This is a genomic window from Acrocarpospora catenulata, from assembly GCF_018476525.1.
GTDB lineage: Bacteria > Actinomycetota > Actinomycetes > Streptosporangiales > Streptosporangiaceae > Acrocarpospora > Acrocarpospora catenulata.
The window spans coordinates 1-53,413 of record NZ_JAHCST010000063.1; the positions used below are offsets into that span (position 1 = coordinate 1).

Sequence of the window (53,413 nt, forward strand, 5' to 3'; positions counted from 1 at the left end):
TAGTCGTATGTGGGGTTTGCCCGGCCGCGCCGGTGTCTGGACTGAACGTAGGGAGCGCAGCGACCGGAGAGAGGGAAGACGCCGGCTGAGAGCGGCCGGGCCGCCGTGCCGGAGGCGCGGCCAATGTCACAGCCGGGCCGGCCCGCCGGAGGCGGGCCCAATGTCACAGCTCGCGGTTGGGTTGGGCGGATTTGAGTACTCGGAGGTGGCCGCGGCGCCCGACTTCTACGCCTTGTCCGGTCGGCTCTCCGGCGGTGGGTGCGGGGCGGGCCGCCTCGCGGACGGCGTTGGCCAGGGCTTCCAGATCGTCTCCGCTGGGCGCTCCCGGCTCGTACGGCAGGCGCACGACCTCCCAGCCGCGGGGCGCGGTGAGCCGCTCGGCGTGTTCCGCGCACAGGTCATAGCAGTGCGGCTCGACGTACGTCGCCAGCGGGCCCAGAACGGCGGTCGAGTCGGCGTACACGTACGTGAGTGTGAAGACGGCAGGCTGCCTGCAGGCGGTACGGGAACAGCTGCGGACGGGGCTCACGGAGGGACCGTATCCGGTCCGCGTGCACATTGCCACCACCCCGCCCCTCTTAACGAGCGTGTCGCCACAATCCGGACACGCCACCCCTCCCCTAAGCTGGGCGGATGAGCTCACGAGGTCCCCGAGGTCCACGGCGGCGCGACCGCCACGGACGGGGCATGCGCGGCCCGCTGGCGCCGTCCCACGTGCCGATCGCCAAGTCGCGGGGGGAACGCTTCGACGATCTGGTGCTGGACGCGGTGGACCGGCTCCGGGTGCGCTGGTCCAAGGAGCTGGCCGCGGTGGAGTTCGGGGTGGAGGAGGTGCCGCAGGCGAGCGAGCTGCTGGACGGCCCTGGCCGGCTGGTCTCCGACCCGATCCCGTTCGGCCGCGCGGAACCGGCGGCCGGCGGGGAGCCGGCCATGGTGGTGGTCTACCGCCGGCCGATGGAGGCCCGCGCCAGGGACCGTGAGCACCTGGCCAGCCTGGTGCACAGCGTGGTGGTGGAACAGGTGGCGAGCCTGCTCGGCCTCACCCCGGAAGCCGTGGACCCCGGATACGACGAGGAATAGCGCGCGCACACCGCCAGGCAGCTCCGACAGCGCGGTGTGGCTCAGGGCCAGGGCCAGCGGGATGGTGGAGGCGACGATCCGGCCACGCACGCCGAGACCGAGGGCACCGGAGAGGTACGGAGCGACTAGGGCAGCACGGCTGCCGGGTTGTCGGTGGTCGGCGGGACCAGGGCCCAGGTGCGGGCCACGGCCAGCGGCTGGGCGGTGAGCAGTTGCCCGAGCGAGGTGTTCTCCTCGATCACCCGCCCGCCGTACACCGGGCCGGACCCCGGCTGGGGCTGGAGCACGACGCTGAAGCCCTTCTCACCGCCGGGCGGCGGGTTGAGCCGGATCTCCTTGGTCCTGGCCGCCGGCACGACCACCTGGGTCGGGGGTGGCGGGTCGCCCTCCTTGGGCAGCAGCTGGAGGCGCACGGTGGCGGCCCCGAACGGTGCGGAGAGCACCAGCCGGGTGCCCTTCCTGGCGTCGGCGACCACGCTGCCGAGGTCGAGGGCGGGCGCCCCGGCCGTGTAGGCGACGTCCTGCAGGGTGCCGGTGCCGGTGATCTCCAGCCCGGCCACGATCGGCGCCTCGGAGGTGAGCAGCAGCGCGGCCGGCTGCCCGCCGACGCCGGTGGTCAGGTCCATGGTGGTGGTGGATCCGGCCGGCACCTTCACGTCCTCGCGGCCTTTCAGCGCGTACGAGCCGTCCTTGAGCACCGCCCTGACCTGGACCACGGTGTCCTGCTCGCCGGGGGCGGTGATGTAGAGCACCCGGCGCCCCGCGCTGCCCGGCACCCCGGGCACCACCACCTGGGTGTCGGGGGCGGCGGCGGCAGGCAGCCAGTCCGCTCCCTTGCCCTGGCCGAGCACGGCCTCCACGGCGGCGGTCACCCGGCCCCGGCTGGTCTCCACGTGCAGGCCCATCACCAGCGGCGAGGTGATGACCTTGCGGAGCTTGACCGCGCGGTGCTCGCCGGGTTTGAGCACCATGCCGGTGGCCTGGTCGGTGACCACCAGCCCCTCGCCCGCGTACACGGTGAAGAAGACGTCGGCGGGCGCGGCCTCCACGTTGGACAGGTGCAGGGTGAGGTCGGCGACGGCCGGACCCGGCCCGACGAACCAGGCGTCGGCCCCCGGCTCCACGCACCGCACCCCGGCGAGCCCGCGCGCCGCGCCGCTGGTCTCCTTGCTGGTACGGCCCGCCTCAAGCCCGGAGGCCATCGCGCCGGTGGCCCCGATCCGAACGGGGTCGGCCCCCTTGGCGATGGACTTCTGCCAGAGCGTGCCTGGCTGGTCGAGTACGACGGTTTTCTCCCCGTCCAGCACGGTGGCCTCGCCCGGCCCTTCGACACCGGGCGGGGTGACCGCGCTGACGGTGGCCCCGCCGGGGTCAGGGCAGACGGTGGACACCGAGGCGACGGCGGCCCGCACGGGCTTGGGCTGCTCCACCCGCACCGGTGCGGGGCGGCTGACGAAGGCCCCGCCGTACACGGCGGCCAGGGCGATGAGCACCAGGGCGAGCATCCCGAACCGGTTCTCGATGAGACGTCTCATACCAGCACCCGCTCTCCGGACACCTGCTCCTCGGCCACCGGCTCCGGCTCGGCGGCCCTGGCCCCGGGCGCGGCCAGGATGAGCACGAGCGCCACCAGCACGCCCTGTCCCCAGAGCCAGTACCGGTGCGACGGATCGGGCGGGGAAGGCGGCGGCACGGTGACCGGGATGACCATGCGCCACAGCCCGGCCACCCGGGAGAGGCTGAGCCGGGTGAGCGCCGGTTCCGAGTCCAGCGCGCGGCGCAGTTCCGGGTCGACGGGCGCGGGCACCGCGACGAAGGCGATCCCGCGCGATGCCAGCGCCTGGGCGTCCGTGCCGCCACGGCCGGAGGCCAGTCCGGCCACGGCGGCGGTCACCGCGCCGTCGGCTGTCCGCGCCTCGGCCTCGCCGATCAGCGGCGCGCGCCCGCGCAGCACCGTGTACGTGAGCGTCTCGCCCGCGCTCCGCAGCAGCACCGTGCCCTCCCCCGGCTCGGACTTGAGCGCGGCCAGCGAGGGAATCGGATCACGGAGGTTCCACCGCAGGGGACCGTGGTGTGCCCCCGTCCAGATCCACAGCCCGGCGGCGGCCACCGGGGTGGCGAACGCGACCAGCGCCACCAGCCAGGCCCCGGCCTTGCGGAAGCCGCCCGCCGCCCGGAACTCGGCCACCCGGTGCCCGGCCAGCGCGGTGGCCACCAGCAGCCCGGTGGCGGCGAACGCCAGCGGCACCCCGGGCCAGCCGGAGAGCCGGGCGACCACGGTGGCCACCAGCACGCCGAAGATCGCCACACCCCAGCCGATGGCCACGATCAGCTGGTGCCGCCGGAGCAGCAGCGCCCCCAGGGCCACCGCGAGCAGTCCGGCCGTGGCCCAGAGCGGCGGGGTGCCCGGGCCGCCCGGGTTCAACGTGAGCAGGGCCTCGGGGGGCAGCCGGGGGTCGCCGGGAAGCGGCAGCCCCGCCTCGCGCAGGATCCGGGCTGGCTGGGCGACCAGTTCACCGAGCCACGGCAGCAGCAGCACGATCGGCACGATCAGGGTGATGGCAAGCGAGATGCCCACCCCCCGCCGTACGCCGCCGAAGGAAAGGGCCGCCAGCGCCCCCAGAATCGCCACGAAGGCGTATAGGAGGGGAACGAAGGCAGTGCCTATCGCAAGCAGCAATCCGAGCCCCCAGGCCGCTCTGCGGGCCGGGCGGGGGTCACCAGAGAGCACCACGGTGGCCAGCGAGGCGTAAACCGGCAGCAGCACGATGACCACAGCGGAGCCGATCCGCCCGGTGGCCACCACCCCGGTGGCGACCGGCAGCAGCGCGTAGGTGACCGCCAACCACACCCGAGCCGGCGTGTACGGAATGAGCCGCCGGGTGGCCAAATACGCCGACAGTCCCGCCAGCGGCACGCAGCCGAGCAGCAGCACGGCCACCGCCAGCCAGACCTTGCCCAGGAAGAGCGTGGACAGCGCCGCGAGCACGGCCACGTACGGGGGCGCCCAGTCGCCGGTGTACAGCCCCCACAGATCTGCGGCCCCGCCGACCACCGGAACCAACGCCCCTCCCCCCAGCAGTCCCCCGGTGACCAGCCGCCAGTGCGCCGCCACGGTGACCACGACCAGCGCCAGGAAGAGCCGGGCCCCCGCGTTGGCGAAGGTGCGGCGGAGGAAGCTGCCCTCGTCGTTGAGGAGTTCGTCGCCCTCTTCCTCCTCGGGCGCGCGGCCGACCGCGTGGTGCCGCCCGGCCGAGTCCAGCGGCCCGCTCCCGGCCAGCTGTCCCCGGACCATGTCGAAGATCCGGCGAACGGCCGCGCTGGGCGGTGTGAACAGGGGTTTGACCAGCTGGTAGCCGTTCTTGCGGTTCTTCTTGCGGGCTTTCCTGGCCCGGCGCAGTTTGCCGGGATGGAAGAGCACCGAGCCGAGCGCGACGATCTCGTCCAGCGCGTACGCGGGCTGCTTGGCCACCAGGAAGAGCCCGGTCCTGACCATCGACCCGAAGGTGTTGCGGACCATCGACCAGAGCATCGCCCAGAACGGCAGGTTGGCCATGATCACGAATAGTGCGTACCGGCGGGCCAGCCGGCGCGGGTGGTCGTCGCTGGCCGCGATCCGGCGCCGGCGGCGGGTGGCGGCCTCGGCGTGGTAGGCGGTCGCGGCGGTCACCGCGAGCACCCGGTGCCCGGCCGCCCGGGCCCGCCAGCAGAAGTCGAGGTCGTCGCGGAAGAGCGGGAGGCGCGGGTCCAGGCCGGAGAGCTCGTCCCAGACGTCCCGGCGGATCAGCATGCCCGCCGTGGAGACCGAGAGCGCGTCCCGTACCCCGCCGATGTCCTGGTCGTGCTGGCCCTGGTCGTACTCGCGGGGCTCCAGGCCGGTCTCCCTGCGGCCGGACCTGGCCACCGTGACGCCGAGCTCAAGAAGGAGTTTGCGGTCCAGCCAGTCCCGGAGTTTCGGACCCAGGATGACCGCGTCCTGGTGCTGCTCGGCCGCCCAGAGCAGGGTCTCCAGCGCCCGGGGCTCCGGGGCGCAGTCGTCGTGGATCAGCCAGAGCCATTCTGTGCCCTGGGGCTCATGCGGCAGGCGGGTCGTCACCTCGTGCACGGCCTGCGCGAACCCGGTGGAGCGGGGCATGCTGACCACCGCGTTGGGCCCGAAGGCCTGGGTCAGCAGCTTCCCGCTGTCGTCGCGGCTGCCGTTGTCGACGCCGACCACCCGGTCAAGCCGCCGGGTCTGGCCGAGGACGGCGGTGAGCGTCTCCCTGAGCCAGCGGGCGCCGTCATGGGCGACAACGATCGCGGTGACCGAGTGCACGGGAGTCCTTGGAAGTTCTTACGGAAGGGGTTTGTACGGCTTTGCCGCGCCCACCTTACGGCACCACCCGCCGCCGTCAGACCGAAAGCCGTCAGACCGAAAGCCAGCGGTCCGAAACCAAAAGCGGGGGCCACAGGTGGCCCCCGCGTTTTCAAACGGCCTGGCGTTTGATCCGTCTCCGCTCCCGCTCGGACAGACCCCCCCAGATGCCGAATCGTTCGTCGTGTTCCAGCGCATATTCGAGGCACTCCGCGCGCACTTCACACGCACGGCACACCTTCTTAGCCTCTCGGGTGGAGCCGCCCTTTTCTGGAAAGAACGCCTCCGGATCGGTCTGAGCGCACAACGCGCGCTCCTGCCAACCCAGATCTTCACCGTCGAGCGCCTGTGCCATGACCGGCTCGGTCACTGCACACCTCCCTGTCGCCCGCCCGTCACCAACAGCAAGTGGTGCCCCCCTATGAACGCCGTCCTCATACCCACCTTGAGGAAGGCGTAACAACACAGCTGTAATTACACGCGTGTCCTACGTGCGGCGTCAAGCGGCATGGCGATACCCGGGGAAAGACATGCTTGCCCCGGTATATAACGCTATGGATCAGTGGTCGCGCCGATCGGAACCGTACCAATGAGGGGTTGCTTCGGCCCCCTGAGCTGCTTGTTCTCGACCTGAACCAGCGTCAGGATTTACCTGCGGCCGCTCCGGCTTGTAGATCGCGGTCGGGTCGATGAGTTGGTCCGCCCGGAGCGGGTCGCTCAGCGGGTCCCCCTGGTAGCGGGGGCTGCTGAGGGCATCGCCCTGGTATCGCACGCTTTCTGGCCCGCTCATCGGATCGCCCAGGTATCGCCCGAGGTCAGGGCTGGTGAGCGGTTCGCCCCGGTACGGGTCGTTCTGGAAGCGAACGGTCTGGTCCGGCCCCTCGTACTGGGGCGTCGGGGGAGTCTGCGGGTGGCCCAGCGGGTTGTGGTAGCCGGACTGCGCGGGCGGCGCGGGCGGCAGCGGCGCGGGGGGTAAGGGCTGCGGCGCCGGCTGGGGCACCGACTGCGGCACCGACTGGGGCGGCTGCTGCTGGTAGGACTGCGCCTGCTGGTACGCCTGGGCGAGCTGCTGCTCCCGCGGATCCCCCTCATAGGAGGGCTCGTACGCGGGCTCGTACGGCGGCTCGTAGGCCTGCTGCGCGAACTGCTGCCCCGAGTACCCCACGAACGGCGACCCCCCGTGCTGCGGGTAGGCCGGGGTGTCGTCGTACACCGGCGGGTTGTCGTAGGACAGCGGCGGGTACGACGGCGCGTCCCCCGCGTATCCGTGCTGGTCGAAGACGGGTCCCTGGGGCGGCTGCTGCTGGTACCCGTTCTGCTGCGACGCCGCGTACGAAGCCGCCGAAAAAGATTGCTCGACCGGCTGAACGAATCCCGGCTGGGCCGCGTATCCCTGGTCGTAAACCGGGGCCGCGTAGGCGTCCTGGGTGCGATCGGCGGACCGTTCCGCCGCGTACGGCAGGGCCGACTGTGCGGTGTGTTGTGGTTGTGGCGCGGCGGACGCGGGTGAGGGAACGGAGGCCGGAGGGACAGCAGGTTCGGGGACGACAGGAGCCATCACGGGCTCCGGGGCGGGCACCTGGTTGCCGTAGCCCTGGTACCCGTCGTTCTGGTAGCCGCCGAAGAACGGCTCCTGGTCTTGGTCGGGCATCCGGCCGGTTCGAGTCCTGGGCGCGGTAGGCGCGACCGCGCCCAGGACGAACACCAGGGCGAGCGCGGTGAGCGCGAGCATGGGCAGGGTGAGGACGAGGCCTTCCACCTTGTCGCCGAAGTCCAGCGACCCGGCCAGCAGGGCGAGCAGGCTGATCGCGCCGAACAGGGTGGCGATGGCGAGCGCTCCGGCCGCGCCGAGGCCGATCAGGTGGCTCTTGGGGGTGGGCTCCCCGAAGCGGGTGCAGACGACCACCGCGCCCACGGCGAGCGCGGCGCTGACCGGAGAAACCAGCAGGTCCAGGCTGAGCGCGGCACGCACGCCGAACGCGGCTCCCGATCCCCCGAGCAGGAGCCTGAAGATGCCGACGAGCACGCTGGTGGAGACCACCGCGAGCATGATCCAGGCGGCGGGCTCTCTCAGCCTCGCCGGTTCCACCTTGATCAACGTGACCCCCTGATATCCACACCGCATACAAACGGCATACCGAGAAAGTTTCGCACATGACTGACTTTGTCGTCGGGTGACCCACCAACCTCATGAATCCCCCGAGTGTCCTAACGTTCACATTTGTCCATGACCTGCGGTGCGATCCCCCCTGCGGGGCCGCCGATGCGCCTACTGGAAGACTGACCCCATGCGCATCGTCTCCCTCGCGGGCGGGATCGGCGGGGCCCGCTTCCTCCGCGGCCTGCTGAGCGCCGCCCCCGGCGCCGAGATCACCGTCATCGGCAACACCGGCGACGACATCACTCTGTTCGGGCTGCGGGTCTGCCCCGATCTGGACACCGTGATGTACACGCTGGGCGGCGGCATCAACGAGGAGCAGGGCTGGGGCCGGGCGGCTGAAACGTTCACCGTCAAGGCGGAACTGGCCGCGTACGGCATGGAGCCGCAGTGGTTCGGCCTGGGCGACCGCGACTTCGCCACCCACGTGATCCGCACCCAGATGCTGGCCGCCGGCTACCCGCTCTCCCAGGTCACCGAGGCGCTCTGCGACCGCTGGCGGCCCGGCGTGCGGCTGCTGCCGATGTCCGACGACCGCGCCGAGACGCACGTGGTGATCACCGACGCCGAGGGCCGCAGGGCCGTGCACTTCCAGGAGTGGTGGGTACGGCTGCGCGCCTCGGTCCCGGCCGAGCGCATCCTGCTGGTGGGCGCGGAGGAGGCCAAGCCCGCGCCCGGCGTGCTGGAGGCCATCGAGGCCGCCGACGTGGTGATCCTGCCGCCCTCCAACCCGGTGGTGAGCATCGGGACCATCCTCCAGATCCCCGGCATCCGCCCGGCCCTGGAGGCCAAGACCGTGGTGGGCGTCTCCCCGATCATCGGCGGCGCCCCGGTGCGCGGCATGGCCGACGCCTGCCTGACCGCCATCGGCGTGGAGACCTCCGCCCAGGGCGTCCTCGACCTGTACGGCTCCGCCCTGTTGGACGGCTGGCTGGTGGCCGAGGAGGACGCGGAGGTCTCGCTGGCAGGGGTCAGGGTGGCGGCCAGGCCGCTGCTGATGAGCTCCCCGGAGGCCACCCGCGAGCTGGCCGCCGCGGCCCTGGCACTGGCCGTGGAGCTGTCATGATCCAGATCGAGGGCCTCGCGGGGCTGCCCGAGGTGGTCGCGGGCGACGACATCGCCGAGCTGATCACCTCCGCCGCCAAGCTCGCCGACGGCGACATCCTGGTGGTCACCTCGAAGATCGTCAGCAAGGCGGAGGGCCGCATGCGGCCGGGCGACAACCGGGTCGAGGCGGTGGCGGCGGAGACCGAACGGGTGGTGGCGCGGCGCGGCGAGATGGTGATCGCGCAGACCCGGCACGGGTTCGTGATGGCGGCGGCGGGGGTGGACGCCTCCAACACCCCCTTCGGCACGGTGCTGCTGCTGCCCGAGGACCCCGACGCCTCGGCCCGGCGCATCCGGCAGGGCATCAGGGAGCGGCAGGGCGTGCGGGTCGGGGTGATCGTCTCCGACACCTTCGGCCGCCCGTGGCGGCACGGGCTCACCGACGTCGCGATCGGGGCCGCCGGAGTGCGCCCGGTGGCCGACTTCCGTGGCCGTGAGGACTCCTACGGCAACCCGCTCAGCGTCACGGTGACCGCGCTGATCGACGAGATCGCCGCCGCCGCCGAACTGGCCAAGGGCAAGCTCGACGGGGTGCCGGTGGCGCTCGTGCGAGGCCTGGCCGACCTGGTCACCGAGGCAGAGGGCCCGGGCGCCGCCGCCCTGGTCCGGCCCGCCGACGAGGACCTGTTCCGGTACGGCTCCGCCGACGTGGTCTTCGCCCGCCGTACCGTACGGGAGTTCTCCGACGCCCCCGTGGACCCGGCGGCGGTCCGGCGCGCGGTGGCCGCCGCGGTTGCCGCCCCGGCGCCGCACCACACCACCCCGTGGCGTTTCGTGCTGGTGGAGAGCCCGCAGGCGCGCACCACCCTGCTGGACGCGATGCGCGCGGCCTGGACCGAGGACCTGCGTTCCGACGGTTTCACCGAGGACGCCATCGCCCGGCGGCTGCGCCGGGGTGACGTGCTGCGCAACGCCCCCTATCTGGCCGTGCCCTGCCTGGTCATGGACGGCTCGCACACCTACAGGGACGCGCGCAGGAACGCGGCCGAGCGGGAGATGTTCGTGGTGGCCGCCGGGGCCGGGGTGCAGAACTTCCTGGTGCAGCTGGCGGTGGAGGGGCTGGGCTCGGCCTGGGTGTCCTCCACCATGTTCTGCCGGGACGTGGTCCGCGAAGTGCTCGACCTGCCGCCGGCCTGGGACCCGATGGGCGCGGTCGCGATCGGCCACGCGGCCGCCCCGCCCCGGGACCGGCCGCCCCGGGACGCCCTCGACTACCTGATCATCCGATGAGCGGCACCGCCCGCCGCACGCTCTGGCAGACACCGTCGCTGGCCTCGGCCGCCGCCTTCCGCTCCGGCGAGGGCCGGCCGTACTCGGTGGTGCGCTGGCGGAGCGGGCGGCCGGTCGGGGCGACCATGGCGGCGATCTCGCTGATGGTCTTGTAGGAGCCGTTCTCCGACCCCGCCATCCGGCTGATCGTCTCCTCCATCAGGGTGCCCCCGAGGTCGTTCACCCCGGCCTGGAGCACCGTACGGCAGAGCTCGTCGCGGAGCTTCACCCAGGAGCACTGGATGTTGCCGATCGCGCCGTGCAGCAGGATCCTGGCCAGCGCGTGCACGGCCACGTTCTCCCGGGCGGTCGGGCCGGGGCGGGCGATCCCGGCCAGGTAGATGGGCGCGCTGTGGTGCACGAAGGGCAGCAGCACGAACTCGGTGAACCCGCCGGTGCGCTCCTGGAGCTCGCGGATCAGCCGGATGTGCCTGACCCAGTGCACGTGCTGGTCCACGTGGCCGTACATCATGGTGGCGGTGGTCGGGATGCCGATCCGGTGCGCGGTGGTGATCACGTCGATCCACTCGGCGGCGGGCAGCTTGCCCTTGGTGAGCACCCAGCGCACGTCGTCGTCGAGGATCTCCGCCGCCGTCCCCGGCAGCGAGTCCACGCCCGCCTCCCGGGCCGCCGCCAGCCAGTCCGCCACCGACAGGTTGGTACGGCTGGCGCCGTTGATCACCTCCATCGGCGAGAAGGCGTGCACGTGCATCTCCGGGGTGCGCGCCTTGACCGCCCTGGCGATGTCGAAGTACGCCGTGCCCGGCAGGTCCGGGTGGATGCCGCCCTGCATGCACACCTCGGTCGCCCCCGACTCCCACGCCTCGGCGGCCCGGTCGGCCACCTGGTCCAGGCTGAGCGTGTAGGCGTCGGCGTCGGTGCGCCGCTGGGCGAAGGCGCAGAACCGGCAGCCGGTGTAGCAGACGTTGGTGAAGTTGATGTTCCGGTTGACCACGTAGGTGACGTCCTCCCCGGACACCTCCCTGCGCAGCCCGTCGGCGATCCTGGCCAGCTCGGCCAGGCCGTCGTCGTCGGCGCCCACCCCATTGGGGTCCCCGGCGAGGCCGAGCAGGGCCAGCGCCTGGGACTCGGTGAGCGCGGCCGGGTCGCGTTCGGCCTGCCGGAGCGCCTCCCGGACGTCGCCGCCGACCGCGCTGTCCGCGCTGGGCAGGCGGTCCTTGAGTGCGTCCCAGTCGCCGTACACGTGGTCGAAGTCGGCCCGCCGGTCGCCGGTGCGGCCCTCGGTGTCCACCGCCGTGTGCAGGTCGGTGCGGCCGATCGCGGTGAACCCGCCGTCGGGCTCCTGCCAGGGCAGACCGGCGGGGATCGCCTCCGCGTCGGCCAGGCCGGTGGCCGGGTCGGCGAGGGCGGCCACGTGGGCGCGGAGCCGGGGGTCCAGCCAGGGTTCCCCGGCCAGCAGGTACTCGGGGTAGATGGTGAGCCGTTCCTTGAGGGTGAAACCGGCGGCGGCGGTGCGCGCGGCCAGCTCCTCGATCTGCGGCCAGGGGCGTTCGGGGTTGACGTGGTCGGGGGTGAGCGGGGAGACCCCGCCCCAGTCGTCGATGCCGGCCCGGAGCATGAGCGCGTACTCCTCGCCGATCAGGTTCGGCGGGGCCTGCACGTGCGCCTTCGGGCCGAGCACCAGGCGGGTGACGGCGATGGTGGCGGCCAGCTCCTGCAGGTCGGCGTCGGGCAGGCCGCGCATGGCCGTGTCGGGCTTGGCGCGGAAGTTCTGGACGATCACCTCCTGCACGCCGCCGTACTCGCGGGCCACCCGGCGGATGGCGAAGACGGACTCGGCCCGGTCCTCGATGCTCTCGCCGATGCCGATGAGGATGCCGGTGGTGAACGGCACGTTGCTGCGGCCGGCGTCCTCCAGCACGCGCAGCCGCACGGCCGGGTCCTTGTCGGGGGAGCCGTAGTGGGCGGCGCCCTTGGTGGTGTAGAGCGCCTCCGAGGTGGTCTCCAGCATCATGCCCATGGACGGCGCGACCGGCTTGAGCCGCTGCAGGTCACGCCAGGTGAGCACGCCCGGGTTGAGGTGCGGCAGCAGGCCGGTCTCCTCCAGCACCCGGATGGCCATCGCGCGCACGTAGGAGAGGGTGTCGTCGTAGCCGTGCTCGTCCAGCCAGGCGCGGGCCTGCGGCCACCGGTCCTCGGGGCGGTCGCCGAGGGTGAACAGGGCCTCCTTGCAGCCGAGCGCGGCCCCCTGCCTGGCGATGGCCAGGACCTGGTCGGGGCTGAGGAAGAGGGCCTCCAGCTTGTGCGGGGCGGTGGCGAAGGTGCAGTAGCCGCAGCGGTCACGGCAGAGCCGGGTGAGCGGGATGAAGACCTTTTTGCTGTAGGTGACGATCCCGTTCCGGCCGGCCGCGTCCCGGACCCGCCCGGCGCTTTCCAGCAGCGCGTCCAGGTCGGCTCCCCTGGCCCTGAGCAGCACGGCCGCCTCTGTCACGTCGAGGGCTTTGCCGTCCCTGGCCCGGGCCAGCGCCCGCCGCATCGCGTTCTCGCTCATAGCGGCACACTACGGTGCCCGCTTCGGATCAGAACGACCGGTAGTCCCTGGCGGCCATGCGGGGCCCGCGCGCGGGAGGCCGCAGGCCACTCAGCTCGATCAGCCGGACCACCCGGTGGCGCTGCCCGGCGAACGGCTGGAGCAGCTCGAACATGCCCGCGTCGTCGGTCTTCGCGCCGGTGAAGGCGTATCCGACCAGGCCAGGGATGTGGTAGTCGCCGAAGCTGGGCGCGTCCGGGTCGCCGTGGACCCGCTGCCTGATCTCGGCCGAGGTCCACACCCCGATGCCGGGCAGCGTCCGCAGCAGCCGGTCGGCCGCGTCGCGGGCGGCCTGCTCCAGCTTGTCGGCGTGCCGGGCCGCGTTGAGTATCGTCCTGGCCCTCACCGCCTCCGCCCCGGCCCGGTGCCAGTCCCAGGAGGGCACCAGCCGCCAACGTTCGGGGTCCGGCGGCACGGTCAGCCCTTCCGGGGCGGGTCCGGGGGCGGCTTCGCCGTACTTGCGGACCAGCCAGCGCCAGGCGCGGAAGGCCTCCCTGCCGACCACCTTCTGCTCAAGCACGGCCGGGACCAGGGATTCGAACATCCGGCCCGAGCGGCCGATGCGCAGGCCGGGGTGCCGGGCGGCCACCTCGCCGACCAGCGCGGCGCGGGTGCGGAGCGCGGGGTCCGCGGTGACCTTCGCCAGCACTTCCGCGAACTCCGCGACGTCGTCATCGGCCCCGAGCAGCGCGGGGAACGTCTCCAGGAGCCACTCCGCCCCCTCGCCCCAGGCGGTGCCGTGCACCTGCCCGCCCCTGGCGGCCAGCCGGAGCGTGCCGGTGCCCTGCGGCGTGCGGCAGGCCCGCCAGACCGCCCCGTCGGCGGTCCGCCGCCAGACGGGATCGCCGGACCCGTGCGCGTACGGCGCGAGCGTGAGAGCCACGTCGAGCGGCCCGCGGGGAGACCAGACCCGCTCGATCATGTCAGGTGTCGCTGGAGAACCGCACCGCGCGTGCGGGCAGATCGATGCCCGGCCAGACGCGGGCGCCCGAGGTGAGCTCGTTCCCCGCCCCGATGGAGGCGCCATCCCCGATCACCACCTCCCGCAGCACCACGCCGGAGGCGACCACCGCCCGGTTGCCGATCACCGAGTCCACCACGACCGCCCCCGGCTCGATGACGGCGTCCTCGGCCACCACGCTGCCCCGCACACTGGCCCCGGCCCCGACCACCGACCGCGCCCCGACCACGGTACCTCCGGTCACCTTGGCCTCCGGCGAGATGACCGCGCCGTCCAGCACCAGGGCCTCCCCTGTCCGCCCGGGCAGCGCGGGCGAGGTCAGCACGCCGCGCACCAGGTCGCAGGAGCCCTGCACGAACGCGGCGGGGGTGCCCACGTCCAGCCAGTACGTGGAGTCGGCGTACCCCAGCACCGGGGCGCCCGCCTCGATCAGCCCGGGGAAGGTCTCCCGCTCCACCGAGACCACCTGGCCGGCGGGGATGCCGTCGATGACCGACCGGCGGAACACGTAACACCCGGCGTTGATGCGGTTGGTGACCGGATTGGGGGTCTTCTCCAGGAAGGCGGTCACCCGGCCCCGCTCGTCGGTGGGCACGCAGCCGAACCGGGAGGGATCGTCCACCTCGGTCAGGTGCAGGGTCACCGCCGCGTCCTCGGCCAGGTGCAGGGCGACCTGGGCGCCGATGTCGTGCCCGGAAAGGATGTCCCCGTTGAGCACCAGCACGGGGTCCTCCGGCGGGCAGCGCAACGCCTCGGCCGCGTTCCTGATGGCCCCGCCGGTGCCCAGCGGGCTCTCCTCGGTGACGTACACGATCTCCAGATCGAAGGCGGCGCCGTCGCCGAACGCGTCGGCGAACATGGCGGCGCGGTAGGAGGTGGCGAACACGATCCTGCGCACCCCGAACGAGCGCGCCCTGGCCAGCTGGTGGGCGAGGAACGGGACCCCGGCCGTGGGCAGCAGCGGCTTGGGCGTGCCGAGCGTCAGCGGGCGCAGCCGGGTGCCCTGCCCGCCGACCAGCAGGATCGCCTCCTGCATGCCCCCGTGGGTGCCCCCCGTGGGCAAAGATCTGTCCCTCACACGGGTGAGGTTAGCTCAACGCTCCAATGCACGTTGGTACGACACCATATGTGCGTCTGCCGACATCGCCCAGCTAAATTCCTGTGATCTGGCGAGTCCCGCGTCCCCCAGGGCGGCCCGGCGCGCGGGGTCGGCCAGCAGGGCGCGCAGCGCCGTCCCGATGCTGGCCGCGTCGCACTCGGTGTAGGCCACCGCGTCCCCGCCCACCTCGGGCAGCGAGGTACGCCGCGTGGTCAGCACCGGCGCGCCGCAGGCCATGGCCTCCAGCACCGGCATGCCGAACCCCTCCACCAGGGACGGGAAGGCGGCCACCAGCGCGCCGCCGTAGAATCCGGCCAGGTCGGCGAAGGGCAGGTAGCCGGTCCGCACCACCCGCACCCCGGAGGGCAGCTCGCGCACCGCCGCGTCCACCTCCAGGTCGCCCCCTGCCGACTCCACCAGACCTCCGGCCAGCACCAGCGCGGGCCGGTCCTTCAGGTCCTGTACGGCTTTCGCGAACCCCCGCACCAGATTGGGCACGTTCTTACGCGGCGCCAGCGTCCCCAGCGAGGCCACGTACGGGTACCCGCGCAGCCCCAGCCGGTCCGAGACCCGCTTGATCTCCGCCTCGGCGGGCCGGTGGAAGAGCACCGGGTCCACCCCGTGGTAGGCCACGTCGATCCGGGTCGGGTCGGCCCCGAGCACCCGGATCAGCTCGTCCCTGGTCGCCTTGGACGGCACGATCACCCGGTTGGCCGCCCGCACGGCGGTCCGGGTGGCCGAGCGCACGTAGGACCCCCGGCCGGTGCCGGGGCGTTCCGGTTCGGTGAACCAGGCCACGTCGTGCACGGTGACCACGGTCGGCAGGCCCGACCGGATCGGGATCGAGTAGGACGGCGCGTGGATCACCTGCGCGCCCACCTGCTGGGCCAGCACCGGCACCCCGGTCTGCTCCCAGACCAGCCGGGCCCCCCGGTTGGTGATGGCGGGCGGTCCGGGCAGGATGCGGGCGGAGGGCGCCATGTGCCCGTATCGTTCCGCGTCGGCCCGCTGGCAGACCACCGCCAGGTCGGCGCCGGCCTCGTGTAAGGCGGCGATCAGGCCGTCCACGTAGCGGATCAAAGCGCCACGGTCGGCGGGGACGGCCGCCGCGTCGATCAGTACCCGGGGTTTCACGAAGAGGCTCCCCTCCGGCGGCACGGCCCGGCCCCTCGAACCGGGCGTGACCCGCCTGTTCCCCCAACTCTAGGTCGCGACCCCGGCGATGGTGAGCGAAATCACAGGGCCCCGCCCCCAACTAATACGGATTCCGCAGCTATTCCACGGATTTATCAGTGTTTGCGACGACTTGTCGGCTGTTTCGGGCGGCCCAACCGGCCAGCGCGGCGCAGACCAGGTCCCCGGCCGAGACCACGATCCGGGACACCAGCGCGGCGGCGATGGCCGAGCCCCGGTCCAGCACGGGGGCCAGCGCGGCGACCATGGCCACCTCCCGGACCCCGGCCCCCGCCGGGGCGATCACGAACAGGAAGCCCAGGCACCAGGCCAGCGCGAAGGCCCCGAAACTCAGCGCCACCGCCCGGGGGCCGCTCGCCCCGAGGCCCTGGACGAGCAGGGCCAGGTGCACGCCGTACGCGACCCAGCCGGCGAACGCCCAGCCGGTGGCGGCCAGGACGCCGCGCCGGGTGAGCGGCCGTTCCAGCGGGGGGCGGCGGAGCAGCCGCAGGCCGAGCCCGAGCACGCCGTTGACCACCCTCGGGTGGAGCCCGGCGGCCAGCACCGGGAGGAGCAGCAGCAGCCAGGCGTACTCGGCGACCGACGCCCCCGCGAAGGCGGGCAGGGTGAGCGCGGCGAGGCACAGACCACTGGCCAGATAGATCGGATAGGTCAGGAAGAACGCGGCGGCGCTCCGGGTCCGGGGCACGCCGTGGTCGCGGCCCATCTCCATCTGGGCCAGCATCGGCCAGACCGAACCCGGGATGTACTTGCCGAGCTGCCCGATGAAAAGGATCTTGGCGGCGTCCACGACCGGCAGCGGGGAGCCGAGGTCGGCCAGCAGTGCCCGCCACATCAGCATGCCGGCCACCAGCGCGACCAGCACCGCGGCGAAGGAGGCGGCCAGCAGCTCCGCGGAGAGCCGGGCCAGTCCCGCGCCCACCTCGTCGGCCTGCGTGGCCACCGCCCAGGCCCCGAAGCCCAGCGCGGCCAGCAGGAAGCCGACCCGGAGCAGCTTCTTGATCACCGGGTCCGCACGGCTTCCGGCGGCTGCGGAAGGGCCGGGCCGAGCGGGCGGCGCGGCGTCTTGGTGGCCACCCACAGGTAGGTGGGCACGATCGGCAGCAGCCCGGTCAGCACCGGGCGCGGGGTGCGCTCCAGGGTGGCCTTGGCCGCCCGGCCGACCGCGCCGGGGAACAGCTCCCCGCCCGCGAACCGCTCCGGCGAGGCCAGCACCGGGAAGGTGTAGTCCCAGACGTGGAAGTCGCGGAGCATGCGCCGCAGCCCGCCCCGGGTGCGGAACCGCTCGTAGTAGTGGTCGGCGCGGCCGAAGGCGCGCACGTACCGGTCGGCGGGCCCGGGCGGCAGGTAGGAGAGGAACGGCAGCTTGTAGTGCGGTTCCATGATGCCGAGCCGGTTGCCGAGACCGAGGTAGAGCACCCCGTCCTCGGTCAGGACCCGGCGCATGTCCCGGATCACGGAGTCGGGGTCCACCACGTGCTCGTAGATGTGGTTGAAGACCAGCACGTCGACGGAGTTGTCCGGGAACGGCAGCGTGGTCCCGTCCGCACAGACGAACGCCACCCGCTCGCCGAACCGGGTGGCCGCCTTCCGCAGCCCCGGCACGTCGATGTCCACGCCGAAGGTGCGCGCCGCGCCCGCGCCCGCCAGCTCGTCGGCGATGAACCCCGCGGAACAGCCCACGTCCGCGACCGTCAGCCCGTCGAGCGGCCGGTCCCCGTCCCGGCCGAGGAAGTGCGCCAGCACGGCGATGATCTTCGCAGCCTTACGGCGGCGTTTCGCCTCGTCCAGCATCGCCGACTGGAACTCGGAGTACTCCAGCTGCGCGGCGCGTTCGGTGCCCACCACCACTCCTCTCACCGCTGCCCAACAGTACCGGTGGCTAGACGGTCAGCAGGGTGGACAGATAATTCGCCCAGTACGGTTCCGGGTCCACCGCCTTGACCCCGGCGCGCAGCCGCTGCGGGACGCCGTCCTCGTAGAACTGGCCCAGCGCCTCCGCCAGCGCGTCCACCGAGCCCGGCTCCACCAGCAGGCCGTCCACGCCGTCGGTGACGTTGTCCGGCAGCGCCCCCACCCGGGTGGCGATCACCGGCACCCCGTGCTCGTGGCCCAGCCACACGTTCTGCGAGGCCGTCGCCGACCGGTACGGCAACACCAGCGCGTCCACCCGCCCGAACAGCTCGGGCACCTCGGCCGCGGCCACGTACCCGGGCCGCAGCTCCACCCGGTCGGTCAGCCCCAGCTCGGCGATCAGCGCGTTGGTGGCGTCCAGCCCACCCCAGAACTCCCCCGCCACCGTCAGCGCGATCCCGGGCGTCCGGGCCAGTGCGCGCAGCAGCAGGTCCAGGCCCTTGTACGGGCGGACGATCCCGAAGAACAACAACCGGCGGAAGGGCTCCGCGGCGGCAGCCCTGGCCGTGGGGCGGGCGGGCAGGTGCGGGGCCATCGTCGCCACCTGGACCGGCCGGTCGGTGAGCTGCCTGGCCTTGCCCGCCTGCTCCTCCGAATGCGTCAGCACCCCGTCCACCCGGCGCAGCAACGCCCGCACCAGGGGCAGGTCGTAGGGCTTGGCCTCGTGAGGCAGCACGTTGTGGCAGAGCGCGACCACCCGGGCCTGCCGCCGCAGGCCGTACAGGATGGCCAGGTAGGGCGGAACCTGCACCGGGCTGAGCAGCACCGGGATCACCAGGTCGGCGGCGCGCAGCCGCCGGCCCCGCCGGAACCAGCCGTCTGGTCGCCGCCAGTCCAGGACCCGCTCCACCGCCGGGTACGGCTCGCCCTCCGGCGCGTCGATGGTCTGCTGCCCGGGATAGAGAAAGGACGGGTACTGGGCCCGCCACGACTCGATCACCACGTCGTGCCCGGCGGCGCGCAGCCGGTGCGCCAGCTCGGTGGTGTGCTGCGCCCCGCCCCCCTTGTATGGATACGTGGGCCCGACGATGGAGATCCTCATTCGCCGCGCGACCTCACGATCAGGTCGGCCAGCAGCGCCACCGAGCCGATCAGCATGCCGGACAGGAAGATCACGATGGTGTTGCTGGTCAGGTAGAACCCGTACCGCACCACGTCGTAGACGCCCTTCCCACCGCCGATGCCCACCAGCCAGATGGCGGGCGGCATGAGCACCTTCAGCGGGTTGAAGTACATGATCATCCGGAGCACCTGGAGGATGTACCGGTAGGCGTCGGAGAAGAACCCGAACTTGGACTTGCCGGCCCGCTTGGCGTACTCGATCGGCAGGTAGTAGATGTCGTGCTGGTTGGACAGGAAGGCCAGCGTGATCGTGGTCACGCAGGAGAACCCGGGCGGCAGCAGCCGCAGGTACGGCCTGGCCACCGACTTGCGGAACGCGCGCAGGCCCGAGTTCAGGTCGGGGATCCTCTGCCCGGCCAGCCGCTCGGCGACCTTCCTGATCACCCACTTGGCCGGCACCCGGAGCAGCTTGTGCGAGCCCTCCTCGGAGGTCCGCGCCCCCACCACCTGATCCACCGTCTGGTCCTTCTCCAGGATCTGGACCAGCTCGGGGATGCGCTCGTTCGGGTAGGTCATGTCCGCGTCGGTCCAGACCACGATCTCGCCGCGCGCCTCCTGGCTGCCGATCCGGCGGACCGTGCCGGAGCCGCCGTTGCGGTGGAAGGCCTTGATCCGCATGTGCGGGTAGCGGGGGGCGGCCTCGCGGAGCCTGGCCAGCGTGTCGTCCTTGGAGCAGTCGTCCACGGCCAGCAGTTCATAGGTGTAGCCGCTGGCGTCCATGGCCGCGCAGATGCGTTCGACCTCGTCGATGACGTGATCCTGCTCGTTGTAACAGGGCAGGACGATCGTCACGTAGGGGCTGGCTTCCACTGCGGTTCCACTCTCCGGGGGCATGCTCACGTCGGACGAGGGTACTCTGCCCTGGCCTTGCCCGGTCCCACATCACAGTGTGGGCAAGGACATCCAGACGTTCACGGTCAGGGTCCAGGTGCCGTCGGGGGCGCTCACCAGGGAGCGTTCGTCCTGGCGAACGCGCAGGTCGAGCACCTGATAGGCGCCCGCGTACCGGGTGAGCTGCTCCGGTTCGGCGGCCAGCAACACCGGGACCCGCCCGGCCGAGCGGGTGGCGGCGACCAGGCGGGTCACATCGGCCTCGGCGGGCACGTCCTCGCCCGGCGCCAGGCGCAGGCGGGCGGTCGGGACGCCGCACTGGCCGCGCAGCAGCTGGGTGAAGCGGTCGCCGGTCACCCTTTCCGCGATCAGGACGGCGGCGTTGCGGGGCAGCGACTGGCAGAGCCCCGCCACGGCGTCGGCCTCGCCGCGTTCGACGGGGGTGAACGCGGTGCCGATCGAGGTGACGGCGGCCGGCACCACCACCAGGGCCATCCCGGCGGCCAGCAGCGGGCGCGAGCGGTATCCCGCCCGGCGGGCGCGGTCACGGGCCCAGCGCAGGCCCCACACGGCGAGCAGGATCAGGCCGGGGATGACCACCGGGACCAGGCGGCGGGCGGCGAACGGATGGTCGGGGGTGATGGCCGGGCGGTAGAGGGTGGTCACCGTGGTCCAGGCGATGACCGCCAGCGGCAGCACCCAGACGAAGCCCCGCCCGCGGACCATGCGCCGCACCAGCACGGCCGCGGCCAGCGTCGCCAGGACCAGCACCGGCACGCCGAGGTACCAGACCACCCAGTAGAGCGTGTCCTCGGCGTAGAGGCGGGTGCGGTCGACGGGCAGGCCGTTGGCCAGCTGCGTCGCCTCGATGAACCGCGCGGTCAGCTCGTCCTCGGGGGTGGCCGGAATCCGGCGCACGGTCTCCAGCCAAGGGCGGGCCGCGAAGAAGAACACCGCCGGCGCCACCAGCGCCGCCGCCAGGTCGGGCAGCCGCCCGCCCGCCGCCCGCCAGGGGATCCTCGGCGCCACCGCCGCCCCCGCCAGGGTCAGCGCGAGCACCACCGCGCAGATCGCCAGCAGCGGCAGCAGCGACCCCGACAGATACTCCAGGTACGGCCGGGCCAGCACGTACCCCGCCACGAACCCGCAGGCCGCCCCGACGCCCAGACCGACCAGCAGGGGCACCCCCAGCCGTCCATCCGGGAACAGCCGCCCCTGCGGGCGGGACCGGGAGAGCCGGTCCAGGGCGATCAGCAGCCCCGCGTACCCGAGCACCGGCAGCACGTCGCGCAGCCCGTCGATGCGGACCAGCAGCGCGGTACCGAAGGCCAGCCCCGCCAGCAGGGCGCTGCGCTGCGCGCCGACCGGCTGCTCCTCCCGGGCGGCGGGCAGGTAGCCGACCCCGGTGAGGCCCGAGCGCAGCCGGAACCGGGCGTCCAGCATCAGGGTGAGGCCGCCGAAGAGCAGGATGAGCGACGGGATCTCGCTGAACGTGGTGCGCGAGGTGTAGAGGATGGGCAGCGCGACCGCGAAGGTGAGCGCCGCCAAGGGGGCCCAGCGGGAGCCCGCCAGGCGGGCCACCGTGCCCGCGAAGGTCAGCACCGCCAGCGCGCCGAGCACGGGCGGCATCAGCAGCAGGCCGGTCACCCCGCCCAGCCAGTCCCCTACGGCGTGGATGATCGGGGTGCCCGGCATGAACTGCGGCACCACCGTGCCCCCGTCGGGGAAGAAGCCCATGCTGTCGAAGCGCAGCGCCGGGTCCGGGCCGCCGAACGCGGCGGCGTCCTCCGGGATCGGCACCCGGCCGTGCCCGGCCAGCCAGATCGCGTACTGGGCGTAGCTGGCGGGGTCGCGGCGGACGATCAGCTGCTCGCTCCGGAAGATTCCGTTGAACACCGCCGAGGCCACGGCGACGGCCCCGATCGCCGCCACCTGCCAGGCGGTCGCGGGGACGGTCTCCGGCAGGCGGCGCAGGCCGTACCAGCAGAGCAGGGCGGCCAGCGGCACCCCCGCGAGCAGCATGGGCAGCGGATGGAACCAGCCCGCCAGGGCCAGCGGCAGGCCCGCCAGCAGCCAGCCGGTCAGCGCCAGCGCGGGCACGGCGGAGCCGACGGCGAGCACCCGGCCCGCCGACGGCCAACGCGAACGATCAATCCATGTACGGCGAATAGGCGAGAGCTTAGTTTCCCCGGCCGACATCCTCGGCACGAACGGACGCCGCCGGTCTACCGGTAGCTTGGGCCGGGTCGGATACGGGGCAGGACCGGGTCGGATACGCGCGGGACCCAGTCGGGAGTGGGCCGGGTGCGGGCGGGAGCGGGCGTGGACATTCGGGTCAGGGCAGTGGCGTTCGCCGCCCGGCACCGCTGGTTCCTCGGCCTGTTCGCAGCGGGCGCGGCCCTGCGCGTGGTCGCCATGCTCGGCTACCGCCCGGCGTTGTGGTTCCCGGACTCCTACACCTATGTGGTGACCGCGATGCGGCCCCGGCCCGACCTCGTGCGCCCGGCCGGGTACTCGATGTTCCTGCGCCTGCTCGAACCCTTCCACAGCTTCGCGGCCGTGGTGTTCGTGCAGCACGTGCTCGGACTGCTGACCGCCGGCCTGGTGTACGCGGCCGTCCGGCGCTGGAAAGCCTGGGCGGGGGCCGTGGCGGCGGCCCCGGTGCTGCTGGACGCCTACCAGGTCGAGCTGGAGACCCTGCTCGTCTCCGACACCCTGTTCCTCTTCCTGGTCACCGCCGCCACCTGCCTGGCCCTGGGGCGGACCACCTGGCGGCGGGCGGTCGGCATCGGCCTGCTCCTCGGCGCGGCCACCCTCACCCGCACGATCGGCCTGCCCCTGATCCCGCTCTTCGCGGTCTTCCTGTTCCGCTACGCGCGCCCGCGGCCCGCCCTGGTCATGCTCGCCGCCGCGCTGATCCCGATCGCCGGGTACGCCGGGTGGTTCCACGCCACCTACCACCGCGTCGGCCTGATCGGCGCGAACGGCGTCTTCCTGTACGCGCGCACGATGACCTTCGCCGACTGCGCGGTGATGCGACCCCCGGCGGACCTGGCGGTGCTCTGCGACCCCCGCCCGCCACGGGACCGCCCCCCGTCCCAGTCCTACATCTGGGACCCGGAGTCCCCGCTGGTCAGACTCCCGGGCATCACCTTCACCCGGGAGACCGACACCCTCGCCCAGCGGTTCGCGGTGCTGGCCGTCACCAGCCAGCCGGTGGACTACGCGACCTCCTTCGTGACCGAACTGGCCCGCACGTTCGCCCCCGGTCGCCCGGTTTATCCGGACCCGGAGGTCTACGCCCTCTACGAGTTCCCGGAGCGCACCCCGCCCCCGCCCGTCCGGTACGTCGCCACCGTCGGCGCCCAGTTCGCCGAGGAGTACGAACGGGGCCCGATCGCCACCGAGGTGGTCGAACCGTTCGCCGGCTGGCTGCGCGCCTACCAGAGCGTGGCCGCCCTGCCCGGACCAGCCCTGCTGATCGTCCTGCTCGTCCCGCCGGTGGCCGCGCTGCGCGGGCGGGGCCACCGCTGGGGGCTGCCGTGGGCCACCGCCTGGGCGCTGCTGGCCGTCCCCGCGGCCACCGCCGAGTTCGACTACCGGTACGTGCTGCCCGCGATCCCGCTCGCCTGCCTGGCCGCCGTACGGTCCTGCCAAGATCGGCGTCGCGAACCTGACAAGATCGACACGACCGCCCAACAAGATCGATACAGTTCAACAGACCATGTGAACACCACGTAAAGCAGCCCTTCGTTGCATACCGTGAAATGTCCCTGTTTGAGTATGCTTTCACCGCCGGATCACCCCTGCCGCCCCCCACTAGGACCCGGGCCAAATCACGAGATCGCCGCGCCGCGACCCGGTTCGGTGACCTACCCTCAAGAGCGCAATGAGCGAGCGAACCAGTAAACCGAGCCCCTGCCGGAGTTCCCTCCGGGGCCCCCGCCTCGCCCGTGCCCTCGGAACATCGTCCGGCGAGGAGATGGCATGAGCGACCACCGGCACCGCCCCTCGCCTCATCCGGAGGACCGGCCGCAGCAGCAGGACCAGCGCGTGTGGGGGCAGTCGGAGACCGGGCCGTACGCCTACGGCCCCGCCGACCAGGCCGTCTACGGCACGCACAGCGACCCGGTCACCTACGGTCACGGTTCCCGGCGGCGGCGCGACCCGGAACCCCAGGAGCCGGAGTACCCGCAGCAGCCGCCCGGCGGATACCAGTACCAGGACCAGTACCAAGGGCAGTACCAGCAGCCCCCGCAGTTCCCGCAGGACGCCTACCAGGAGTACCGCCAGGATGCCTACCAGGAGCCGGAGCCGTCGCACGGCCGGCGACGGGCCGAGCCTGACCCGGACTTCGACGAGCACCGCTGGGGCGTGGGCGACCGCTTCGACGATGACGACGAAGAGCCCCGCCGCATGCGCTGGGGGCGCCGCAAGAAGGATCAACCGGAAGAGGAGCCGGAACCGGCCCCCTTCCACGCGGGCTCCCCGCCCCCGCCCCCGCCGCCCCCGGCCGCCAAGAAGAAGTCCGGCGGCGGAGGAGGAGGCGGCGAGAAGGGCCTCGGCGTGCTCGGCTGGACCAGCGTGGTGCTGACCTCGGTGCTGGTGCTCGGCACGCTCACCGCGTACACGCTCTACCGGCAGACCCTCGGCAACATCAAGACCGGGGCCTCCACCGACGACCTGGACAAGACCCGCCCCGAGAACCAGACCGGCGCCATCAACGTGCTGCTGGTCGGCTCCGACACCCGGCAGGGCGAGGGCAACGCCAGGTACGGCCAGAAGGCGGCCCGCGAGGACTTCACCGAGCGCACCGACACGATCATGCTGCTGCACGTGTCACCCAACCGCGACCAGGCCCGCCTGATCAGTTTCCCGCGCGACTCGATGGTGACCATCCCCGAGTGCCGCGACCTGAAGACCAAGCAGATCGTCCCGGCCCACCTCGGGCAGATCAACGCGGCGTTCACCCTCGGCGGCATGATCTGCACCCGTCGCACCATCGAGGCCCTCACCGACATCCACATCGACCACTACATCAAGGTCGACTTCAACGGCTTCAAGAACATCGTCAACGCCCTGGGCGGCATCGAGATCTGCGTCCCGAGGCCGGTGACGGACCGCCAGGCCAAACTCGAGCTTCCAGCCGGCACACAGGTGGTGAGGGGCGAGACCGCGCTGGCCTATGTCCGGTCCCGGCACGGGTTCGGCGACGGCAGCGACATCGGGCGGATCAAGCGGCAGCAGGTCTTCATCTCGCAGATCGTGAAGAAGGCCACCAGCAGTGCCATGCTCACCGACATCGGCAAGCTGACCTCCTTCGTCTCGGCGGCCACCAAGTCGGTGGAGATGGACGACCAGCTGAACACCGAGGCCCTGCTGGATGTCGCGGCCAGCGCCCGGAAGCTGACGGCCAAGGGCTTCAAGGCCACCACGGTGCCCTGGGAGCCGTACACGGCGGACAAGAACCGCGTGCAGTTCAAGCAGCCGGCCGCCAAGAACCTGTTCGACGCCATCAAGTACGACACCGAGGTCAGGGCCGAGCCGAGCGCCCCGGCGGCGAGCGCGAGCGCCAGCGCCCCGGCCGACAACACCCCCAAGCCCACCGAGGCCGCCCAGGTCCGGGTGCAGGTGATCAACGGCACCAACACCAACGGCCGGGGCAAGGAGGTGGCGGACGCGCTGGCCGCGCAGGGCTTCAAGGTGGTCGAGGTGGGCAACGCGCTCCAGGCCGACGGCAAGGACCGGCCGACCACCACGGTCAGTTACAAGGGCGCCGGCTGGGAGGGCTCCAAGCTGCTCACCGCGGTGCTCCGGCCGCAGGTGAAGGCGGACACCAACATGATCAAGCCGTCGGGGGTGGCCCCCTACACCCCGGCCACGCCGCCGCCCGGCCAGGAGAAGAAGGCCGTCGGGCCGGTGATCCAGCTGGTGATCGGGGCCGACTGGGACGGCGTCAAGATCCCCCTGGAGGCCACCGACGGCGCGACCACCGTGGACTCCGAGACCGACATCTGCACGGTCTGATCTTCCGGGCCGGAGCGGGCGGAAACCCCGCTCCGGCCGGATGTCTCATTGATCACTTTCCCGCCCCAAGGCGACATTCGGCGGCGAGAAAGGTTAGGCTAAGGAGCCTGGTGGACGCGTCCCGCTTTCCAGGTTCGCCTGATCCTCTGGGGCGCCTTCGCTAATGTCCGACTAGGGCGTGGCTTCTCATGAGCCACGACCGGCCCCCCGGTCTCCGACAGATAGCTGAGCGTTTCCCCCGTGAGTGAACTTCGACACCGTCCCTCGGTTCCCCCATCGCGACCCGGCGCCGACCCCGACGCCGAAGACGCGCCAACCGGGGTGATGGGACGGGTCGAGGACGATCCGACGGGTGTGATCACCCGGATCACCGACGACATGCCGGCACCGGCCATGCCCCCGCCCACCCTGCAGGGGCCCGGCGACCCGCTGCCGGTGCGGCGGCCCCGCCGCGCGGCGCCCGACCCGCCGGCCGAGGCCGCGCCGCCCTCCTTCGACTACTTCGGCGGCTCGACCAGACCTGCCCCGCAGGCCCCGCCGCCGCCGCAGCCCGCCCCGCCGCCGCAGCCGCCCCGGCAGCAGATGTACGACCCGTACACCTCCTACAGCCAGGGCACGGCCCACCCGGCGAATCCGGCCGCCTCGCCGCACCAGTGGCCGGAGCCGACCCCGGAGCCGATCGCCGCGCCCGACGAGTGGAGCCCGTGGCGCCGCCGCAACCCGTACGACCCGCCGGCCGAACCGCTGCCCGCCCAGCCCGCGGCGTACGACCCGGGCCGCGAGCCCGTGCGCGAGCCCATCCGTGACTTCGAGCGCCCGCCCACCGAGTCGATCCCGCTGCCGGCCTGGGCGCAGAGCACCCAGCACCAGGTGCCCACCCGGGGCAACGCCTGGCAGCAGCAGCGCGCCCAGGAGCAGGAGGAGTGGGAGGAGCCGCCCGCGCCCCCGGCCAAGCGCAAGCGCGAGCCGTACCTGGACAACGTCAAGTTCGTCCTGATCGTCACGGTGGTGGCCTCGCACGCGCTGCGGACCACGGTGGACGCGGACGTGAACCGGGCCGCCTACATCTTCTTCTTCGGCTTCCACATGCCGCTGTTCGTGATGGTCAGCGGCTACCTGTCCAAGAACTTCTGGGACTCCCGGGGCAAGGTCAACAAGCTGGTCGACACCCTGCTGGTGCCGTACGTGGTGGTGGAGGTGGGCTACGCCCTGCTCCGGTACGCGCTGGGCCAGAAGTGGAGTCTCACCATCACCGACCCGGCCTGGCTGAACTGGTACCTGGTGGCCCTGCTGCTCTGGCGGCTCACCACCCCGGTCTGGAAACGCATGCGCTACCCGCTGGCGGTGGCGCTGTTCGTCTACCTGTTCTCCGGGTTCTCCCAGCTGGGGCAGGACTTCAGCATGGACAGGTTCTTCGGCCTGATGCCGTTCTTCGTGCTCGGCCTGGTGCTCAAGCCCGAGCACTTCGAGCTGGTCAAGCGCACCTGGGCGAAGATCCTCGGCGCGGTGATCCTGGCCGCCTGGGCGGGCGTCGCCCTGGTCCTAGCGCCCCAGCTCAAGCTGAGCGTGTTCTACTTCCGGTTCAGCTACCACGACCTCAACCAGGTCTGGTGGTACGGCATCGGCTTCCGGCTGGCCTTCTTAGCGGGGGTGCTGGCGCTCTGCTTCGCGGTGCTGGCGCTGATCCCCAAGACCGAGACCTGGTTCTCCGACCTGGGCACCCGGACCCTCTACTGCTACCTGCTGCACGGCATCCCCGTGCTGATCGCCCGGGAGATGGGCTGGCTGAGGCTGCCCTGGCTGGAGGGCCCGCTGGGCACGGCGGCCATCATCGCCGGCTCGCTGGTGGTCGCGATCGTCCTCAGCCTGCCGATCACCCGGTCGATTTTCCGGTGGGTCCTGGAGCCCAGGCTGAGCTGGCTGTACCGCAGACCGGCCCCGCAGGTACCCGCCACAGACGATCAGAAGCCGGAAGTTCAGCGGTAGTTCGATCCGGATTAACGCAACTCATGCGGATACGTCGGACCCGCCGGTCAGCCTCGCTCTATGAAGGTATGTGTCGGTACGGTCGTGCACCATCCAGAGGACGCGCGCATCATGCACCGGCAGATCCGGGCGTTGCTGGACGCCGGGCATGAGGTGACCTTCGTCGCGCCGTTCACGCACTGCAACGTGACGCCGCCGCCGGAGATCCGGGCGATCGACGTGCCCCGCGCGACCGGCCTGCGCCGGGCCAGGGCACTGCGGGCCGCCCGGTCCGCGCTCCGCCGTGGCTGCGCCGACGCCGACCTACTGCTCGTCCACGACCTGGAACTGCTGCTGGCGCTCCCCCGGCGCCGCCCGCCCACCGTCTGGGACGTGCACGAGGACACCATCGGCTCCCTGGAGGTCAAGGAGTACCTGCCGGGCCTGGCCAAGTCGGTGCTGCCGCCGCTGGTCCGGCGGCTGGAGGAGCGGGCGGAACGGCGGCTCCACCTGATCCTGGCCGAGGAGTCCTACCGGGCCAGGTTCGGGCGGGAGCACCCGGTGGTGCCCAACCACACGTACGTGCCGGAGGCCCCGCCGAAGCCGCCGGGCGACAACCGGGTGGTCTACGTCGGCCACATCTCGGCGGCCCGGGGCGCGGTGGAGATGCTGGAGGTGGCCCGGCTGCTCCGGCCGCACGGGATCAGGATGGACCTGATCGGCCCCGCCGACGTGCCGATCCGGCCGATGCTGCGGGACGCCCAGCGCTCCGGCCTGCTCGACTGGTTCGGGTACGTGCCCAACCGGCACGCGCTGCGGATGGCGGAGGGCGCGCTGGCCGGGCTCTCGCTCCTGCACGACCTGCCCAACTACCGCGACTCGCTGCCCACCAAGATCATCGAGTACATGGCGCACGGGGTGCCGGTGATCAGCACGCCGCTGCCGGTGGCCACCGAGGTGATGCGCGGCTGCGGCACGCTGGTGCCGCAGCAGGACCCGGAGGCGGTCGTCAGAGCCGTGCTGGAACTGCGGGACGACCCCGCCCGCCGCTCCGCGCTCGCCGCCCAGGGCCACGCCGAGGCCGCCGCCCGCTACCACTGGCCGGACGCCGCCGCCGCCTTCGTGGCCCACCTGGAGGCCTGGGCGAGCGCCCCCAGCCGGGTCACCACCCGCCGTCCCAGTCGCGCTGTTCCCGCCTAGAACCTGTACGGTCCTGCCCGCGGTTGATGTACTGGACGAATGGCGATGGAAGACGCTCGAAGCCATGACATCCTGGGCCGCCGGGTGGATCTGCCGGTCGAGATCAGGGACGCCACCGCGTGCACGGCGGTGTACCTGGTGCGGGCGGACGCGGCGCGGGCGGTGATCGCCTACTCCGGGCTCGACGTGACCGAGGTGCTGCCGGGCAAGGCGGTCTGCACGCTGCTGTTCGTCGAGTACCGGGACTCCGACCTGGGCGCCTACCACGAGTTCGGGGTGGCCTTCCTGGTCCGCCCGCCGGAGGCCGGGCCGCCGCCGCGCCGATCGCTGCGCGCCGGGCTCCTGGACCTGCGCGACGCAGGGTCGGGGGTGTTCGTGCACTGGCTGCCGGTGGACCAGCCGTTCACGCTGGCCGCCGGGCGGGAGATCTGGGGGTTTCCCAAGGAGCTCGCCGACGTGGACCTGCGGCTGAGCTCGCCGTACAAGCGGTGTGTGCTGCGCAGGGACGGGCGGCTGGTGCTGGATCTGCTGATCCGGCCGGGCATGCCGATGCCGCCGCGCCGGATCGCGCCGGTGCACGCCTACACGCACCTGGAGGGGGTGACCCGGCGCACCGCCTTCACCATGCGGCCCGGCGCGGTCCGGGCCAGGCCCGGCGGTGCGCTGATCCGGCTGGGCAACCATCCGGTGGCCAAGGAGCTGAGCGAGCTCGGGCTGCCCAAGCACGCGCTGGTCACCTCGACCATCGGGCGGCTGCGGATGAGCTTCGGGCCGGCGTTCTAGACGATCGGGGGACGGCCCAGGCGGAACATGCGCCACGCCGTCCGCCAGGTCATCGGGCGGCGCTCGCCCGCCGGTTCCCGCAGGCCCTCGGCGAAGCCGCGGAACCAGGACTTCAGGGCCAGCGCCGAGCGTTCCCGCACCAGCGTGAGCACCACCCAGTCCAGCAGGTAGAGCACGGCCAGCGCCCAGGGCAGGTTGCGGCGGGCCAGCCAGACGCGGTTGCGCGCGTTGAGGCGGTAGAAGTCGGCGTGCCGGGAGGGCAGGACCAGCGGGTGGTACATGACGGGCGCGGCGTCGTACTCGATGCGGTAGTCCTCGCCGAGCAGGCGCCAGGCCAGGTCGGTCTCCTCGTGCGCGTAGAAGAACTTCTCCGGCAGGCCGCCGACCTGGAGGTAGGCCGAGCGGCGGATGGCGCAGGCGCCGCCCAGGAAGGTGGTCACCGGGGAGGAGCGCTCGGGGTCGCCGGCCCGCAGCCGGGGCACGTGGCGGCGCTGCACCGAGCCGCCGTCCGGGTCCATCACCCGGAACGAGATCACCGCCAGGTCGGGCTCGGCGGCGAAGCGGTCCCGGACGTGCGAGGCCACCTTGTCGTTGGCGTACCAGCCGTCGTCGTCGAGGAAGAGCACCACGTCGCCGGAGCACTCCTGGACGCCCCGGTTGCGGCCCTCGGGGATGCCGACGTTGTGCGTCAGCCGTACCGTCTTGATCGTCGCGGCGGAGCCGGGCGGCGGGGTGGCGGAGAGCTCGGGCACGTCCGCGCCATTGCCGATGATCACCACTTCGACGTCGCCGTCGACCTGCGCGAGGGCCGACTCGACGGCCCGGTTCAGTTCGCTGACGCGGTTACCCATGGTGAGGATGACACACGAAATCTTCACCGCGTCATCGCCCCGACGCTTGGCGGGTAACACACGATTTCATGATCACCGAGTCTGTATGGGCTGCCAAATCCGGATCTATGCCTGCTTGCTGCGCAATAAGGGTATCGGAACCGTCGGCGAACACCCACCAAACGCCAAGTGTCCGGAAGGAGTTGGCCCGGAGGCGGATCAAGCCAGCCGCCGGGACGCCAGGATGCTCACCAGGTGCAGAATCATCTGTACACCAGCGATGATCGCACACGCCACGACCAGGATTCGGGTAGCCGAAAACCAGGAATCGAGCACTGCCGCGATCACCACGATAAGGGAAAGCTCCACGGCCTGGATCACCCGGTGGAAGCGGAGCGCGGCGGCGGCCCGCCGGGCCATCCTGATCTTCGCGGAGGCGAACTGGGCGCCGGACGCCTCGGTCGCCGCCACCAGGCCGGAGCGGGCCCTGGCCACGTCCACCAGGTCGGTCTCCGACTTGATCAGGATCGCCCCGAGCGCTGCCGCCAGGCCGAGCACCGTGTACCAGTCGGGCAGCGTCTCCGAGGCCCGGAAGCCCAGGCCGATGAGCAGCGCCGCCTCGGCGAAGTAGTGACCCACCCGGTCCAGGTAGACCCCGGCGATGGAGGTCCGTCCTGTCCACCGGGCCAGCTCGCCGTCGGAGCAGTCCAGCAGCAGGTAGAGCTGGATGAGCAGGGCCGCCCCCACGGCGGCCCAGAGCCCCGGCAGGGCCAGCACCGCCCCGGCCAGCACGCCGGAGACGATCATCAGGCCGGTCACCTGGTTGGGGGTGATCGGCGTCCTGGCCAGCAGCCAGGTGACGTAGATGGACAGCCGCCGCATGTAGAGCAGACCCGCCCAGTGTTCCCCGTTGCGACGCTCCAGCGTCATCTCGGGCTGCGCCTTGGCGCGGAGCTCAGCGACCGACGGCGTGGACATATGCCTCAACCCGCTCACGAATCTCGGCTTCGGAGAGCCGCAGGTGTTCCAGGATGGTGTACCGGCCCGGCCGCGTGGCGGGGGCCAGTTTGACGGCCTCGACGAACTGCTCGGTGGTCAGGCCGATGTCGGCGTGCGTCACCGGCAGCCGGTGTTGGCGCAGGCAGCCGGTGACCTGGGTGAGGCGGGCCGCGTCCTCGCGGAGGAAGAAGCAGAACGCCGCGCCGATTCCGGCCAGCTCACCGTGATTGGAGGTGCCGGGGAAGAGCTGATCCACGGCATGCAGGATCTCATGATCCCCGCCGCTGGACGGACGGCTTGACCCGGCGATGACCATCGACATGCCGGACAGGATCAAAGCCTCGGCCAGCACCGTCAAGAACGGATCGGACTCGATGGAGTCGGTCCGGCCCACCACCGCCTCGGCCGCCGTGCGGGCCATCGAGACCGCCACCCCGTCGATCGGCTCGCCACGCTCGGCGTTGCCGAGCTGCCAGTCCTCGATCGCGGACAGGTTGCTGATCACGTCGCCCACCCCGGCGCGGACCAGCGACTGGGGCGCGTCGTGCACGAAGTCCAGGTCCACCATGATGGCCAGCGGCATCGGCACCCCGAAGGAGCCCTTGCCGCCCTCGTGGGTGAGCGAGGCCACCGGCGAGCAGATCCCGTCGTGGGCCAGGTTGGTGGCCACCGCCACCATCGGGATGCCGGCCAGCGACGCGGCGTACTTGGTGGCGTCGATGGTCTTGCCGCCGCCGATGCCCACCACCGCCTCGTAGGCGCCCTTGCGCAGGTCGGCGCCGAGCGAGATCGCCGCGTCCACCGAGCCGTCCGGCACCCTGAGCACCTGGGCCTCCCCCAGGGACGGCGCGATCACCTTGGCGATCCGGTCCCCCTGGTTCGTGCCCACCGCCACCGCCACCCGCCCGGAGGTCGCCACCCGGCTGTCCGCCAGCAGCGATCCGAGCTGGGCGATCGCCCCCCGGCGCACCTCCATGGTCAGCGGCGCCGGGAGCATCCTCGCCAGAATCGGCATCTGGCCTCCCTTGTCGTGGTCGTCGGCGGGTCAGAGATAGGTGCCGGCGATGGCCCGGGCCTTGGCCAGGTCGTCGTGGTTGTCCACCTCGACCCAGTCGACCTTGCCGATCGGGGCCACGTGGATGCGCTCGCCGCGGGCCACCATCTCCTGGTAGCCGTCCTCGTAGTAGAGCTGGGGGTCGCGCTCGAAGGTGGCCCGCAGGGCGTCGGCCAGCCGGTCGGCCGCGCCGGGGCGGATCAGGGTGGCGCCGATGTACTCCCCGTACGCCTGGGCGGGGTCCATCAGCTTGGTGATGCGGGCCAGGTCGCCCCCGTTCAGGGTGACCTTCATCTCCTCGTCGGCCAGCGTCTTCACATCGTCCACGGCGAGCAGGATGTCGCTGGTCTCGGGGGCGGCCAGCAGGGTGCGCTCCACCGAGACCGGGTGCACGGTGTCACCGTTGACCAGCAACGCCCCCTGCCCGAAGTAGTCCCGGGCGCACCACAGCGAGTAGGCGTTGTTCCACTCCTCGGCCTTGTCATTGTGGACCAGGGTGAGGCGCACGCCGTGCCGCTCCTCCAGGGCCGCCTTCCGCTCGTGCACGGCCTCGGCCCGGTACCCCACGATCACCACGACCTCCCGCAGCTCCACCGCGGCGAGGTTGCGCAAGGCGATGTCCAGGATCGTGGTCTCACCGTCGACCGGCACCAGCGCCTTGGGCAGCGTGTCGGTGTACGGCCGCAGTCGTCGTCCGGCTCCGGCGGCCAGCACCATTCCCAGCAACGTGCACTCCTTGGGGGTCGAGCGTCTGTAAAGCTTCAGGTAACCCCAAAGGTTAGTTGCCTCAGCGCCCAGATCGTGTAATCCGGTGTTGGCCGAATGCTCGTCCGACGTTAATCGTGCGCGCTGAGTTCGGCCGCCTCCACCCCCGAGCGCGGCGCGGCCAGCCAGCACCCCAGGCTCTCCCAGCAGAACAGCGCCCACAGGTAGAGGGCGAGCAGCACGAACATGGCGGCGCTGCTCACCAGCCCGCCGACGGCCACCATGATCATACGGCCCTCCCAGCCCAGACCGGCCGTGCTCAGCCAGTGCGGCAGGTAGACGTGCTGGCGGATGCGGTAGACCGTGTCGTAGTGGTGGAAGACGATCGCGCCGAGCAGCACCATGATGATCAGCGCGGGCACCCCGTGGGCGAAGCCGACCAGGGCGATGAAGCCGTACTCGGTGATCCGCAGGAGGGGCGGGACCAGCCAGTCCAGGCGGCCGTCGTGCCGGTGCGAGGAGCCGGGACCGGCCAGCAGCAGGGCCACCAGCGGGGCGAACACCGCCAGGCCGTCCGTTCCCGCGATGCCGACGCCGAGCAGGATGCCGGTGACGAAGAGCGCGGCGATGACCGGGGGCAGCGGCGGCAGCTGCCCGGCCACCATGGCGCCCATGGCCCGGGAGAGCGGGCCGTCGTCCCGGTAGCCCAGCACCGAGCTGGCCGGGACCTTGGTCATCTCCACCATGGTCATGCCAGCGACCTCGCGATCCGTCCGGTGATCGAGTAGAGGGCGGCCACCCCGCCCCAGACCAGCAGCGCCAGGAAGGTGATCCGGGCGTCGAAGAGCGCGGCGGTGACCGCGATCAGCGCCATCCGCTCCCCGATGGGCAGCACGATGATCTTCTTGATCCAGCGGGAGACCGTGCCGCCGTCCAGGCGCTCGGCCAGCTGCACGATGGTGTTCTCGCGCTGCACGGCGGCCACCGTACGGGCCGAGTCCATCGCCACCGCCAGCGAGTGTTGCGGCGGCGCCCAGGCGGAACCCGCCTGGGCGGCGTCGGTCACCGCCCCGGCGTAGGCGAAGTCGATCATGTGCCGGACCGCCTGGAGGAGCATCGCCGCCACGGCCAGCGGCCAGACGTCGCCCGGATAGCCGATGGCCAGGCCGAGGTAGACCAGGAACTCCTTGGCCCGGTCGAAGGTGGCGTCCAGCCAGGCGCCCAGCGGGGAGAAGCGCCGGGTGTAGCGGGCCAGCTGGCCGTCCACGCAGTCGAGCACGAAGGACAGGTAGAGGGCTGCCGCCCCGGCCACCATGCCCTGCCGGTCTCCGGCGGAGAACCAGACGGCGGCCAGCGCGGCCAGGCCGAGCGAGATCCCGGTGACCGAGTTGGGGGCCAGCCCGATCCTGGCCGCGAGCCGGACCAGGTGCGGCGACCAGGTGCTGACCAGGTAGGTGGCGAAGAACCCGTCGTCGGCCTTGATCGAGGACGCCATGCGGACCCGTTCCTCGTCCACCTCGGCCAGCCGCCGCAGCGCCAGGTCGGCCTCGGCCTGGCCGGTCACCCGCGTACACCGCAGCCCGATGTCGGCGTCGGCGGCGACACCGGCGGTGGTCCTGCGGCGGACCTCCCCGAGCCGGGCCGCCCGCACCGGCACCCCCGAGCGGACCAGCCCCGCCAGCAGCAGGTCGGGGGCCTCGGCCTCGGACACCTCGCCCAAGGCCTGCCGCTCGGCCAGCGCGGCCAGTTCGTCGGCGATGTCGGCCAGGTTCTTGGCCTGGTCCTCGGCCACCTGGAAGACGCCGCGGAAGGTGGCGTTGGGCGCGTGCACCTGGTGGAAGGAGTTGCCGGCCGCCACCACCCGGCCGTGCTCGACCCGGACCGGCGCGTGCGGCGGGTCGGGGGCGCCGTTGCCGACCAGGGCGCCGGTGCTCCTGGCGGGATGTTCCAGCAGGAGGGCCAGCGCCTCGGTGTGCGCCACCACGTCCCCGGCCAGCACGGCCACCGGGGCCTCGGCCGCCCGGGCCACCGCGGCCACCTCGCGCAGCGCGGCGGGCAGGCCCACGTCGGAGACCACCCGCAGGTCGCCCACCGGCAGCGCGACCAGCTGGTCGGTGAGCCGGTCGAGCAGGGTCGCCTCGGCGCTCTCCGTCCTGGTTCCCCCGGCGCCTTCCCTTTCCAGGGCGCCTTCCGTTCTGCCTTCTGTTCTGGTGGCACAGGTGAGCCCGGACGCCGGGGTGGTCGCCAGGACCACCGCCACCGCGTCCGGCCGCCGATCCCCCATACCCAGACCGCCTTCGCTGTCAGAAGCTCCACCCGGGCCCACGTACCTCGCAACGTAACCGAGTGATCACTAATGAGCAATCACCCGCGAGGGTAAGGTGCACCTCGGAGGATCATGAGCTCGGAGGATCGCGATGAGCGGGTCACGTTTGCCGGCCGTGGGCGTGGTGCTGGCGGGCGGTGTCGGGCAGCGCATGGGCCTGGGCGCGCCCAAGCAGCTGCTGAAGATCGCCGGGAGGTCGATCCTGGAGCACTCCATCGGCGTGTTCGACCGCCACCCGGACATCGACGAGGTGGTCGTGCTGATGACGCCCGGGTTCACCGACCAGGTGCGGGAGCTGGTGGCGCGTAACGGGTTCCGCAAGGTCGGCCAGGTGATCGAGGGGGGCGCCAGCCGTACCGAGTCGACCTGGCTGGCGTTGCGGGCGCTCGGCGACCGGGAGTGCGACGTGCTGCTGCACGACGCGGTGCGGCCGCTGGTGGAGCCGCGCATCATCGCCGACTGCGTGGCCGCGCTCGGCGAGTTCCAGGCGGCCTGTGTGGCCATTCCGTCCTCCGACACGGTGCTGGTGGTCGAGGACGAGGTCGTCCGCGACACCCCGGACCGGTCGCGGCTGCGCCGCGCCCAGACCCCGCAGTGCTTCCGGCTCTCGGTGATCAGGGACGCCTACGCCCGGGCGCTGGCCGACCCCGAGTTCGCCGGGCGGCCCGCCACCGACGACTGCGGGGTGCTGCTCCGCTACCGCCCCGACGTGCCCATCGCCATCGTGGCGGGTAGCGAGCACAACATGAAGGTCACCCATCCGGTGGACGCCTTCATCGCCGACCGGCTCTTCCAGCTCACCGCCGCGCCCGTGCCGGACGTCGGGCGGCTGGACGGGCGCACCCTGGTCGTCTTCGGCGGCTCGTACGGCCTCGGCGCCGACATCGCCGCCCTGGCCGCCGCACACGGGGCCACGGTGTTCCCCTGTGCCCGCACCCCGGTCCACGACGAGAAGGCCGTCGCCGACGCGCTGGCCCGCGCCTACGCCGCCACCGGCCGGATCGACTACGTGGTCGACGCCGCCACCGTGCTGCACCGGGGCAACCTGGCCGACGCCGAGCAGGCCGCCGTCGAGGAGACCATCGCGGTCAACTACCTGGGTCCGGTCACCGTCGCCAGGGCGGCCTTCAAACACCTCGCCGAGAGCCACGGCCACCTGCTGCTGTTCACCAGCGGCTCCGCGCTGCGCGGGCAGGCCGGGCACAGCCTCTACTCCTCCAGCAAGGCGGCGGTGGCCAACCTGGCCCAGGCGCTGGCCGAGGAGTGGGCCGAGCACGGTATCCGGGTCAACTGCGTCAACCCCGAACCGGCCACCACCCGCTTCCGCTCGTTCACCGAGGAGCCCCCGGCCAGCCTGCTGACGCCCGCGGAGGCCGCCCGTACCAGCCTGGCGGTGCTGGCCTCCGACCTCACCGGCCAGGTGATCGACGTACGGGCGGGCTAGTTGAACAGATCGTGCAGGCCGATGCCCTCGCGCGGCTTGTTCAGCTTCGGCGAGCTGGTCAGGAAGCCGAAGCCCCAGGACAGGTGCATGGTCATGTACGCCACCGGCAGCAGCGCCAGCGCGCCCGGGGGCAGCCCGCGCCCGGTCAGCACCGAACCGGCCAGGATGGCCACGAGGTAGGCGGCCGGGATCACGGCGGCCAGCCAGAAGAACGGCGCCACCACTAACCCGAGCACGATGCCGAGCACGGCGGTCGGCGGGGCCAGGTAGCGCAGGTTGATGGTGCCCTGGTGGGTGCGGGCCACCACCCGCCGCCACCGGCCGTAGTGGAAGTACTGCTTGGCCAGCGCCCGCACGTTGGGCCGGGGCCGGTAGGAGACCCGCATCTTCGGCTGGAACCAGACCAGGCCGCCGCTCTCCCGGATGCGGTGGTTCATCTCCCAGTCCTGCGCCCGCTGGAAGTGCTCGTCGTAGCCGCCCACCCGCTCCAGCGCCTCCCGGCGGAACACCCCCAGGTAGACGGTGTCGGCCGGGCCGCCCTCGCCGCCCACGTGGAAGGCGGCGTTGCCGACCCCGATCTTGGAGGTCATGGCCCGGGCCACCGCCTGCTCGAAGGGGGTGACACCCTCGGCGGCCATGATCCCGCCCACGTTGTCCGCGCCGGTCTCCTCCAGCGTCCGCACCGCCGTGCGCAGGTAGTCCTCGGGCAGCATGGCGTGGCCGTCCACCCGGGCGACGATGCCGCCGCTGGAGGCCGCGATGGCCGCGTTGAGCGCGTTCGGGGTGCGGCCGGTGGGGTTGGGGACCACGCTCACCCGGGGGTCGGCGGCGGCGATCGCGTCCGCCACCTCCTGGGTCCGGTCCTTGGAGGGGCCCACCGCGAGCACCACCTCGATGGCACCGTCGTAGTCCTGTTCGAGCACTTGCTGGACGGCCTGGCGCAGGTGCCGTTCCTCGTTGAGTACCGGCATGATGACGGAGATCGAAGGGCTCATCAGACTCGTTAGGGGCGCGTCGGGGAAGGGGTTCTTGGCTGCGCTCACGCTACTGTACGAGGGGGCGTGGTCGGCAACCTCGAGGGGGGACCGGTGGAGGACTCGGGTGTTGACTCGGGCGTTCACGTGGGCGGGGACGCCTACGGCGGGGTCCGGGTCGCTCCCCGCCAGGTTCGCCGCCGCCCGCGGGCCGGAGTCCGGTCGCTGGCGATCACCGGGGCGCTGTCCAGCCTGGTGCTGGTCGGCGCCGGGTTCGCCTGGGCCATCCCGAGCTACGTGAGCGGGCAGATCTCCTCGGTGGACGCGGGCACCGCCGGTTCCGAGACGCAGGGCGCGATGAACATCCTGCTGGTCGGGCTGGACAAGCGGGACGATCTCAGCCGCCGCGAGCAGAACCAGCTGCACCTGGGCCGGGACGCCGGGGAGCGCACCGACACGATGATGGTCATCCACGTGTCCGAGGACCACCGGCGCGTCACCGTGGTCTCGCTGCCCCGCGACACCTGGCTGGACGTGCCGGGCAAGGGCGAGCGCAAGATCAACTCGGCGTACCAGTTCGGCGGGGCCAAACTGGCGGTGCGCACCGTGCAGCAGGCCACCGGGCTGCGGATCAACCACTACGTCGAGGTGGACGTGATGGGCTTCATCGACGTGGTCGAGTCGCTGGGCGGGGTGACCGTGTGCACCCCGGTGGCGATCAACGACGACAAGACCAAGCTGGTGCTCGCCCCCGGCACCCACGACCTCAACGGCGTCAGCGCCCTGGCCTACGCCCGCACCCGGGCCACCGGCCGGGCCGACCTGGACCGCATCGACCGCCAGCAGCAGGTGATCTCGGCCCTGCTGGCCAAGGCGCTGAGCGGCGACACTCTCTCCAACCCCGCCAAACTCGGCGGCCTGGTCAACTCCACCCTCCGCACCCTGACCGTCGACCAGCCCCTGGCCAAGAACCTCCTCGGCCTGGCCACCCAGTTCAGGGACCTCTCCCTCGACGACATCTCCTTCGTCACCGTCCCCCTGGCCGACGTCAACTACCGCACCTCCACCGGCGAATCCGCCGTCCTCTGGGACAAGCCGGCCGCCCGCGACCTCTTCCAGCGCATCGCCACCGACCAGCCGCTGAACCCGCCGGCCAAACCCTCCCCGTCCCCGTCGGCCTCCCCGTCACCGTCCCCGACGGCCGACACCGTCGCCCCCCACCGCATCGCGGTACGAGTGATCAACGGCACCCTCATCACGGGCCTGGGCGCCCGCGCCCGCAAGGACCTCCTCGACGCCGGTTTCCTGGTTCCCTCCGAAGCCGGCGACACGGGCCGCCGCGACTACAAGAACACCGTCATCCGCCACGCCCCCGGCCGCGCGGACTCGGCCCGAACCCTGGCCACCGTCTTCCCCGGCGCGGACATCCGCCAGGTGGACGACATCAACGGCGTCGAAGTCATCCTCGGCCAGCAACACCACACCGTGAAGAAACCCCCCAAGCCGACCCCGTCACCCAGCCCGTCGGCCAAGCCGACCCCGACCGCGAAAACGGCCACGGAGAACATCTGCAAGCGGACCTAGAGGTACTGCCCATGGACGTCGGTGACAGGAGAGTCCAGCCGTACCGCTCTGTCATCGACAGCATCGGGGTGGCGCTGCCGTCCCGGACGATGACCACGGAAGAAGTGCTCGACGGTTGTGTGCGGCGGCCCGCTGTGCCGCTGGAGCCGACGACCGGGATCGTGTCCCGCCGGGTGGCCGGGGCGGGTGAATACTCCATCGACCTCGCGGTGCGTGCCGCGCGGGACTGTTTCGCCCGTTCGGCGATCCGGCCGGACGAGGTGGACCTGCTGGTCAGTGCCAGTGTCTCGCGGATCGACGGGCCGTTCTGGGCCACCTGCGAGCCGGCCGCCGCCACCCGGCTCCGGCATGTTCTCGGATGCACGCGGGCGTGGACGTTCGACGTGGCGAACGCGTGTGCCGGTAACTTCACCGGGATCTATCTGGCGGACGCGCTCGTCCGTGCCGGGCGGATCCGGACGGCGCTGGTGGTGAGCGGGGAGTACATCTCCCATCTGATCCGTACGGCGCAGTTGGAGATCGACGGTGCTTCTGATCCGCGGATCGCGTGCCTGACGCTCGGCGACGCGGGCACAGCGGTTCTGCTGACGCGTACGGATGACGAGCGGGCCGGCTTCGAGCACATCTCGTTGCGCACCATCGGCCGTCATCACCGGCTGTGCGTCGCCGGTCCGACCGGGGAGGCGCACGGCGGCGCCATCATGAGAACGGAGTCGGCAGCGCTGGCCATGGTCGGCGTGCGCGAGACGGTCGCGCACGCGTGGGAGACGCTGGACAGGCTCGGCCGGTCCATATCCGACATCGACCGGTTCATCCCGCACCAGACGTCGCGGCTCGCCGTACGGGCGGGGATTCGCCGGGCCAACAAGGTGTTCGGCGGCCCGGCTCTGCACGACGGCAACGTCATCGACAACCTCGCCGAACGCGGCAACACCTCGACCACCACCCACCTCCTGGCCCTGTACGACGGCAGCCTGGACGGCCGGATCCACTCAGGTCAGCGGCTGCTCTTCGGGATCGCGGGTTCGGGTGTCAGCGTGGGCACGGCCCTGTACTCGCTGGACGACTTGCCCCATCGCCTCGCCACGGGAACCGCGTCGACACGGCCCGCGCCGCCCGCCGACCCGGCTTCCCACAGGCCGATCCAGCCCGTGCGAGTTGTCGGCCTGGGGCTGGCCGGCCGGCAGGACGGCGGCGTGACGACGCTGGGGCTGCTCCGGGAGGCGACGGGGAAATGCCTCGCGGACGCGGGGCACAAGCCCTCGGACGTGGAACTGCTCGTCCACGCAGGTGTGTACGTGACAGGCATGATCGCCGAACCGGCCGTGGCCGCGATCGCGGCGGGCGAGCTCGGATTCGACGGCTCGACCACGTCATCGGGCAACGTCCTGGGATTCGATCTCAGCAATGGCGGGCTGGGCCTGTTCGACGCCTGCCGGGTCGCGTGTGAACTCATCCGGGCGGGCGAGGTCCGCAACGCCCTCGTCGCCGCGTCGGAGGTGGAGGAACGCGACCCGGATGCCATCCGGCCGGGCGTGGCGGCTTGTGGGTCGGCGCTGTTGCTGGAGGACGATCCGACCGGGCAGAGCGGGTTCCTCGGCTTCCACGCCCGGCACCTGGATGGGCATGTCGGCGAGTTCGGCGCGCAGGCCGTACAGCGGGCCGGGCGGAGTTTCGTCAGGGCCGGCGACCGCGGGATCCTCCAAGATCGGTACGTCGAACATCTCCCAACTGTCGTGGCGGAACTACTCGACGCCCTGGAGGTCGAGCCGCGGCGGATCCGCGCAATCGTCCCACCCTGGCTCTCCCCGCCCGCGGTGGACCGCCTGCGCCGGAACTGGCCGGTCCTCGGGGATCGGCTCGTGCCGCCGGACGGGACGGGCGGGGACCTGTTCACCTCGTCGCTGCCCTTCGGCATGGACAAACTGCTGCGTACCGGAGCGGTGGGGCCGGGCGACCTCGCCGTCTTCGCCTGCGCCGCCAGCGGCGTCGAGATAGGCGCGGCGCTTTATCGCTTCTGACGCGATCAGAGCACTACGATACTTTTTGCCCGGCCGACGGGACCTCTGGCGTGGCCGGCACCGCGAACCGACGCAGTGTCAGCAGTCCGCTCTGGAGATTGAATGACCGGGAAAGCCGAACAGCGGGCGAAATTCGATCCTTTCAATTTCATCCCGCTGTTCCCGGGGAAACTCCGGGACCTGCACGCCGGCTGGATTGTGGTGGCCGGATCGGTGGTGTTCCTCCTGCTGGTGCTCGCCACCCTGATCGAAGGAACCTTCGGCCGCCTGACGGATTTCCAGTACCCCACCGACGTGCGGTACGCCTTCAGTGAATCGGTGCCCCGGACCGAACCGAACTTCCCGCTGATCCGCGACATCACCAGCTGCCTGTGCCTCTTTCTGGTTGTCGCCGGATTCGCCCTGCTGCACCGGCACTGGCACTACATCTCCATCGCCCTGACCGAACTGCGCGAGTCCAAGACGATCGTCCCGCGCCGGCGGCCCAGGTCCAACATGATCTCCCGGCTGCTGGGCATCGACCGGCTCATCGGCGACTGCGGCGACTACGCCGCACTCGACGTCCTGGACGCACGCTTCGGCAAGGTGACCGCGCGCACCAAGGTTCTGCTGTCCGGCTCCGTGCTCTTCGCCAGTTACGTCTTCGCCACCCTGCTCGGGAATGGTCTGAGCCAGAACGTCTTCCGTTTCCTGGCCCCGACGGCCGCGACACCCGACGAGCAGAACCAGTGGGTGGCCCTGGCCAAGCAGAACTGGTGGGCCGGCCCCGACCATCCCATCGGACTGGTGATCTACACCATCCTCGCGTTCCTCGCGATGGTTCTGATCTTCACCTTCAACGTGGTGGGGGTCCTCACCGTCTACTTCGGGGTGGCCCTGTACTTCGCCGCCGACATGGGCGCCGACTGGTACAACCGGGACGGCCGCTACGGCTGGACCCCCGTGGCGAAGGTCTACCGCACCGTCTACTGGGCCCTGGTGCTGCTGGGCAGCGGCATCACCAACCTGATCGCGGTTCTGGGCAGCAGCGTGCCCATCTCGGTCGTGGGCCTGATCCTCCTGTACGTGCTCCTCGCCCCCGTGTACACGCTGGTGCCGTGGCTCGCCTTCCGTACGGTCGAACGCACCGCGAAGGCCGCCCGCAGGGCGCGACTGTCCCGGGCGCTGGAAGGCGTCGACGACAGCGACCTGGAGCGGGTTCAGCTGTTCGTGGCCGAGTTCGAACGCTGCAACAACGCGAAAATCCGGCCGATGCGGCTGCGCACGGCGTCGTTCAGCGTCTTCGCCACGGTGGTGCTCCTGCCCATCGCCCTCACCGCGTTACAGATCTTCGCCCAGATCGGCGCCGGCAGCCACTGACCCCTTTCAGCCGATCTTCTCCCGGGCGACCGGGATGCCGCCGGAGCAGCGGATCTCGATTTCGACCTCGGAGTCGTCGGCCTCGAACTTGACTTTGACGTGGTCGTCGGGGCCGGGGTCCACGTCGTCCACCTGGTAGCCCTGCGCGGGGGTCCAGGAGAGTAGCCGGGCCTGGCCGCCGGTGCAGGCCGCGACGGCGGTGCCGCCGGAGGTGGCGAAGACCTGGGATTCCTCAGCTGAGGGATTGTCGGCCGAGGGAGTCGCTTTCGCGGGGCCCGGTTGCGGGGTTGTCGTGACCGGGATGGCGAGAGCCTGCCGTACCTGGTCGGAGGTGAGGGGGCGGACGCTGGAGCCGGCGACGGCGGCGGTCAGGCCGTTGGTCACGGCCACACCGGCGGCCGTGGCCGCCACCACCGCCGCCAGCCACCCGGCCACCGCGAGACGATTCATGAGGCCACCCTGCCTGAGCCCACGCTAAGACGAGGTTAAAGCCCCGATAACGGACTTATGCCTTATCCCCGAAGCGGCTACCGTGGCAGAGGAAATGGCAAATGTGCTGCTCGTCGAGGACGACGTCACCATCCGCACCGCCCTGGTCCGGGGCCTACGCGACCGGGGCCACGCCGTGTCCTCGGCCGCCTCCGCCCTCGACGGCCTCCGCCTGGCCCTCGACAACCGCCCCGACCTGGTCGTACTCGATCTCGGCCTGCCCGACCTGGACGGCGCGGAACTCCTGCGCATGCTCCGCGCGGTCAGCAGAATGCCGGTGATCATCGCCACCGCCCGGGACGGCGAGGCGGAAACGGTCCGCCTGCTCGACGCCGGCGCCGACGACTACGTCGTCAAACCCTTCACCGCCACCCACCTCGACGCCCGCATCCGCGCCGTACTCCGCCGTACCGGCCAGGAGGAGAGCACCACGACGATCACCGTCGGCGGCCTCCTTATGGACGTCCGGGGCCGAGTCGCCACCCTGGACGGAACCCCCGTCGAACTGACCCCACGGGAGTTCGACCTCCTGCTCTACCTGGCCTCCCGCCCCGGCCGCGTGGTCACCAAGCGCGAACTCCTCACCGAGGTCTGGCAGGTGCCCTACGGCATGACGGACAAGACGGTAGACGTCCACCTCTCCTGGCTCCGCAAGAAACTAGGCGAAACCGCCCAAGAGCCTCGCTTCCTGCACACCGTACGTGGAGTCGGCGTCAAACTGGTCGATCCATCTTGAGACGGCGTCTGGCCCTGCTGGTGACGGCCACCACCTCACTGGTACTGATCGCGATGCTGGTCCCGATGGCCCTGCTGGTTCGGGCCGCCGCCGAGAACGGCGCCGTGGCCCAGGCCACCACCGAAGGCCAGTCGGTGGCCGCCGCGGTGGGCACGGTGTCCCCGGAAGCACTCACCCTGACCGCCGAACGGGCCTCCGCCGGCAGCGGCCACCAGATCACCGTGTTCCTGCCGGACGGCACAGCCCTGGGCGCCCCCGCCGACCGCTCCCCCGCCGTCGAACTCGCCGCCCGGGGCCGCAGCCTCTCAGCCGAGACCCCCGACGGCGGCCGGGAGATCCTCGTCGCCGTCCAGGGCGGAAACGGCACCACCGTGGTACGCGTGCTGCTCACCGCCGACGACCTGAGCCGCGGCGTACGCTCGGCCTGGCTGGGCCTGCTCCTGCTCGGCCTCGTCCTCATCGGCCTCGGCATGGCGGTCGCCGACCGCCTGGCCGTCGCGCTCACCCGGCCGATGACCGGCCTGGCCCGCGTCTCGCACCGGCTGGCCGGCGGTGACCTGGCGGCCCGCGCCGTCCCCGCCGGACCGCCCGAGGTCCGTGCCGCCGGACTCGCCCTCAACCACCTCGCGGACCGGATCGGCGACCTGCTCACCGAGGAACGCGAATCCGCCGCCGACATCTCCCACCGTCTGCGCACCCCGCTCACCGGCCTGCGTCTGGAGGCCGAGTCCCTGGCCGACCCCGAGGAGGCCGAACGCCTCGGCGCCCGTGTGGACGCCCTGGACCGCGCGGTCACCTCGGTCATCAACGACGTACGCCGCCGTACCCGGGAACGCGGCTCCTGCGACGCCACCGCCGTCGTCGCCGACCGCGTCACCTTCTGGTCCGTACTCGCCGAGGAACAGGACCGGACGGTCACCCTCGACCTCCCCGCCGGTCCCCTCCCGGTCGCCACCTCGCCCGACGACCTCGCCGCCACCCTCGACGCCCTCCTGGAGAACGTCTTCGCCCACACCCCGGAGGGCGTCCCCCTGTCGGTACGGCTCACGCCCACCGGCACCGGGGCCCTGCTGGAGGTGACCGACGCCGGTCCCGGCATGCCGTCCTCGCTCGAACGCGGCCGGAGCGGGGGCAACTCGACCGGTCTCGGGCTCGACATCGCCCGCCGTACCGCGGAATCCGCCGGAGGCGCGATGTCGGTCCGCACCCCGGCCGGCGGCGGAACCACGGTCGCGCTCACCTTTGCCCGGCCTTAACCGTCGCAAAGCGCGGCCATAGCGAAGGTCAAGCGACGGTATCCCCATGAAGACCAGAACCGCCGTCCTCGGCACCCTGACCGCCCTGTTCGTCACCCTCTCCGCCGCGCCCCCCGCTTCGGCCTCCGCTTCGGCCTCCGCCTCAGTCTCCGCCTCCGCCGCCGACATCAGCCGCGCCCAGGCCATCAAGATCGCCAAGAAGCGGGTCCCCGGCGCGTACGTCACGGACGTGGAACGCGAGCGCGAACACGGCTACCGCACCTGGAAGGTCGAACTCCAGAAGGGCAACTGGGAGTACGACGTCTACGTCGCCATCAAGAACGGAAAAATCATCAAGTTCAAGCGCAAGTACGACGACTGACGGTAAGCCCACTAACCCGGGCCCGGGACCTGACGAAATCAGCACGTCAGCCCCCGGGCCCTTCTGCTTCCCGCTGTTCTGCCCCCGCTGTTCTGCTCCCGCGATACTTCCCGCTGTTGCGTTCCCGCCGTGCCCGGTTCCGCCGATGAGACCGGATGCGAGCGCCGTGAGCGTCGGCCCGCTGTACTTCCCGCTGTTCCGCTTCCCGTGTGCTTCCGGCGCGGATTCGCTCACGCGCCCATTCCTGGAAACATGGTCGCCCACCAGTCAACCCGAGCCGGGAGCGCGCCGATGCCCGAGATCGACCTAACCGAAATTTCCACCCAACGCGGCGGATCCCAGCCCTTACACGGATATCTCGCAACACCTCCAGGCGACGGCCCTTGGCCCGGCCTGGTCATGCTCCACGAGATCATGGGCCTGGACCCGATGATGCGCCGCCACGCCGACCGCATGGCCGAAGCCGGCTACCTCACCCTCGCCGTCGACCTGTTCAGCATGGGCGGCGCCCGCCGCTGCCTGGTCTCCACCATGCGCGCCCTCCACAAACAACAGGGCCGCCCCTTCACCGACATCGAAACCGCCCGCACCTGGCTCCGCACCTCCCCCCAGTGCACCGGCAAAATCGGCGTGATCGGCTTCTGTATGGGCGGCGCCTTCGCCCTCCTCACCGCCACCACCGACTTCGACGCCGCCGCCGTCAACTACGGCCCCCTCCCCCGCGACCTCACCGTCCTCTCCGGCGCCTGCCCCATCGTCGCCTCCTACGGCGCCCGAGACCGCACCCTCCCCAAGGCCGCCCAAAAACTCCAATCCGCCCTAACCACCCACCAAGTCCTCCACGACATCAAGGAGTACCCCACCGCCGGCCACGCCTTCCTCAACGACCCCCAACCCACCCCTCTCCCCCTCCGCCCCTTCCTCCGCGTCCTCGGCATCACCCCCGACCCCGCCTCAGCCCCCCACGCCTGGAACCGCATCACCACGTTCTTCGACCACCACCTGCGCTGATCCCATCCTGGAGCCAGAAGGGGTAAATTGATTTCACCTTTCAAGGTGAAACTGATTTACGGGAGGTCCGATGGACAAGCCAGGGAACATCGTCGGGCGGTCCCGTCAGTGGAGAACTCTCGAGCGCTTCCTCTTCGAAGGCGCGGAAGATGGCCCGCTACGACTGGGACTCGTATCTGGCCGCAGGCGCACCGGCAAGACGCAACTTCTCGCCGCCGCGTGCGAGGCCGTCGGCGGCCTCTACATCCCCTGCGTGCAGGACGAAGGGGATTTGGCGGCCCGATCACGGTTCGGGGCTGCGATAGCCGTACATGCAGGTTTGGGAGCCTCAGCCCTCGGCACACCGGAACCATGGGAGCGGCTGCTGCGGGCCGCCCTGGACACTGCGGCCCGGACCGCCCCGCCTGGCGCACCCCCACTCGTGGTGATCGACGAGTTCCCCTACATCATGACCGACGCCCCGCAACTCCCCTCGCTGATCCAGCACCTCTATGACGACTCCCAGAACGGGCGAGGCCCCGGCGGCAGACTGATCCTCTGCGGGTCCGCGCTGAGCGTGATGCAGGACCTGCTCTCGGGCACCAAGCCCCTTCGCGGGCGCGCCATCATGGACATGCGGCTGAACGCCCTCGACTACCGCGAAGCCTCCCGCCTCTGGGGCATCGAGGATCCCGAAATCGCCCTCCGGGTCCACGCCTGCGTCGGCGGCATTCCCGGATACCGCCCCCTGATGACAAGCGTGCCCAGCACTCTGTCCGACTTCGACCAATGGGTTGCCGGAAACCTTCTCGAAGTCGATGTCAGCGTCTTCACCCGAACAGAGGTCGACTACCTCCTACGGGAAGACCCGAGGATCACCAATCGGACCGTCTACTACGACATTCTCAGCGCGGTAGCGGGCGGCGCGAACACCCCATCAAAGATCGGCGCCGCCATCGGCCGCGACGACAACGCCGTTCGCTACCCACTGGCCGTCCTGGAGTCGGCAGGCTACCTGACCAGGTCACGGGACCTGCTCCGCGGCCGCCGCCCAACCATCACCATCACCGACCCGGTGATCCGCTTCGACCGCCTCATCACCTCCCCCAACCTGGGCCAACTCGAACTGGGCCGAGTCGACCAGGTATGGCGGGCCGCCGCCCCCACCTTCCGCTCCGCCATCCTCGGCCCGCACTTCGAAGAACTGGCCCGGGACTGGGCCCACCGCTTCGCCCCCGACGAACTCAACCACCCCACCGGCTTCGGCCAGATCGGCTACGCCACCATCCAGGACCACGCCGGCCGCGCCAAACACGAAATCGACGTCCTGGCCACCGAGGGCACCGACATCACCCTCCTCGGCGAAGCCAAAGCCACCCTCAGCCGCCGCGGCCTCCCCGACCTCACCCGCCTGGAAACCATCCGCACCCTCCTCACCCGCGAGGGCCACAACACCGACCGAACCATCCTCACTTTGTTCTCCACCACCGGCTTCACCCCCGACCTCGAAGCCACCGCCACCGAACGCCCCGACGTCGAACTGGTAGACCTCACCCGCCTATACGGCCTGCCATCGCATCGAACTGTCGCATAACAGACAGCGCGGTCATCGAACCTGTAGTCACCGGGTGACCGGGGTCACAGAACCATACTTCCCGGAACTACACTTCTGCAACTTATCGTCATCATATGGACACGAAGGGTGATATTCGGCGCTCTTGAGGCGTTGCATTCAGTGGTGTCACAAGAGACCACACCGGTTACCGGGCGACATGGCAGGAGAATGATCAAGATCGTACGCTGTGCCGCATGCGTCTCTCCCCCCTCGTCGCCGCTTGCGCGGTTTCCCTGCCGCTCTTATCCGGCACGGCTGACGCGAACGCCTACCCCATCAAGGACCGCGTCCTGACCCACAACAAGCTGTACCGCGCAGGCAAACTGAAACCGGCCGCGTGCATGGTGAAGGTGATGAACCAGCATTTCGATCCGCCGGTGTCGAAAACGTATGGTCGTGCCGTACTGGACTGCCTCAACGCCGCCTGGGCCGCCTATGCGAAGAGGGCCCGCCTTCCGTTCGCCAAGGCCAGGGTCGCGTTCGCCACGAAAGAGCCCCGGCGCTTCTGCGGCTCCTCCTGGCCGGACCGCGCCGGCGGGGTCTACTGTCCCAGCGAACGTCGCTTCATGATGCTGGTGAGCGAAGTCAGCATCGACGAGCCTTGGGGGTTGCACTTCCTGAGCACTCTCACTCACGAGTACGGCCACCATATTCAGCAAATCAGCGGAATAATCCGGGCAGACCAATACCACCCGTACCGGGGAAAAAGCGAGCTGAACGAACAGGCCCACCGCCTAGAACTCCAGGCCGAGTGCCTCAGCGGCGTCCTGTTCAAGAGCATGTGGCCCGCACTGAACAGCTCCGAGACCGAGTGGGAGAGCCTGGTCGACAGAACCCGGGCCGGGGCCGAATACCTCGAACGAACCTACAAGACCAACACCCACGGCAAGGGCCGCAACCTCGAATACTGGCTGAGGCGGGGTTTCCAGACGGGCAACCCGGCCTCCTGCAACACGTGGGTCGCCCCGTCGGCCAAGGTGGCCTGAACAAAGACCGCCGGGGACGGGATGTCCCCGGCGGTAGGGGTGGGTCAGAGGCCGATGTTGGCCTGTGGGCCCGCGTACGTGCGGAGCAGGCCAGGCACGCTAGAGGCCGGGTCGAGGGTGTAGGAGTAGAACGAACTCGGCGTGAACGCGGAGCCGCCGGTCTCCTGTTGCCCGGTGCAGCCGGTGCAGATGCTGCCGGACTGGCGCAGTTGGGCGGCGTCGTCGCGGTAGTAGGGGTCCTTGACGTTCTCGAAGTAACTGTTCTCCAGCACCATCTTGGTGGCGCCGCGCGCGTAGTTGCCGTACCCGGTGATGTTCTGCAGGTAGTTGTTGTACAGGTGGGCGTAGGCGACGTTGTCGGTGCTGGGGTTGCGGGAGGCGTTGTCGCGCAGCCAGTTGTGGTGGATCGTCATGCGCGAGGTGACGTTGCTGGTCCAGCCGATGCCGAACGCCTTCCGGTCCTCCGACAGGATGTTCCAGGACACGGTCAGGTAGGTGGTGTCCAGGCGGCTGTCGATGAGGCCGTCGTTCATCCGGGTGATGTGGTTGTGGTCGATCCAGACGTGATGGGCGCCGTCCATCTGGATGCCGTCGTAGTCGTAGAGGTCGTCGCCGGGGTCGTCGTCGGGCATCCGGGTGTCGCGGATGGTCAGGTTGCGGATGATCACATTGTTGACGCCGGAGCCGAGGAAGAAGCCGCCGTTGACGAGGTGGCCGCCGGTGCCCACACCCACGATGGTCTTGTTGGAGGCCACCCGGATCTCGGAGCCGTACGGGGTGGCGGTGATCGCGCCGTTGACGCGGATGACGTAGGGCTGCGCGGCGGTGGCGTACCGTACCAGGTCGGCGTAGGTGGTGACGGTGACCGTGGCGCCGCCCGCGCCACCGGTGGTGGTGGTCAGCCCCATGCCACTCGTGGCGGCGAACCCGTCAGCGTTGCTGGACCAGGTACGCCCACCGGGTGAGGGGGTCGGGGTGGGTGAGGTGACGACGGAGCCAGTACAGGCGGTGCCGTTGAGGGTGAACGAGGACGGCACCGGGTTGGACCCCGTCCAACTGCCGTTGAAGCCGATACCGGTACTGGCCCCGGTAGCCAGAGCACCGTTGTAGGAGACGTTGGTCGCGGTGATAGCGGCACCACTCTGGCTGTAGGTGGCGTTCCAACCCTGGACGACCGTCTGCCCGGCGGCGAAATTCCACCGGAGCTGCCAGGAGGAAAGCGGATCACCAAGGTTGGTGATCGTGATGTCGGCACCGAATCCACCAGCCCACTGCGAGCCGATGGCATAGGTGACCCGGCAACCGGGAGCCGCCGAAGCCGGGCCGGCGGTGAAGGTCAGGGCCGCGGTGAGGGGGATGGCGGCGGCCAGCGCGACCAGCCGCGTTCGTAAGGTACGCATGGATGTGCTCCTAGGTCGGGTGGTGTGGCCTCAGCCGACGGGGTTCCAGCCGTCGGAACCGGCCAGGTATCTCTGCGGGGTGTAGTTGGCCGCCTGCGCATCGCTCAGCTGCGGCCGGTTGGCGTTGACCCCTGCTCCGGCACCCGTATTGCGATATTCCAGGAAACGGGCGTTCTGCCAGATGTTGGTGGACATGTCGGTCCACGGCTGCGAGGTCCTGATCGTTGAGCTGAGCGTGGACTCGCGGTAGAGCACCTGGGCGTCGGGACGCCAGGGCCTGCCCAGGGTGGTGGTGTTCGCGGTGGCTCCGGTGACGCGGGACCGGTAGAACAGGAAGCCGTAGGTCTTGGCCGCGGGCGTACTGGCGGCGGTGATCGGGCCGCCGGTGCTGCGCTTCTCGTAGATGTCGCAGTTGTCGAAGACGATGGTGCCGCCGCCGAAGATGAAGTCGACGGTGCCCTCGACGTAGGAGTTCCTGACGTACGCGCGGGCGGAGTCGTTGACCAGCAGGGTGTCCTGATCGCCCAGGACACGCACGTTGGTCAGGGTGGTACGGTCGCCGTCCAGCCGGAGCGCCACGGCCTGCTGCCCCTCGGGGGTCGAGGTCTCGTCGAAGTCGTTGGAGACCGTCAGGTTGGTCCCGGCGAAGTCCCGGCCGCTGACCACCATGGTGTAGCTGCCGGACGTCCCACTGGTGTAAGCCGACCGGTTGTTCACGATGACCGTCTGCGCGGCCGTGGAGCCCAGGCCCTGCAAGGTGACGTACGGCTTGTTGACCGTGACGATCTCGCGGTAGGTGCCCGGCTTGATCGTGATCACCACCCGGCTGGTGTTGTTCGCGGGTACGGCGTCGATCGCCGCCTGCACCGTGCGATACCTCCCGGTGCCGTCGGCGGCCACGGTAGGAGTGGTAGCGCTGGGTGACGGGCTGCTGATCACCGAACCGGTGCAGGTGGTGCCGTTGAGGGTGAACGAGGACGGCACCGGGTTGGACCCCGTCCAACTGCCGTTGAAGCCGATCCCAGTGCTGGCCCCGGTAGCCAGAGCACCGTTGTAGGAGACGTTGGTCGCGGTGACGGCAGTACCGCTCTGGCTGTAGGTGGCATTCCAACCCTGGACGACCGTCTGCCCGGCGGTGAAATTCCACCGGAGCTGCCAGGAGGAAAGCGGGTCACCAAGGTTGGTGATCGTGATGTCGGCGCCGAATCCACCGGCCCACTGCGAGCTGATGGCATAGGTGACCCGGCAACCGGGAGCCGCCGAGGCCGGGCCGGCGGGCAACCCTGCGCCGATGTAGCCGATGACCAGCGCGGTCACGGCGACGAGCACACGGCGTCCTGACCGTCGTATGGGGCGATGTCGGTGAACCGCCGTCAGCAGGCGGGTCGGGTCCGCTGCTTTCACGGAGTGATCCTTTCTTTCTCGCTCAGTACGGACCCGTGAATAGTCCAGCGAAATCTGCCGAAGAAAAAGGTTTTCCAGGAACCATCGATGGATTCACGCAGGTCAGAACCATTGCCCCTTGAACGTTTCACCGAGTTTCGGAATTTAATGACCTGCGGAAACTCACCGTCCCAAGACCTGTACGCGGCGTACCAGTGGGAAACGAACACCGACCCAAGACGGATAAAGACAACACCCCTCGCCTCATCGAACGAAAAGGTTTTCTTCAACCCACGGCCCCCTGCGGGGAATGCGGCCACCGACCCTGAGCTATGCCCCAGGAGCGAAGACGCAGGACAGAGCGTGGCGCAGGACGGCGGCGAAGGGTCCCGCGTCGGCGGATTCGAGCCAGTGCCGTCCCGCCACACGAATGGCCCCGGCGACCGCCGCGGCCGTGACGGCGGGGAACAGGTCGCGGCGGAGATCGGTGCCGGTGCGGGCCGCGATCGCCTCCGCGAGCGGGCCCTCCGCCATGCTGAACGCCTTCAGCGCCTCGCCCTCCAGTTCGGGCGTCAGCATGATCATGCGCAGACCGGCTCTGTCCGGCTCCGGGTTGGTGTAAAGCTCGATCATGGCCGCGACGACGGCCTGGCCGAGCGGCTCGTCGGCGGGCCGGGAGCGCAGCGCCTGCCCCGCGCGCTTGGACTGGTCGGCCTGGAAGGCGCAGATCGCCTCTTCCCTGCTGGAGAAGTAGTTGTTGTAGGTACGTGGCGAGACGCCCGCGGCCGTGGCGATGTCATGGACGCGTACCAGGGCCAGCCCGTGCGGACCTTGCTCGATGGCCAGGCGCAGCGCGGCGTGGCCGATCGCCTCCCTGGTGGCCTGCTTGTTGCGGGCGCGGAGATCCATGGCGTCGTCGTTCATGAGCTGAACTCTATCCAATGCTGCGCACCACGCACTATATGCGTGCCGCGCAAGTTGTGAGTAGAGTGCGGGAGACGCCTGGCACTCGCGCCCGGAGAGTGCCAACCGCATGGGCCGGGACGGCGAGGCCTGCGGGCCGTCCGTCGCGGGCGCCGTCCCGGCACACCCCCATTCACAAGCAGGAGCAGAAATGACGTCGAAGATGATCGCGTTCGACGAGGACGCCCGGCGTGGCCTCGAGCGCGGTATGAACCAGCTCGCCGACGCCGTGAAGGTGACCTTGGGTCCCAAGGGCCGCAACGTCGTGCTGGAGAAGAAGTGGGGCGCGCCCACGATCACCAACGACGGTGTCTCGATCGCCA

The 53,413-nt window shown here is 71.0% G+C and carries 43 protein-coding genes and 1 pseudogene; 19 read left to right on the plus strand and 25 right to left on the minus strand.

The annotated features are described in order from the left end of the window. Positions 1 to 163: 163 nt before the first annotated feature. The gene (locus KIP79_RS38195; protein WP_214109887.1) at positions 164 to 529 is read right to left on the minus strand and encodes a DUF3499 domain-containing protein; all 366 of its coding nucleotides are present in this window, start codon (positions 527 to 529) and stop codon (positions 164 to 166) included. Between the two features lie 158 nt (positions 530 to 687). Here KIP79_RS38195 and KIP79_RS38200 point away from each other — a divergent pair, with 158 nt between their 5' ends. Then, on the plus strand, positions 688 to 1,080 hold the full coding sequence (locus tag KIP79_RS38200; protein ID WP_250214521.1) for a metallopeptidase family protein: 393 nt from the start codon (positions 688 to 690) through the stop codon (positions 1,078 to 1,080). A gap of 125 nt (positions 1,081 to 1,205) precedes the next feature. On the opposite strand, the gene KIP79_RS38205 is transcribed toward KIP79_RS38200, so the two are convergent. The 4 genes from KIP79_RS38205 to KIP79_RS38220 form a co-directional block, all read right to left on the minus strand. Beyond that, positions 1,206 to 2,615: a DUF5719 family protein gene (locus KIP79_RS38205; RefSeq protein WP_214109889.1), complete on the minus strand. Its 1,410-nt coding sequence runs from the start codon at positions 2,613 to 2,615 to the stop codon at positions 1,206 to 1,208. Further along, positions 2,612 to 5,395 carry a glycosyltransferase gene (locus KIP79_RS38210; protein WP_214109890.1) on the minus strand — a complete coding sequence of 928 codons (2,784 nt, stop codon included), beginning with the start codon at positions 5,393 to 5,395 and terminating at the stop codon, positions 2,612 to 2,614. The genes KIP79_RS38205 and KIP79_RS38210 overlap by 4 nt, the downstream gene beginning before the upstream one ends. Before the next feature lie 151 nt (positions 5,396 to 5,546). Further along, positions 5,547 to 5,789, minus strand: a complete 243-nt coding sequence (locus tag KIP79_RS38215) for a WhiB family transcriptional regulator (RefSeq protein ID WP_155339096.1) — start codon at positions 5,787 to 5,789, stop codon at positions 5,547 to 5,549. A gap of 204 nt (positions 5,790 to 5,993) precedes the next feature. Continuing rightward, positions 5,994 to 7,523 (minus strand): hypothetical protein, encoded by a 1,530-nt coding sequence (locus KIP79_RS38220; RefSeq protein WP_214109891.1) that lies wholly within the window; start codon positions 7,521 to 7,523, stop codon positions 5,994 to 5,996. 199 nt (positions 7,524 to 7,722) lie between these two features. On the opposite strand from KIP79_RS38220, the gene cofD reads away from it, so the two are divergent. After that, positions 7,723 to 8,658, plus strand: a complete 936-nt coding sequence (gene cofD, locus KIP79_RS38225; protein ID WP_214109892.1) for a 2-phospho-L-lactate transferase — start codon at positions 7,723 to 7,725, stop codon at positions 8,656 to 8,658. Further along, complete coding sequence (locus tag KIP79_RS38230) at positions 8,655 to 9,929, plus strand: coenzyme F420-0:L-glutamate ligase (RefSeq protein ID WP_214109893.1); 1,275 nt, start codon at positions 8,655 to 8,657, stop codon at positions 9,927 to 9,929. The genes cofD and KIP79_RS38230 overlap by 4 nt, the downstream gene beginning before the upstream one ends. Here KIP79_RS38230 and KIP79_RS38235 read toward each other — a convergent pair. The 9 genes from KIP79_RS38235 to KIP79_RS38275 form a co-directional block, all read right to left on the minus strand. Next, positions 9,919 to 12,480 carry a bifunctional FO biosynthesis protein CofGH gene (locus KIP79_RS38235; protein ID WP_256447629.1) on the minus strand — a complete coding sequence of 854 codons (2,562 nt, stop codon included), beginning with the start codon at positions 12,478 to 12,480 and terminating at the stop codon, positions 9,919 to 9,921. The two genes, KIP79_RS38230 and KIP79_RS38235, sit on opposite strands and share 11 nt — an antisense overlap. Before the next feature lie 28 nt (positions 12,481 to 12,508). After that, positions 12,509 to 13,441, minus strand: coding sequence for a DNA-3-methyladenine glycosylase family protein (locus KIP79_RS38240; protein WP_214109894.1), 933 nt, complete (start codon positions 13,439 to 13,441; stop codon positions 12,509 to 12,511). A 1-nt stretch (position 13,442) separates the two neighbouring features. Beyond that, complete coding sequence (manB, locus tag KIP79_RS38245) at positions 13,443 to 14,558, minus strand: mannose-1-phosphate guanylyltransferase (protein ID WP_443611872.1); 1,116 nt, start codon at positions 14,556 to 14,558, stop codon at positions 13,443 to 13,445. Positions 14,559 to 14,573: 15 nt separating this feature from the next. Continuing rightward, positions 14,574 to 15,713 (minus strand): glycosyltransferase family 4 protein, encoded by a 1,140-nt coding sequence (locus KIP79_RS38250; protein WP_214109895.1) that lies wholly within the window; start codon positions 15,711 to 15,713, stop codon positions 14,574 to 14,576. A gap of 139 nt (positions 15,714 to 15,852) precedes the next feature. Next, positions 15,853 to 16,779 carry a lysylphosphatidylglycerol synthase domain-containing protein gene (locus KIP79_RS38255; RefSeq protein WP_308170098.1) on the minus strand — a complete coding sequence of 309 codons (927 nt, stop codon included), beginning with the start codon at positions 16,777 to 16,779 and terminating at the stop codon, positions 15,853 to 15,855. Continuing rightward, a complete protein-coding gene (locus KIP79_RS38260; RefSeq protein WP_308170099.1) occupies positions 16,776 to 17,618 on the minus strand; it encodes a class I SAM-dependent methyltransferase in 843 nt (280 codons plus the stop codon). Before KIP79_RS38260 ends, KIP79_RS38255 begins: the two co-directional genes overlap by 4 nt. Before the next feature lie 37 nt (positions 17,619 to 17,655). Beyond that, the gene (locus KIP79_RS38265) at positions 17,656 to 18,729 is read right to left on the minus strand and encodes a glycosyltransferase family 4 protein (RefSeq protein ID WP_214109896.1); all 1,074 of its coding nucleotides are present in this window, start codon (positions 18,727 to 18,729) and stop codon (positions 17,656 to 17,658) included. Then, the gene (locus KIP79_RS38270; RefSeq protein ID WP_214109923.1) at positions 18,726 to 19,643 is read right to left on the minus strand and encodes a glycosyltransferase family 2 protein; all 918 of its coding nucleotides are present in this window, start codon (positions 19,641 to 19,643) and stop codon (positions 18,726 to 18,728) included. The genes KIP79_RS38265 and KIP79_RS38270 overlap by 4 nt, the downstream gene beginning before the upstream one ends. Before the next feature lie 48 nt (positions 19,644 to 19,691). Further along, entirely contained in the window at positions 19,692 to 21,761 is a 2,070-nt protein-coding gene (locus tag KIP79_RS38275) for a hypothetical protein (protein ID WP_308170100.1), read from the minus strand. 201 nt (positions 21,762 to 21,962) lie between these two features. On the opposite strand from KIP79_RS38275, the gene KIP79_RS38280 reads away from it, so the two are divergent. From KIP79_RS38280 to KIP79_RS38300, 5 genes are all read left to right on the plus strand, one after another. After that, positions 21,963 to 23,381, plus strand: a complete 1,419-nt coding sequence (locus KIP79_RS38280) for a glycosyltransferase family protein (RefSeq protein ID WP_308170101.1) — start codon at positions 21,963 to 21,965, stop codon at positions 23,379 to 23,381. A gap of 246 nt (positions 23,382 to 23,627) precedes the next feature. Next, the gene (locus KIP79_RS38285; protein ID WP_214109897.1) at positions 23,628 to 25,667 is read left to right on the plus strand and encodes an LCP family protein; all 2,040 of its coding nucleotides are present in this window, start codon (positions 23,628 to 23,630) and stop codon (positions 25,665 to 25,667) included. Between the two features lie 240 nt (positions 25,668 to 25,907). After that, positions 25,908 to 27,653, plus strand: a complete 1,746-nt coding sequence (locus tag KIP79_RS38290) for an acyltransferase family protein (protein WP_214109898.1) — start codon at positions 25,908 to 25,910, stop codon at positions 27,651 to 27,653. A gap of 60 nt (positions 27,654 to 27,713) precedes the next feature. After that, positions 27,714 to 28,832: a glycosyltransferase family 4 protein gene (locus tag KIP79_RS38295; protein ID WP_214109899.1), complete on the plus strand. Its 1,119-nt coding sequence runs from the start codon at positions 27,714 to 27,716 to the stop codon at positions 28,830 to 28,832. A gap of 45 nt (positions 28,833 to 28,877) precedes the next feature. Next, complete coding sequence (locus tag KIP79_RS38300) at positions 28,878 to 29,615, plus strand: acetoacetate decarboxylase family protein (protein ID WP_214109900.1); 738 nt, start codon at positions 28,878 to 28,880, stop codon at positions 29,613 to 29,615. Here KIP79_RS38300 and KIP79_RS38305 read toward each other — a convergent pair. The 6 genes from KIP79_RS38305 to KIP79_RS48785 all read right to left on the minus strand — a co-directional run bounded on the left by KIP79_RS38305 (position 29,612) and on the right by KIP79_RS48785 (position 35,487). Continuing rightward, positions 29,612 to 30,493, minus strand: coding sequence for a glycosyltransferase family 2 protein (locus KIP79_RS38305; protein WP_214109901.1), 882 nt, complete (start codon positions 30,491 to 30,493; stop codon positions 29,612 to 29,614). The genes KIP79_RS38300 and KIP79_RS38305 overlap by 4 nt on opposite strands. 171 nt (positions 30,494 to 30,664) lie before the next feature. Then, positions 30,665 to 31,423 (minus strand): CDP-alcohol phosphatidyltransferase family protein, encoded by a 759-nt coding sequence (locus tag KIP79_RS38310; RefSeq protein ID WP_214109902.1) that lies wholly within the window; start codon positions 31,421 to 31,423, stop codon positions 30,665 to 30,667. Then, a complete protein-coding gene (locus tag KIP79_RS38315; RefSeq protein ID WP_214109926.1) occupies positions 31,401 to 32,441 on the minus strand; it encodes an iron-containing alcohol dehydrogenase family protein in 1,041 nt (346 codons plus the stop codon). Before KIP79_RS38315 ends, KIP79_RS38310 begins: the two co-directional genes overlap by 23 nt. A gap of 48 nt (positions 32,442 to 32,489) precedes the next feature. Next, positions 32,490 to 33,224: a phosphocholine cytidylyltransferase family protein gene (locus KIP79_RS38320; RefSeq protein ID WP_214109903.1), complete on the minus strand. Its 735-nt coding sequence runs from the start codon at positions 33,222 to 33,224 to the stop codon at positions 32,490 to 32,492. A 110-nt stretch (positions 33,225 to 33,334) separates the two neighbouring features. Beyond that, entirely contained in the window at positions 33,335 to 33,955 is a 621-nt protein-coding gene (locus KIP79_RS48780) for a DUF5941 domain-containing protein (RefSeq protein ID WP_214109904.1), read from the minus strand. Then, positions 33,952 to 35,487: a CDP-alcohol phosphatidyltransferase family protein gene (locus KIP79_RS48785; protein WP_214109905.1), complete on the minus strand. Its 1,536-nt coding sequence runs from the start codon at positions 35,485 to 35,487 to the stop codon at positions 33,952 to 33,954. The genes KIP79_RS48780 and KIP79_RS48785 overlap by 4 nt, the downstream gene beginning before the upstream one ends. Before the next feature lie 133 nt (positions 35,488 to 35,620). On the opposite strand from KIP79_RS48785, the gene KIP79_RS38335 reads away from it, so the two are divergent. After that, entirely contained in the window at positions 35,621 to 36,973 is a 1,353-nt protein-coding gene (locus tag KIP79_RS38335) for a bifunctional cytidylyltransferase/SDR family oxidoreductase (RefSeq protein WP_214109906.1), read from the plus strand. Here KIP79_RS38335 and KIP79_RS38340 read toward each other — a convergent pair. Further along, positions 36,970 to 37,968: a glycosyltransferase family 2 protein gene (locus KIP79_RS38340; RefSeq protein WP_214109907.1), complete on the minus strand. Its 999-nt coding sequence runs from the start codon at positions 37,966 to 37,968 to the stop codon at positions 36,970 to 36,972. The two genes, KIP79_RS38335 and KIP79_RS38340, sit on opposite strands and share 4 nt — an antisense overlap. Before the next feature lie 66 nt (positions 37,969 to 38,034). Between KIP79_RS38340 and KIP79_RS38345 the strand changes: the two genes are divergently transcribed. The 3 genes from KIP79_RS38345 to KIP79_RS38355 all read left to right on the plus strand — a co-directional run bounded on the left by KIP79_RS38345 (position 38,035) and on the right by KIP79_RS38355 (position 42,911). Further along, positions 38,035 to 39,531 carry an LCP family protein gene (locus KIP79_RS38345; protein ID WP_308170102.1) on the plus strand — a complete coding sequence of 499 codons (1,497 nt, stop codon included), beginning with the start codon at positions 38,035 to 38,037 and terminating at the stop codon, positions 39,529 to 39,531. An 11-nt stretch (positions 39,532 to 39,542) separates the two neighbouring features. Next, positions 39,543 to 41,552 carry a 3-oxoacyl-[acyl-carrier-protein] synthase III C-terminal domain-containing protein gene (locus KIP79_RS38350; RefSeq protein ID WP_214109908.1) on the plus strand — a complete coding sequence of 670 codons (2,010 nt, stop codon included), beginning with the start codon at positions 39,543 to 39,545 and terminating at the stop codon, positions 41,550 to 41,552. Between the two features lie 102 nt (positions 41,553 to 41,654). Next, complete coding sequence (locus KIP79_RS38355; RefSeq protein ID WP_214109909.1) at positions 41,655 to 42,911, plus strand: hypothetical protein; 1,257 nt, start codon at positions 41,655 to 41,657, stop codon at positions 42,909 to 42,911. A 6-nt stretch (positions 42,912 to 42,917) separates the two neighbouring features. Here the strand turns inward: KIP79_RS38355 and KIP79_RS38360 are convergent, their stop codons facing one another. Beyond that, positions 42,918 to 43,361, minus strand: coding sequence for a hypothetical protein (locus tag KIP79_RS38360; RefSeq protein ID WP_214109910.1), 444 nt, complete (start codon positions 43,359 to 43,361; stop codon positions 42,918 to 42,920). A 94-nt stretch (positions 43,362 to 43,455) separates the two neighbouring features. On the opposite strand from KIP79_RS38360, the gene KIP79_RS38365 reads away from it, so the two are divergent. From KIP79_RS38365 to KIP79_RS38390, 6 genes are all read left to right on the plus strand, one after another. After that, positions 43,456 to 44,136 carry a response regulator transcription factor gene (locus KIP79_RS38365; protein WP_214109911.1) on the plus strand — a complete coding sequence of 227 codons (681 nt, stop codon included), beginning with the start codon at positions 43,456 to 43,458 and terminating at the stop codon, positions 44,134 to 44,136. Beyond that, the gene (locus KIP79_RS49050) at positions 44,133 to 45,392 is read left to right on the plus strand and encodes a sensor histidine kinase (RefSeq protein ID WP_214109912.1); all 1,260 of its coding nucleotides are present in this window, start codon (positions 44,133 to 44,135) and stop codon (positions 45,390 to 45,392) included. Before KIP79_RS38365 ends, KIP79_RS49050 begins: the two co-directional genes overlap by 4 nt. A gap of 46 nt (positions 45,393 to 45,438) precedes the next feature. Then, complete coding sequence (locus KIP79_RS49055) at positions 45,439 to 45,753, plus strand: PepSY domain-containing protein (protein WP_214109913.1); 315 nt, start codon at positions 45,439 to 45,441, stop codon at positions 45,751 to 45,753. 291 nt (positions 45,754 to 46,044) lie between these two features. Next, complete coding sequence (locus KIP79_RS38380) at positions 46,045 to 46,764, plus strand: dienelactone hydrolase family protein (protein ID WP_214109914.1); 720 nt, start codon at positions 46,045 to 46,047, stop codon at positions 46,762 to 46,764. Positions 46,765 to 46,834: 70 nt separating this feature from the next. Next, on the plus strand, positions 46,835 to 48,337 hold the full coding sequence (locus KIP79_RS38385; RefSeq protein ID WP_214109915.1) for an ATP-binding protein: 1,503 nt from the start codon (positions 46,835 to 46,837) through the stop codon (positions 48,335 to 48,337). Between the two features lie 215 nt (positions 48,338 to 48,552). Continuing rightward, the gene (locus tag KIP79_RS38390; protein ID WP_214109916.1) at positions 48,553 to 49,344 is read left to right on the plus strand and encodes a neutral zinc metallopeptidase; all 792 of its coding nucleotides are present in this window, start codon (positions 48,553 to 48,555) and stop codon (positions 49,342 to 49,344) included. A 44-nt stretch (positions 49,345 to 49,388) separates the two neighbouring features. On the opposite strand, the gene KIP79_RS38395 is transcribed toward KIP79_RS38390, so the two are convergent. The 3 genes from KIP79_RS38395 to KIP79_RS38405 all read right to left on the minus strand — a co-directional run bounded on the left by KIP79_RS38395 (position 49,389) and on the right by KIP79_RS38405 (position 53,051). Beyond that, entirely contained in the window at positions 49,389 to 50,744 is a 1,356-nt protein-coding gene (locus tag KIP79_RS38395) for a cellulose binding domain-containing protein (protein WP_214109917.1), read from the minus strand. 30 nt (positions 50,745 to 50,774) lie between these two features. Beyond that, positions 50,775 to 52,073 (minus strand): pectinesterase family protein, encoded by a 1,299-nt coding sequence (locus tag KIP79_RS38400; RefSeq protein ID WP_308170103.1) that lies wholly within the window; start codon positions 52,071 to 52,073, stop codon positions 50,775 to 50,777. Between the two features lie 384 nt (positions 52,074 to 52,457). After that, positions 52,458 to 53,051 carry a TetR/AcrR family transcriptional regulator gene (locus tag KIP79_RS38405; RefSeq protein ID WP_214109918.1) on the minus strand — a complete coding sequence of 198 codons (594 nt, stop codon included), beginning with the start codon at positions 53,049 to 53,051 and terminating at the stop codon, positions 52,458 to 52,460. Positions 53,052 to 53,241: 190 nt separating this feature from the next. Here KIP79_RS38405 and KIP79_RS38410 point away from each other — a divergent pair. Next, positions 53,242 to 53,413, plus strand: a pseudogene (locus KIP79_RS38410) (TCP-1/cpn60 chaperonin family protein); the annotation flags it as partial.

Coding starts and splice junctions, on each gene's coding strand:
- KIP79_RS38200 (WP_250214521.1), top strand. CDS start 688: ATGCGCGGCCCGCTGGCGCCGTCCCACGTGCCGATCGCCAAGTCGCGG.
- KIP79_RS38205 (WP_214109889.1), bottom strand. CDS start 2,615: ATGAGACGTCTCATCGAGAACCGGTTCGGGATGCTCGCCCTGGTGCTC.
- KIP79_RS38215 (WP_155339096.1), bottom strand. CDS start 5,789: ATGGCACAGGCGCTCGACGGTGAAGATCTGGGTTGGCAGGAGCGCGCG.
- cofD (WP_214109892.1), top strand. CDS start 7,723: ATGCGCATCGTCTCCCTCGCGGGCGGGATCGGCGGGGCCCGCTTCCTC.
- KIP79_RS38230 (WP_214109893.1), top strand. CDS start 8,655: ATGATCCAGATCGAGGGCCTCGCGGGGCTGCCCGAGGTGGTCGCGGGC.
- KIP79_RS38235 (WP_256447629.1), bottom strand. CDS start 12,480: ATGAGCGAGAACGCGATGCGGCGGGCGCTGGCCCGGGCCAGGGACGGC.
- KIP79_RS38240 (WP_214109894.1), bottom strand. CDS start 13,441: ATGATCGAGCGGGTCTGGTCTCCCCGCGGGCCGCTCGACGTGGCTCTC.
- KIP79_RS38265 (WP_214109896.1), bottom strand. CDS start 18,729: ATGAGGATCTCCATCGTCGGGCCCACGTATCCATACAAGGGGGGCGGG.
- KIP79_RS38270 (WP_214109923.1), bottom strand. CDS start 19,643: ATGCCCCCGGAGAGTGGAACCGCAGTGGAAGCCAGCCCCTACGTGACG.
- KIP79_RS38285 (WP_214109897.1), top strand. CDS start 23,628: ATGAGCGACCACCGGCACCGCCCCTCGCCTCATCCGGAGGACCGGCCG.
- KIP79_RS38295 (WP_214109899.1), top strand. CDS start 27,714: ATGAAGGTATGTGTCGGTACGGTCGTGCACCATCCAGAGGACGCGCGC.
- KIP79_RS38300 (WP_214109900.1), top strand. CDS start 28,878: ATGGAAGACGCTCGAAGCCATGACATCCTGGGCCGCCGGGTGGATCTG.
- KIP79_RS38310 (WP_214109902.1), bottom strand. CDS start 31,423: ATGTCCACGCCGTCGGTCGCTGAGCTCCGCGCCAAGGCGCAGCCCGAG.
- KIP79_RS38315 (WP_214109926.1), bottom strand. CDS start 32,441: ATGCTCCCGGCGCCGCTGACCATGGAGGTGCGCCGGGGGGCGATCGCC.
- KIP79_RS48780 (WP_214109904.1), bottom strand. CDS start 33,955: ATGACCATGGTGGAGATGACCAAGGTCCCGGCCAGCTCGGTGCTGGGC.
- KIP79_RS48785 (WP_214109905.1), bottom strand. CDS start 35,487: ATGGGGGATCGGCGGCCGGACGCGGTGGCGGTGGTCCTGGCGACCACC.
- KIP79_RS38335 (WP_214109906.1), top strand. CDS start 35,621: ATGAGCGGGTCACGTTTGCCGGCCGTGGGCGTGGTGCTGGCGGGCGGT.
- KIP79_RS38340 (WP_214109907.1), bottom strand. CDS start 37,968: ATGAGCCCTTCGATCTCCGTCATCATGCCGGTACTCAACGAGGAACGG.
- KIP79_RS38350 (WP_214109908.1), top strand. CDS start 39,543: ATGGACGTCGGTGACAGGAGAGTCCAGCCGTACCGCTCTGTCATCGAC.
- KIP79_RS38355 (WP_214109909.1), top strand. CDS start 41,655: ATGACCGGGAAAGCCGAACAGCGGGCGAAATTCGATCCTTTCAATTTC.
- KIP79_RS38360 (WP_214109910.1), bottom strand. CDS start 43,361: ATGAATCGTCTCGCGGTGGCCGGGTGGCTGGCGGCGGTGGTGGCGGCC.
- KIP79_RS38365 (WP_214109911.1), top strand. CDS start 43,456: ATGGCAAATGTGCTGCTCGTCGAGGACGACGTCACCATCCGCACCGCC.
- KIP79_RS49055 (WP_214109913.1), top strand. CDS start 45,439: ATGAAGACCAGAACCGCCGTCCTCGGCACCCTGACCGCCCTGTTCGTC.
- KIP79_RS38380 (WP_214109914.1), top strand. CDS start 46,045: ATGCCCGAGATCGACCTAACCGAAATTTCCACCCAACGCGGCGGATCC.
- KIP79_RS38385 (WP_214109915.1), top strand. CDS start 46,835: ATGGACAAGCCAGGGAACATCGTCGGGCGGTCCCGTCAGTGGAGAACT.
- KIP79_RS38390 (WP_214109916.1), top strand. CDS start 48,553: ATGCGTCTCTCCCCCCTCGTCGCCGCTTGCGCGGTTTCCCTGCCGCTC.
- KIP79_RS38395 (WP_214109917.1), bottom strand. CDS start 50,744: ATGCGTACCTTACGAACGCGGCTGGTCGCGCTGGCCGCCGCCATCCCC.
- KIP79_RS38405 (WP_214109918.1), bottom strand. CDS start 53,051: ATGAACGACGACGCCATGGATCTCCGCGCCCGCAACAAGCAGGCCACC.